Origin of the sequence: Arthrobacter phoenicis (assembly GCF_047238215.1) — a bacterium.
Classification (GTDB): Bacteria; Actinomycetota; Actinomycetes; order Actinomycetales; family Micrococcaceae; genus Arthrobacter.
This window is the reverse complement of record NZ_JBDFMK010000001.1, coordinates 2,831,536-2,889,206: the sequence shown is the minus strand read 5'-3', so window position 1 is coordinate 2,889,206 and position 57,671 is coordinate 2,831,536. Positions and strand designations below refer to the sequence as shown.

The 57,671-nt window shown below is 70.3% G+C and carries 45 protein-coding genes and 2 tRNA genes (2 of these 47 only partly in view); 15 read left to right on the top strand and 32 right to left on the bottom strand.

Annotated features, from left to right (window positions below; all coding sequences use genetic code 11):
* Nucleotides 1-1,441, bottom strand: the 5' portion of a protein-coding gene (mtrB, locus tag ABC337_RS13600; RefSeq protein ID WP_412884924.1) for an MtrAB system histidine kinase MtrB. The gene continues 386 nt to the left of window position 1, outside the view; 1,441 of the gene's 1,827 nt are visible here — the first part of the coding sequence; it begins with the start codon at nt 1,439-1,441; its stop codon lies off the left edge, out of view.
* A gap of 136 nt (nt 1,442-1,577) precedes the next feature.
* Nucleotides 1,578-2,252 carry an MtrAB system response regulator MtrA gene (gene mtrA, locus ABC337_RS13595; RefSeq protein ID WP_290255690.1) on the bottom strand — a complete coding sequence of 225 codons (675 nt, stop codon included), beginning with the start codon at nt 2,250-2,252 and terminating at the stop codon, nt 1,578-1,580.
* Between the two features lie 130 nt (nt 2,253-2,382).
* Here mtrA and ABC337_RS13590 point away from each other — a divergent pair, with 130 nt between their 5' ends.
* Nucleotides 2,383-3,093 (top strand): DUF4166 domain-containing protein, encoded by a 711-nt coding sequence (locus tag ABC337_RS13590; protein ID WP_412883515.1) that lies wholly within the window; start codon nt 2,383-2,385, stop codon nt 3,091-3,093.
* Between the two features lie 18 nt (nt 3,094-3,111).
* Here the strand turns inward: ABC337_RS13590 and ABC337_RS13585 are convergent, their stop codons facing one another.
* From ABC337_RS13585 to ABC337_RS13550, 8 genes are all read right to left on the bottom strand, one after another.
* Complete coding sequence (locus ABC337_RS13585; RefSeq protein ID WP_412883516.1) at nt 3,112-4,152, bottom strand: uroporphyrinogen decarboxylase/cobalamine-independent methonine synthase family protein; 1,041 nt, start codon at nt 4,150-4,152, stop codon at nt 3,112-3,114.
* Nucleotides 4,149-4,571: a chorismate mutase gene (locus ABC337_RS13580; protein WP_412883517.1), complete on the bottom strand. Its 423-nt coding sequence runs from the start codon at nt 4,569-4,571 to the stop codon at nt 4,149-4,151. The genes ABC337_RS13585 and ABC337_RS13580 overlap by 4 nt, the downstream gene beginning before the upstream one ends.
* A gap of 109 nt (nt 4,572-4,680) precedes the next feature.
* Nucleotides 4,681-6,393, bottom strand: coding sequence for an ABC transporter ATP-binding protein (locus ABC337_RS13575; RefSeq protein ID WP_412883518.1), 1,713 nt, complete (start codon nt 6,391-6,393; stop codon nt 4,681-4,683).
* Nucleotides 6,390-7,400: an ABC transporter permease gene (locus tag ABC337_RS13570; RefSeq protein ID WP_412883519.1), complete on the bottom strand. Its 1,011-nt coding sequence runs from the start codon at nt 7,398-7,400 to the stop codon at nt 6,390-6,392. Before ABC337_RS13570 ends, ABC337_RS13575 begins: the two co-directional genes overlap by 4 nt.
* Nucleotide 7,401: 1 nt before the next feature.
* Nucleotides 7,402-8,493: an ABC transporter permease gene (locus ABC337_RS13565; protein WP_412883520.1), complete on the bottom strand. Its 1,092-nt coding sequence runs from the start codon at nt 8,491-8,493 to the stop codon at nt 7,402-7,404.
* Nucleotides 8,494-8,624: 131 nt separating this feature from the next.
* A complete protein-coding gene (locus ABC337_RS13560) occupies nt 8,625-10,259 on the bottom strand; it encodes an ABC transporter substrate-binding protein (RefSeq protein WP_412883521.1) in 1,635 nt (544 codons plus the stop codon).
* A 215-nt stretch (nt 10,260-10,474) separates the two neighbouring features.
* The gene (gene mnmA / locus ABC337_RS13555; protein WP_412883522.1) at nt 10,475-11,599 is read right to left on the bottom strand and encodes a tRNA 2-thiouridine(34) synthase MnmA; all 1,125 of its coding nucleotides are present in this window, start codon (nt 11,597-11,599) and stop codon (nt 10,475-10,477) included.
* A 143-nt stretch (nt 11,600-11,742) separates the two neighbouring features.
* Nucleotides 11,743-12,969, bottom strand: a complete 1,227-nt coding sequence (locus ABC337_RS13550) for a cysteine desulfurase family protein (RefSeq protein ID WP_412883523.1) — start codon at nt 12,967-12,969, stop codon at nt 11,743-11,745.
* A 111-nt stretch (nt 12,970-13,080) separates the two neighbouring features.
* Here ABC337_RS13550 and ABC337_RS13545 point away from each other — a divergent pair, with 111 nt between their 5' ends.
* The gene (locus ABC337_RS13545) at nt 13,081-14,091 is read left to right on the top strand and encodes a DMT family transporter (protein ID WP_412883524.1); all 1,011 of its coding nucleotides are present in this window, start codon (nt 13,081-13,083) and stop codon (nt 14,089-14,091) included.
* Here the strand turns inward: ABC337_RS13545 and ABC337_RS13540 are convergent.
* Together ABC337_RS13540 and ABC337_RS13535 are read right to left on the bottom strand one after the other, a co-directional pair.
* On the bottom strand, nt 13,998-14,684 hold the full coding sequence (locus ABC337_RS13540; RefSeq protein WP_412883525.1) for a hypothetical protein: 687 nt from the start codon (nt 14,682-14,684) through the stop codon (nt 13,998-14,000). The genes ABC337_RS13545 and ABC337_RS13540 overlap by 94 nt on opposite strands.
* Before the next feature lie 7 nt (nt 14,685-14,691).
* The gene (locus ABC337_RS13535; protein ID WP_412883526.1) at nt 14,692-15,636 is read right to left on the bottom strand and encodes a diacylglycerol/lipid kinase family protein; all 945 of its coding nucleotides are present in this window, start codon (nt 15,634-15,636) and stop codon (nt 14,692-14,694) included.
* 126 nt (nt 15,637-15,762) lie between these two features.
* Between ABC337_RS13535 and ABC337_RS13530 the strand changes: the two genes are divergently transcribed.
* The 4 genes from ABC337_RS13530 (at nt 15,763) to ABC337_RS13515 (ending at nt 18,963) form a co-directional block, all read left to right on the top strand.
* Nucleotides 15,763-16,734: a J domain-containing protein gene (locus ABC337_RS13530; RefSeq protein ID WP_412883527.1), complete on the top strand. Its 972-nt coding sequence runs from the start codon at nt 15,763-15,765 to the stop codon at nt 16,732-16,734.
* A 29-nt stretch (nt 16,735-16,763) separates the two neighbouring features.
* Nucleotides 16,764-17,231, top strand: a complete 468-nt coding sequence (locus ABC337_RS13525) for a tRNA (cytidine(34)-2'-O)-methyltransferase (RefSeq protein ID WP_412883528.1) — start codon at nt 16,764-16,766, stop codon at nt 17,229-17,231.
* A gap of 207 nt (nt 17,232-17,438) precedes the next feature.
* On the top strand, nt 17,439-18,041 hold the full coding sequence (locus ABC337_RS13520) for a sigma-70 family RNA polymerase sigma factor (RefSeq protein WP_412883529.1): 603 nt from the start codon (nt 17,439-17,441) through the stop codon (nt 18,039-18,041).
* A gap of 1 nt (nt 18,042) precedes the next feature.
* Nucleotides 18,043-18,963: an anti-sigma factor gene (locus ABC337_RS13515; RefSeq protein WP_412883530.1), complete on the top strand. Its 921-nt coding sequence runs from the start codon at nt 18,043-18,045 to the stop codon at nt 18,961-18,963.
* A gap of 94 nt (nt 18,964-19,057) precedes the next feature.
* On the opposite strand, the gene ABC337_RS13510 is transcribed toward ABC337_RS13515, so the two are convergent.
* The 6 genes from ABC337_RS13510 to ABC337_RS13485 form a co-directional block, all read right to left on the bottom strand.
* Complete coding sequence (locus tag ABC337_RS13510; protein ID WP_412883531.1) at nt 19,058-20,467, bottom strand: GntT/GntP/DsdX family permease; 1,410 nt, start codon at nt 20,465-20,467, stop codon at nt 19,058-19,060.
* Between the two features lie 35 nt (nt 20,468-20,502).
* The gene (locus ABC337_RS13505) at nt 20,503-21,036 is read right to left on the bottom strand and encodes a gluconokinase (protein WP_290255708.1); all 534 of its coding nucleotides are present in this window, start codon (nt 21,034-21,036) and stop codon (nt 20,503-20,505) included.
* Between the two features lie 70 nt (nt 21,037-21,106).
* The gene (locus tag ABC337_RS13500) at nt 21,107-21,886 is read right to left on the bottom strand and encodes a PIG-L deacetylase family protein (protein ID WP_412883532.1); all 780 of its coding nucleotides are present in this window, start codon (nt 21,884-21,886) and stop codon (nt 21,107-21,109) included.
* 4 nt (nt 21,887-21,890) lie between these two features.
* Nucleotides 21,891-22,841, bottom strand: coding sequence for an electron transfer flavoprotein subunit alpha/FixB family protein (locus tag ABC337_RS13495; protein ID WP_412883533.1), 951 nt, complete (start codon nt 22,839-22,841; stop codon nt 21,891-21,893).
* An 11-nt stretch (nt 22,842-22,852) separates the two neighbouring features.
* On the bottom strand, nt 22,853-23,653 hold the full coding sequence (locus ABC337_RS13490) for an electron transfer flavoprotein subunit beta/FixA family protein (RefSeq protein ID WP_412883534.1): 801 nt from the start codon (nt 23,651-23,653) through the stop codon (nt 22,853-22,855).
* 239 nt (nt 23,654-23,892) lie between these two features.
* On the bottom strand, nt 23,893-25,500 hold the full coding sequence (locus ABC337_RS13485) for a S1C family serine protease (protein WP_412883535.1): 1,608 nt from the start codon (nt 25,498-25,500) through the stop codon (nt 23,893-23,895).
* A gap of 263 nt (nt 25,501-25,763) precedes the next feature.
* Between ABC337_RS13485 and ABC337_RS13480 the strand changes: the two genes are divergently transcribed.
* From ABC337_RS13480 to ABC337_RS13470, 3 genes are all read left to right on the top strand, one after another.
* Complete coding sequence (locus ABC337_RS13480) at nt 25,764-27,818, top strand: TPM domain-containing protein (RefSeq protein ID WP_412883536.1); 2,055 nt, start codon at nt 25,764-25,766, stop codon at nt 27,816-27,818.
* Between the two features lie 123 nt (nt 27,819-27,941).
* Nucleotides 27,942-28,730 carry a PspA/IM30 family protein gene (locus tag ABC337_RS13475; protein ID WP_290255714.1) on the top strand — a complete coding sequence of 263 codons (789 nt, stop codon included), beginning with the start codon at nt 27,942-27,944 and terminating at the stop codon, nt 28,728-28,730.
* A 179-nt stretch (nt 28,731-28,909) separates the two neighbouring features.
* Nucleotides 28,910-30,334 carry a cryptochrome/photolyase family protein gene (locus tag ABC337_RS13470; protein WP_412883537.1) on the top strand — a complete coding sequence of 475 codons (1,425 nt, stop codon included), beginning with the start codon at nt 28,910-28,912 and terminating at the stop codon, nt 30,332-30,334.
* A 144-nt stretch (nt 30,335-30,478) separates the two neighbouring features.
* Here ABC337_RS13470 and ABC337_RS13465 read toward each other — a convergent pair.
* The 4 genes from ABC337_RS13465 to ABC337_RS13450 form a co-directional block, all read right to left on the bottom strand.
* Nucleotides 30,479-30,552, bottom strand: a tRNA-Met gene (locus ABC337_RS13465).
* Nucleotides 30,553-30,743: 191 nt separating this feature from the next.
* A tRNA-Met gene (locus ABC337_RS13460) sits at nt 30,744-30,817 on the bottom strand.
* A 128-nt stretch (nt 30,818-30,945) separates the two neighbouring features.
* Complete coding sequence (locus ABC337_RS13455) at nt 30,946-33,951, bottom strand: UPF0182 family membrane protein (protein ID WP_412883538.1); 3,006 nt, start codon at nt 33,949-33,951, stop codon at nt 30,946-30,948.
* A gap of 91 nt (nt 33,952-34,042) precedes the next feature.
* A complete protein-coding gene (locus ABC337_RS13450) occupies nt 34,043-35,254 on the bottom strand; it encodes a YlbL family protein (RefSeq protein ID WP_412883539.1) in 1,212 nt (403 codons plus the stop codon).
* A 235-nt stretch (nt 35,255-35,489) separates the two neighbouring features.
* Between ABC337_RS13450 and ABC337_RS13445 the strand changes: the two genes are divergently transcribed.
* Nucleotides 35,490-36,962 (top strand): zinc-dependent metalloprotease, encoded by a 1,473-nt coding sequence (locus tag ABC337_RS13445; protein WP_412883540.1) that lies wholly within the window; start codon nt 35,490-35,492, stop codon nt 36,960-36,962.
* Between the two features lie 114 nt (nt 36,963-37,076).
* On the opposite strand, the gene ABC337_RS13440 is transcribed toward ABC337_RS13445, so the two are convergent.
* The 3 genes from ABC337_RS13440 to nudC all read right to left on the bottom strand — a co-directional run bounded on the left by ABC337_RS13440 (nt 37,077) and on the right by nudC (nt 40,972).
* Nucleotides 37,077-37,682: a M48 metallopeptidase family protein gene (locus ABC337_RS13440; protein WP_412883541.1), complete on the bottom strand. Its 606-nt coding sequence runs from the start codon at nt 37,680-37,682 to the stop codon at nt 37,077-37,079.
* Nucleotides 37,682-39,772, bottom strand: coding sequence for an ATP-dependent DNA helicase UvrD2 (locus ABC337_RS13435; RefSeq protein ID WP_412884925.1), 2,091 nt, complete (start codon nt 39,770-39,772; stop codon nt 37,682-37,684). The genes ABC337_RS13440 and ABC337_RS13435 overlap by 1 nt, the downstream gene beginning before the upstream one ends.
* 117 nt (nt 39,773-39,889) lie before the next feature.
* Nucleotides 39,890-40,972 carry an NAD(+) diphosphatase gene (nudC, locus tag ABC337_RS13430; protein WP_412883542.1) on the bottom strand — a complete coding sequence of 361 codons (1,083 nt, stop codon included), beginning with the start codon at nt 40,970-40,972 and terminating at the stop codon, nt 39,890-39,892.
* Nucleotides 40,973-41,138: 166 nt separating this feature from the next.
* Here nudC and ABC337_RS13425 point away from each other — a divergent pair, with 166 nt between their 5' ends.
* A complete protein-coding gene (locus ABC337_RS13425; RefSeq protein WP_412883543.1) occupies nt 41,139-42,497 on the top strand; it encodes a macrolide 2'-phosphotransferase in 1,359 nt (452 codons plus the stop codon).
* A gap of 6 nt (nt 42,498-42,503) precedes the next feature.
* On the opposite strand, the gene ABC337_RS13420 is transcribed toward ABC337_RS13425, so the two are convergent.
* From ABC337_RS13420 to ABC337_RS13410, 3 genes are all read right to left on the bottom strand, one after another.
* On the bottom strand, nt 42,504-45,980 hold the full coding sequence (locus ABC337_RS13420; RefSeq protein WP_412883544.1) for an ATP-dependent helicase: 3,477 nt from the start codon (nt 45,978-45,980) through the stop codon (nt 42,504-42,506).
* Nucleotides 45,977-49,237: an ATP-dependent helicase gene (locus ABC337_RS13415; protein ID WP_412884926.1), complete on the bottom strand. Its 3,261-nt coding sequence runs from the start codon at nt 49,235-49,237 to the stop codon at nt 45,977-45,979. The genes ABC337_RS13420 and ABC337_RS13415 overlap by 4 nt, the downstream gene beginning before the upstream one ends.
* A gap of 89 nt (nt 49,238-49,326) precedes the next feature.
* Nucleotides 49,327-49,743 carry an MGMT family protein gene (locus ABC337_RS13410; RefSeq protein WP_412883545.1) on the bottom strand — a complete coding sequence of 139 codons (417 nt, stop codon included), beginning with the start codon at nt 49,741-49,743 and terminating at the stop codon, nt 49,327-49,329.
* Nucleotides 49,744-49,828: 85 nt separating this feature from the next.
* Here ABC337_RS13410 and ABC337_RS13405 point away from each other — a divergent pair, with 85 nt between their 5' ends.
* The 4 genes from ABC337_RS13405 to ABC337_RS13390 all read left to right on the top strand — a co-directional run bounded on the left by ABC337_RS13405 (nt 49,829) and on the right by ABC337_RS13390 (nt 53,383).
* Complete coding sequence (locus ABC337_RS13405) at nt 49,829-50,539, top strand: 3'-5' exonuclease (protein ID WP_412883546.1); 711 nt, start codon at nt 49,829-49,831, stop codon at nt 50,537-50,539.
* A gap of 382 nt (nt 50,540-50,921) precedes the next feature.
* Nucleotides 50,922-51,872 carry an ABC transporter substrate-binding protein gene (locus tag ABC337_RS13400; RefSeq protein WP_412883547.1) on the top strand — a complete coding sequence of 317 codons (951 nt, stop codon included), beginning with the start codon at nt 50,922-50,924 and terminating at the stop codon, nt 51,870-51,872.
* Nucleotides 51,873-51,884: 12 nt separating this feature from the next.
* Entirely contained in the window at nt 51,885-52,649 is a 765-nt protein-coding gene (locus tag ABC337_RS13395; RefSeq protein ID WP_412883548.1) for an amino acid ABC transporter permease, read from the top strand.
* Nucleotides 52,646-53,383, top strand: a complete 738-nt coding sequence (locus ABC337_RS13390; RefSeq protein WP_412883549.1) for an amino acid ABC transporter ATP-binding protein — start codon at nt 52,646-52,648, stop codon at nt 53,381-53,383. The genes ABC337_RS13395 and ABC337_RS13390 overlap by 4 nt, the downstream gene beginning before the upstream one ends.
* A 65-nt stretch (nt 53,384-53,448) precedes the next feature.
* Here the strand turns inward: ABC337_RS13390 and hemL are convergent, their stop codons facing one another.
* The 4 genes in view from hemL to ABC337_RS13370 are tightly spaced (at most 13 nt apart) and all read right to left on the bottom strand, a layout consistent with a single transcriptional unit that may run on beyond the window.
* Complete coding sequence (hemL, locus tag ABC337_RS13385) at nt 53,449-54,780, bottom strand: glutamate-1-semialdehyde 2,1-aminomutase (protein ID WP_412883550.1); 1,332 nt, start codon at nt 54,778-54,780, stop codon at nt 53,449-53,451.
* 13 nt (nt 54,781-54,793) lie between these two features.
* The gene (locus ABC337_RS13380) at nt 54,794-55,927 is read right to left on the bottom strand and encodes an LLM class flavin-dependent oxidoreductase (protein ID WP_412883551.1); all 1,134 of its coding nucleotides are present in this window, start codon (nt 55,925-55,927) and stop codon (nt 54,794-54,796) included.
* Complete coding sequence (hemB, locus tag ABC337_RS13375) at nt 55,924-56,907, bottom strand: porphobilinogen synthase (RefSeq protein WP_412883552.1); 984 nt, start codon at nt 56,905-56,907, stop codon at nt 55,924-55,926. Before hemB ends, ABC337_RS13380 begins: the two co-directional genes overlap by 4 nt.
* Nucleotides 56,908-56,917: 10 nt before the next feature.
* Nucleotides 56,918-57,671, bottom strand: the 3' portion of a protein-coding gene (locus ABC337_RS13370) for a uroporphyrinogen-III synthase (RefSeq protein WP_412883553.1). The gene runs 173 nt beyond the window's last position; only the last 754 of its 927 coding nucleotides appear in the window; the start codon falls outside the window, past its right edge; its stop codon occupies nt 56,918-56,920.

Here is a 57,671-nt window from a genome sequence, read left to right as displayed (position 1 = left end):
AGACGCGCGCTGCCTCTGCCTGGGTCATGCCGATGCCGTGGTCCCGGACGGCGATGGCGACGGCGGTGTCGTTCGCGGCCACGGAGACGTTGACGGGCCGCCCCTCGCCGTGTTCGAGCGCGTTGAGGATGAGGTTGCGCAGGATCCGGTCGATCCGCCGGTCGTCCATCTCGACGATGATGCTGCCCTCGGGCGCGTGCAGGCTCACCTCGGAGCCGTACTCGGCGGCCACCGGGGCGACGCCCTCGAGGACGTGGTCGACCAGCTGCAGAATGTCCGTGGGTTCGGCGTCGAGCATGGCCACGCCGGCGTCAAAGCGGGAAATTTCCAGCAGGTCCGCCAGCAGCGACTGGAAGCGTTCCACCTGGTGGTAGAGCAGCTCGGCTGACCGCTTATTGATCGGGTCGAAGTCCTCGCGGGCGTCGTAGAGGACCTCGGCGGCCATCCGGACGGTGGTCAGCGGGGTCCGAAGCTCGTGCGAGACGTCCGAGACGAAGCGCTGCTGCATCTGGGACAGGGTGGCCAGCTGGGTGATCTGTTCCTGCAGGCTGGCGGCCATGTGGTTGAAGGAGGCGCCCAGACGGGCCACCTCGTCCTCGCCCTTGACCACCATGCGCTCCTGCAGCTGGCCGGCGGCGAGCTTTTCGGAGACGACGGCGGCGTGGCTGACCGGGCTGACGACGTTGCGCGTGACGTACCAGGCGACGGCGCCGATCAGCAGCACCAGCACGGCCGCGCCGACCAGCAGGACGTTCTGGATCTCGTCCAGCGTCTTCTGCGCCGTGTTCAGGTCGTAGATGAGGTAGAGCTCATACACGGTGCCGTTGAAGGTCACCTTGTTGCCGACGGCGATGCCGGGCCGGTCCTCGGTGCCCACCGGGAACTCGGTGGAGGCCCAGAACTGGTCCTTGCCCGACTGCTGCACGGCCTTGCGCAGGTCCGGCGGGATCACGGCGATGGTGAGCTGGTCCGAGGCCCGGGATTCCACCCAGCGGTTGCGCGGCTTGGTCTGCTCCGGCATCGCCTCGAAGACGTACCGGCGCTGGATGACCGAGCCGCGGCCCTCGACGGCGTTCAAGGTGTCGTAAACCAGGGTGATGACGCTGGACTGGTCGGTGACCTGGGCGCCGTCGAAGGTGTCCTGGACCTGCTTGACGTTATAGCGGGTCTCCGATTCGGCCTGCGCCAGCCGCTCCTGGAAGAGGTTGTTGGCGATCTGGTTGGAGAGATAGGCGCCCACGACGGCGAAGGACCCGATGGCCAGCAGCAGGGTGGTCAGCACGGTCCGGAACTGCAGCGACCGGCGCCAGCGGCGCTGCAGGGCGCGCAGCAGGTAGCGGGTGGCGGGCAGGGTGCGGGAGGCGCCGATGAGGACCAAGCGGAGCACGCGGACGGCGACGATCCGGGCGCGGCGGGCCCAGATTCCGGCGCGGAAGAGCACGGACCGGCCGCGGCGGGTGGTCAGGGCTTCATTCTCCGGCCGCTCCGCAGCGGGCCCGGAGGTCGCGGGCTCGGGGGTCACCGGCGACGGAGCCTCCGGCCCGGAAGTGGCCGGTGCGGGGGTACCGCTGCCGGGCTCAGGACCCTGCTTTGTAGCCGACACCACGGACCGTCAAGACAACTTCGGGGGCTTCGGGGTCGCGTTCAATCTTCGAACGCAGCCGCTGGACGTGGACATTCACCAGGCGGGTGTCAGCCGCGTGGCGGTAACCCCAGACCTGCTCCAGCAGCAGTTCCCGGGTGAAGACCTGCCACGGCTTGCGGGCCAGGGCCACCAGCAGGTCGAACTCCAGCGGAGTCAGCGAGATCCGCTCGCTGTTGCGGCTGACCACGTGGCCGGCGACGTCGATCGTGACGTCGGCGATGCGCAGGGTCTCGGGGGCCTTCTGGTCGCCCGGGCGGAGGCGGGCGCGGACGCGGGCCACGAGCTCGGCGGGCTTGAACGGCTTGGGGACGTAGTCGTCGGCACCGGATTCCAGGCCCCGGACCACGTCGGAGGTGTCCGCCTTCGCGGTGAGCATCACGATCGGCACGTCGGATTCGGCGCGGATCTGGCGGCAGACCTCGATGCCGTCGATCCCCGGCAGCATCAGGTCCAGCAGGACCAGGTCCGGCTTGGCGGAGCGGAAGACCTCGAGGGCCTGCCCGCCGTCCGCGCAGAAGACGGGGTCGAAGCCGTCGTTGCGCAGCACAATGCCGATCATCTCGGCCAGGGCCTCGTCGTCGTCCACTACCAAAATCCGTGCCTTCATACGTTATATATTCCCTTATTGAAATGGCTTTGTCGTATTCGTGCGGCTCCCGGCATGGCGCGGACCGCCGGCCGGGGCGGGTAGATTCGTCCCAGGGCCGGCGGGCGGCCCGCAGTCCGAGGAGGATGCCGTGAACCGTGTGGACCCCATCTACCGGCTGGGCCTGGGCGGGGACTTCGCCCGACTGCATCCCGAACTCCAGGATTATTTCTCCCTGGCCCATGGCTCCGGCCACTACGGTGTGGGCGAGGGCGTGTTCGACGTCGTGGGCTGCCGGCAGCGTTGGCTCCGCCCCTTCATGCGGGCCGTCACCGGTGAGCAGGCGTTCTTCCCCGAGTACGGCGAGGGCATCCGGTTCCGGATCGAAAACCACGCCCACCTGGACCCCTTCGGCCGGCCCAGCCTGACGGCACGGCGCGAGATCTTCTTCCCCGGCGTCACCCGGGTCTTCTCCGACACCACCAGCTGGGACACGACCGGCGGCCGGCACCGGCTGGTGGACTACGTGGGCCGGTACCGCCGGCTGGCCACGGACCTAAACCTCAGCGTTACCCCCGAAGGCCGGCTTCGCGGCATCTCGGAGGTCTCGCGGTTGCTGCTGGGGCCGCTGCGGCTGCCGCTGCCTGGCCCGCTGGACGCCAAGGCCTACGCCGAACAGTGGTGGGACGCCGCCGAGGGCAAGCACCGGATCCAGGTCAAGGCCATCCAGCCGCAGGTCGGCCTCGTGCTGGTCTACGCTGGCCGCTTCGACTACCGGCTGGAACCGTACCCGAACGGGACCGGAGCCCCCGGCTACCTTCCCGCGTACGCCCGGCCGGACCGCTGGGAGTCCCGGGTCTAAGGCGGGGGCGCCGGGCGGCTAGCCCAGGGCGATCTGGTTCAGCGCGTCGGCCGCGTGCGTCAGCCGTGCCAGCACTCGGGTGGCCGACGTCGGCGAGTGGCCGGCCAGTCCCCCGGCGGGTGTGAGCCGGACCGCGCCGAGCGAGGAGGCCGGCAACCCGAGCTGGCGCCAGGGCCGCCACAGCGCCTCGGCCAGGGTCCGGGCGGACGGCGGCTCCGCCGCGGGGTCCTCCACCGGCAGCACCCCGGCCCAGATCTTCCGTCCGGACTCCACCGCGCCCGCGAGGTGTTCCCACTGGCGGGAGGTCAGGGCGCGCAGCGGCACGGCGATCCCGTCGGCGCCGGCCGCGAGGATCCTCTCGAGGGGTGCCTCCACCTCGGGGACGGCGATAACGACCTCGTCCGCGCCGGCGGCGTGCAATGCGTCCACCACCAGGCGCCAGGATTCGGTGACCTCGGAGCCGGCCACGGCCCGCAGGGTCCGGTAGCCGCTGGCGGTGGGAATCGTCCCGGCCAGGACGGCCGCGGCCTCGGGTTCCTCCAGCTGGACCACCAGCCGGGCGCCCGGCACGGCGGCGGCCACGGCGCGCAGGTGGGCGCCGACGCCGGCGGCGAGGGACTCGGCGAGGTCCCGCCGCGCGCCGTGGTCCAGCAGCGCCCGTTCACCGCTGTGCAGGTGCAGGCCGGCGGCGAGGCTGAGCGGTCCGCGGAGCTGGATCTTCAGGGCGTCGGCGGACACCGACTCGGTCCCGGCGACGTCCGCGAGGACGTTGATGTCGGTGGCCAGCGCGGACCGGGCGCGGCGGGCGTCCCGGCCGGGGCGGTCCACCAGGCGCCAGCCGTGCGGCTGCACGTCGACGGCGAGGCCCTCCAGGAGCGCGGCGGTCCGGCCCAGGGCGTCCGAACCGACGCCGCGGGCGGGCAGTTCGGCCAGGAACGGCAGGTGCGGGGCGCCGAGTTCGCCGCGGATGATGCGGGCGGCTTCCAGCGGGTCCGTCCCCGGCCAGGGCCCGTGGGCGGTGACGGTGACCTGGGCGGCCCCGGAGTCGGTGCCGCTCACGCCTGGGTGGAGACGGCGGTCCCGGCGGCGTCCGCCCGGCCCGCGGCCTGGTGGTCCTCGGCGATGGCCTCGTGGTGGCGGATGACCTCGCCGATGATGAAGTTCAGGAATTTTTCCGCGAAGGCGGGATCCAGGTGCGCCTCGGCGGCGAGCCGCCGGAGCCGGGCGATCTGGGCGGTTTCGCGGCCCGGGTCCCCCGCCGGCAGCTGGTGCTTGGCCTTGAGGTGGCCCACCTTCTGCGTGGCCTTGAACCGTTCGGCCAGAAGGTAGACCAGGGTGGCGTCAATGTTGTCGATGCTGGACCGGATGGAGAGCAGCTCCGCCATTACCGCGGGATCGACCTGGCCGGCCAGGGAACTGGCGGCGGGGTCGTAGTCGTCATCGGCGTCGTGGTGGAGGCTGTGGCTCTGCTCGGTCATTGCTCCAGTCTAGGGGCTGGCCGCCCGATGACCCGGGTGTTAAGCGGCGCTGCCCGCCGTCCGGTGCGGACGGCGGGCAGCGCTGTGATGCTGGGTGCGGGCGCGGGCGTCAGCTGCCCAGGACGGCGCGGAACTGCTCCCGGCGCCGGGCCTGCTCCTCCGGGTCGGGGACCGGGAGGGAAGCGATGAGCTTCTTCGTGTAGTCGTGCTGCGGGTTGCCCATGACCTGGCTGCCCAGCCCCTGCTCGACCATCCGGCCCTTGTAGAGGACGCCCACCCAGTGCGAGAGGATGTCCACCACTGCGAGGTCGTGGCTGATGAACAGGCAGGCGAAGCCGAACTCGGCCTGGATGTCCTTGAACAGCTCCAGGACCTTGGCCTGCACCGATACGTCCAGCGCCGACGTCGGTTCGTCGGCGATCAGCAGCTTCGGGTTCAGGATCAGGGCCCGGGCCAGGGAGGCGCGCTGCCGCTGGCCGCCGGAGAGTTCGTGCGGGTACCGGTCGGCGTAGGCCGCGGGCAGCTGCACGGACTCCAGCAGCTCGCGGGTCCGCTGCCGGGCCTGCGCCGGCGTCGGCTTGGAGTGGATGACCAGAGGTTCGGCGATGCACTCCCCGATGGTCAGCTGCGGGTTGAACGACGCCGCCGGGTCCTGGAACACGAAGCCGATCTGCTTGCGCAGCGGCTTGAAGCTGCGCTCCTTGAGGTTGAGCATCTCGTAGTCGAGAACCTTGAGGCTGCCGCCGGTGGTCTTGTTCAGGCCCGCGATGGCCCGGCCGATGGTGGTCTTGCCGGAGCCGGACTCGCCGACCAGGCCAAAGACCTCGCCCTCCGAGAGGGTGAAGTTCACCCGGTCGACGGCCTTGAATGCCGGGCTGCCGAGGCGGCCCGGGTATTCGATGGTGAGGTCCCTGGCCTCGACCAGCACCTTCCCGCCCTGGTGGGCGCGTTCGGTCATCCCCGCCGAGGCGGAGTTGCGGCCCAGGTGCGGGACGGCGGCGAGGAGCTTCTTCGTGTAGTCCTGCTTCGGCTCCGCGAACAGCACCCGGGAGGTTGCTTCCTCGACGACGTCGCCCTGGTACATCACGACGACGCGGTCGGCGAGGTCGGCCACGACGCCCATGTTGTGGGTGATCAGCACGATCGAGGTGCCGTACTGGTCCCGGAGGTCGCGGAGCAGTTCGAGGATCTCGGCCTGCACGGTCACGTCCAGGGCGGTGGTGGGCTCGTCCGCGACGATCAGTCCGGGGTTCAGGGCCAGCGCGGCGGCGATGACGACGCGCTGTTTCTGGCCGCCGGAGAACTGGTGCGGGTAGTAGTTGACGCGGGTCTCCGGGTCCGGGATGCCCACCTTGCGGAGGGCTTCGACGGCGCGGGCCTTGGCGTCCTTGGCGCTGACCTTGCCGCCGTTGCGGCCGGCGTGCGCGCGGATGCCTTCGGCGATCTGCCAGCCCACCGTGAATACCGGGTTCAGGGCGGTGGAGGGTTCCTGGAAGACCATCGCGACGTCGCGGCCGCGGATTTCCCGCAGCTTGGAGGCGCTGACGCTGATGACGTTGTTGCCGTTGATCAGCACCGCCCCGGAACTGATGGCCGTCTCCGGCAGCAGGCCCAGGATGGTCTTGGCGGTGACGGTCTTCCCGGAGCCGGATTCGCCGACGATCGCGACGACCTCCCCCGGGTTGACCTCCAGGCTGACGTCCTTCACGGCGTAGACGTCCCCGGCGTCCGTGGCGAAGGTGACCCTGAGGTGGTCGATGTCCAGCACGGGGCCGGCGCCGCGGCCTTGCTGGTCGGCTGCGTGGCCGATATTGGTGGTCATGACGTGCTCACTTCTGCTGTTGGTGCTGCCGTGGCCGGGCCGGGTGCGGCTTTGCCGGAAGCCTTCTTGCGGCCGCGCAGCCGGGGGTCGTTGAGGTCGTTGATGCTCTCGCCCACCAGGGTCAGGCCGACGACGGTCAGGACGATGGCCAAGCCGGGGAAGACGCCGGTCCACCAGATCCCGGAGGTGGTGTCGGAGAGGGCCTTGTTCAGGTCGAATCCCCATTCGGCGGCCGACGTCGGTTCGATGCCGAAGCCCAGGAAGCCGAGGCCCGCGAGGGTCAGGATGGCCTCCGAGGCGTTCAGCGTGAAGATCAGCGGCAGGGTCCGGGTGGCGTTGCGGTAGATGTGCCGGGTCATGATGCGCACGTTGGAGGCGCCCACCACCTTGGCCGACTCGACGAACGGTTCGGCCTTGAGCCGGATGGTCTCGGCGCGGATAACCCGGAAGTACTGCGGGATGAACACCACGGTGATGGAGATCGCCGCGGCGAGGATGCCGCCCCAGAGGCTGGAGCGGCCGCCGCTGATCACGATCGCCATGACGATGGCCACCAGCAGGGACGGGAAGGCGTAGACGGCGTCGGCGATGACCACCAGGATCCGGTCCAGCCAGCCGCCGATGTAGCCGCTGACCAGGCCGAGGATCACGCCGATGAAGATCGACATGATGACGGCGACGACGATCACCATGGCGGCGGTCTGGGCGCCCCAGACGACGCGGGAAAACACGTCGTAGCCGCCCACGGTGGTGCCGAGCAGGTGCTTGCCGCCCGGCGCCTGCTGGGCGGGGAACCCGCCGTCGGCGTCGGAGATCTGGGCGAAGCCGTAGGGCGCGATCAGCGGGGCGAAGACGGCGGTGAGCAGGAAGATGACGGTCAGGATCAGGCCGGTGACCAGCATGCCGCGCTGCAGGCCGACGCTCTTGTTGAAGTGGGACACGACCGGCAGGCGCCGGAACCACGGTTCCCTGCGGTTTTCCGCGGCGATGGTGGATTCAGTGCTCATGTCAGTACCTCACGCGGGGGTCGATCAGCGCGGCGACGATGTCCACGATGAAGTTGGTAACGGCCACGATCACGGCCAGCAGCACCACGATGCCCTGGACGGCCACGAAGTCGCGGGCCGTCAGGTAGGTCGCGAGCTGGAAGCCCAGGCCTTTCCATTCGAAGGTGGTCTCGGTCAGCACGGCGCCGCCGAGCATGACCGCGATCTGCAGGCCCATGACCGTGATGATCGGGATCAGCGCGGGCTTGTAGGCGTGCTTGGTCACCAGGCGGTATTCGCTGACGCCGCGGGAACGCCCGGCCTCGACGTAGTCCTTGCCGAGGGTGCCGATGACGTTGGTGCGCACCAGGCGCAGGAAGATGCCGGCGGTGAGCAGGCCGAGGGCGACGGCGGGCAGCACCGCGTGCGCGGTGACGTCGCCGAGCGCCGCCATGTTGCCGCTGCGCAGCGAGTCCAGCCAGTAGATCCCGGTCGGTGCGGACAGCGCGGTGAGGGCCAGTTCCGTGGAGGTCTTCGCCCGCCCGGCGACCGGCAGCCAACCCAGCCACACGGAGAAGGTCAGCTTCAGCAGCATGCCGGCGAAGAACACCGGGGTGGCGTAGCAGAGGATCGCGAAGATGCGCAGCACGGCGTCGGGGGCCTTGTCGCGGCGGTGCGCGGCCACCATGCCCAGCGGGATACCTACCACCAGGGCCACCAGCAGGGCGTTGATGGACAGCTCGAGGGTCGCGGCACCGTAGGTGGTGAGCATCTCGGAGACCTGGCGGTTGTCCGAGAGCGTGGTGCCGAAGTTGCCGGTGATCAGCTGGCCCAGGTACTCGAAGTACTGGACGAAGATGGGCCGGTCATAGCCGGCGGCGTGGATCCGCTCGGTCAGCTGCTCGGGAGGGAGCCGGCCGCCGAGGGCGGCCGTGATCGGATCGCCCGTGATGCGCATCAGGAAGAACACGAGCGTCACGAGGATCAGGATGGTAGGAAAGATCAGCAGGAACCTGATCAGGATGTATTGGCCCAGTCCCCCGCCGGACGACTTCTTCTTGGTCGGCATCAGGCCGTCGGCATCGCTGGGCGGTGCCTCGATAAGTGTTGTCATTGGTACCTAAATGTGTGTTTCCGTCGGCTTCGTGGGCCTTGGGAATCGGTTGTCCTGCCCTCAGCACGGAGGCGGGACGCCGCGCGGGCGCCCCGCCTCTGTGGCTGGTCAGGACCGGATGGGGATGGGACCTACTTGGAAATTACGCCAAGCCGGGTCTTGAAGGATGCGTCGAGGGTCTTGTCGACGCCCTGGACGTCCTTGCCGGCAACCATGAGCTGGGCGCCCTGGAGCAGCGGCAGGGAGGGCAGGTCCTTGGCGACGGCCGTCTGGGCGTCACCGAGGACCTTTTCGCGCTCACCCTTGTCAACGGTGGTGAGCTGCTTCTTGATCAGGTCCGTCACGGCCGGGTTCTCGTAGTGGTTCTTAAGGAAGTTGCCCGGGATGAAGAACGGGGTCAGGTAGTTGTCGGCGTCGGAGTAGTCCGGGAACCAGCCGAGCTGGTAGACGGGGTAGACGTCCTTGGTGCGGTCCTTGGAGTAGGTGACCCACTCGGTGGACTGCAGGTCGACCTTGAAGAGGCCGGACTTCTCCAGCTGCTCCTTGATCATGGCGTACTCGTCGCCGGAGGACTTGCCGTAGTGGTCCGGGTTGTACTGCAGCTTCAGCGTGACCGGGCCGGTGACGCCGGCGTCGCTGAAGGCCTGCTTGGCCTTGTCCAGGCTGGGCTTGCCGTTGCCGTCGCCGTACATGTCCTTCATCGGCTTGATGGCGCCGACGAAGCCGTCCGGAACGACGGAGTATGCGGGCAGGTAGGTGCCCTTGTAGACCTGGGAGGCGATCGCGTCGCGGTCGACGATGTCGGCCATGGCCTGGCGGACGGCCAGGGCCTTCTTCGGGTCGGCCTCGGGGGTCTTGGCGCCGAAGGGCATGGTGTCGAAGTTGAAGACGATGTAGCGCAGCTCGCCGCCCGGGCCCTTGTGGACCTTGACCTTGGAGTCCTTCTCGAGGTCGGCGGCGTCGGTCGCGGTCAGGCTGCGGCCTGCGACGTCGATGTTGCCCTGCTGGACATCGAGCTTGAGGTTGTTGGAGTCGGCGTAGTACTTGATGGTGGCGCTGTCGTTCGCCGGCTTGCCCAGGAGGCCCTTGTAGTCGGGGTTGGCCTTGAGGCTGATCAGTTCGTTCTTCTTGTAGCTCTCGATCGTGTACTGGCCGGCGAAGGGCTTGGCCTTGACGATGTCGTCGTCGCTCATCAGCTTGTCGGCCGGGAAGACTTCTTCGTCCACGATCGGGCCGGCGTTGGCGGCGAGCACGCCCGGGAAGACCTGGTCGTTGCCCTGCTTGAGCTTGAAGACAACGGTGGTGTCGTCCTTGGCGGTGACCGAGTCGAGGTTGCCCAGCAGCGATGCGGGGCCGTTGTCATCGTTGATCTTGACGACGCGGTCGATCGAGAACTTCACGTCCGAGGAGGTCAGGGCGTGGCCGTTGGCGAACTTGAGCCCGGACTTGAGCTTGACGGTGTACTCGGTGGGGCTCGTGAAGGAGGCAGACTCGGCAATGTCCGGGCTGGAGTCGGCCGTGCCCGGCTTGGAGTTGAGCAGGAACGGGTAGATCTGGTTCATCACCATGAACGAACCGGCGTCATAGGAGCCTGCCGGGTCGAGGGTGACCACCTTGTCGGTGGTGCCGTACGTAATGGCGCCGCCGGAAGCCGAGCCACCGGAGGACGTTCCGCCGCCGGAGGGGCCGGTGCAGGCCGTCAATGCAAAGGCGGAAACCCCGGCCAGCGCGATGGCGCTCTGCAGGGCCTTTTTGTTCATTGCCATCTGTGAACTTTCTGTTCGATGAGTGCTCGTGGGCCGCCGAAATGCTCGACTCGGGGCGGCGCACGGTCCTGATTTTCTGATTCAACCAGAACACCGCAGGGTGTACCGCTAAATCTTGTGAGTTGAGACACAAAATTTACACCACGCGGGGCATCTCATCGTTTCCTTCAGGTTTCGGGCCGGTTTCCGGCCCTCCGGAAGGAAGGCAGCAGCGGCTAGAGGGCCGCCCTCTGCAGGGAGCGGGCGGCGTCGATCGTCGCCTGCCCGAGGACCCGGCTGCCCTGGTAGAGCACCACGGTCTGGCCCGGGGCGACGCCGCGCAGCGGCTCGGCCAGCGTGACCACCAGCTCGCCGGAACCGGCGTCGTGCTCCATGCGGGCCGACGCGGGTACGGGTTCGCCGTGGGCGCGGACCTGGGCGTGGCAGTCGAAGTCGGCGCCGATGGCGATCTCGGCGATCGGCAGGCCGGCCCAGGAAACCTTGATGCCGCGGATCTCGTCGATGGCCAGCAGCGCCTCGGGGCCCACCACCACCTTGTTCTCCTTCGGGCGGATCTCCAGGACGAAGCGGGGCTTGCCGTCGGCGGCGGGCGTGCCGAGCTTGAGGCCTCGCCGCTGGCCGACGGTGAAGGCGTTCGCTCCGGGGTGTTCGCCCACCTTGGCGCCGATTTCGTCCACGATGTCGCCGCCGGTCATCTCGATCTTCTCGGCGAGCCAGCCGGCGGTGTCGCCGTCGGGGATGAAGCAGATGTCGTGGCTGTCGGGCTTGTTCGCCACGGACAAGCCGCGGCGTTCGGCCTCGGCGCGGACCTCCGCTTTGGAGGGGGTGTCCGCGAGCGGGAACATCGAGTGCTTGAGCTGTTCGTGGGTGAGCACGCCCAGGACGTAGCTCTGGTCCTTGGCCCAGTCCGCGGCACGGTGCAGTTCGGGGTTGCCGTCGGCGTCGGTGATGACCTTGGCGTAGTGGCCGGTGCAGACGGCGTCGAAGCCCAGGGCGATCGCCTTCTCCAGCAGCGCGGCGAACTTGATCCGCTCGTTGCAGCGCATGCACGGGTTGGGCGTGCGGCCGGCGGCGTATTCGTCTATGAAGTCCTGGACCACGTCCTCCTTGAACCGTTCGGAGAAGTCCCAGACGTAGTACGGGATGCCGAGCACATCGCAGGCCCGCCACGCGTCGCGGGAGTCCTCGATGGTGCAGCAGCCGCGGCTGCCGGTGCGCAGCGTTCCCGGCATGCGGGAGAGCGCCAGGTGGACCCCGACGACGTCGTGTCCGGCTTCGACGGCGCGGGCTGCTGCGACGGCCGAATCGACGCCGCCGCTCATGGCTGCAAGAACTCGCATACTGGCTTTCTCTGGGGAGTGGGAGGAGGGCGCCGGAATAACACACCGCCCAGCCACGATTCTACCGCCGCGCCGGATGCTGCCCCAAAAACCGCCCCGGACCGACGTCGGCGGTGTACCAGCCGGCGGCGCCGTCGGGAGGCCTAGCCCGAAGCGTTGCGCCGGGCCAGGGTGCCCGCGGTCTGGATGCTGGATTCGTGCCCGGCCATGCCGGCCTGCCGGGCCCGGGCGTACGCGCCGGGCAGGGCGGCCAGCAGCGCGTCGACGTCGGCGTCGGTGGAGGCGTGGCCCAGGCTGAAGCGCTGGGCGCCGCGGGCGGTGTCCTCGTCCAGCCCCATGGCCAGCAGCACATGGGAGGGGCGCGGGACCCCGGCGGTGCAGGCGGAGCCGGTGGAGGACTCCACCCCGGCGAGGTCGAGGAGGAACAGCAGCGAGTCGCCCTCGCAGCCGGGGAAAGTGAAGTGGGCATTGCCGGGCAGCCGGCCCTCCCCCGGGGCGCCGCGCAGCACCGCCTCCGGCACGACGGCGCGGACGCCGTCGATGAGCCGGTCACGGAGCGCCGCGATCCGGGCGGTCTCCTCCCCGAACCGGGCCGTGGCCGCCTCCGCGGCGGCGGCGAAGGCCGCAATGGAGGCGGTGTCCAGCGTGCCGGAGCGCACGTCCCGCTCCTGCCCGCCGCCGTGCTGGACCGGGGTGAGGGTGACGGCGCGGCCCAGGACCAGGGCCCCGACGCCCACCGGGCCGCCGATCTTGTGGCCGGAGATGGACATGGCGTCCAGGCCGCTGGCGCGGAAGTCCACCGGCAGGGATCCGAAGGCCTGCACGGCGTCCGAGTGGACGGGCACGCCGGCGCCGTGGGCCAGCCGCACGGCCTCGGCCACGGGCTGGATGCTGCCGACCTCGTTGTTGGCCCACATCAGCGTGAGCAGGGCGATCGATTCCGGGTCCCGTTCCAGTTCGGCCGTGAGCGCGGCCAGGTCCAGCACGCCGTCGGAGTCCACGGGCAGCCAGGCCACCTCTGCGCCCTCGTGCCGTTCCAGCCACTCGACGGTGTCCAGCACGGCGTGGTGTTCAACCGTGGAGCACAGGATCCGGGTGCGGCGGGAATCCTGGGCGCGGCGGGCCCAGTAAAGACCCTTGACGGCCAGGTTGTCCGCCTCGGTGCCGCCGGAGGTGAAGATGATCTCGGAGGGGTGCGCCCCCGCAGCGGCGGCGAGCGCCTCGCGGGCATCCTCGACGGCGCGGCGGGCCCGGCGGCCGGAGCCGTGCAGCGATGAGGGGTTGCCGGTGCGGGCAAGCTCCCTGGTCAGGGCGGCGAGCGCCTCCGCGGCGAGCGGGGTGGTGGCGGCGTGGTCGAGATAGGCAGGCACCCTCCAATTCTATCGGCGGCGCCCGGCACGCCGGCGGGGGCCGAAGAAGGGTTGCGGAACGACGTCGAAACGGTTGCCAATCCGGTCCCCGCGCTGGTGTACATTCAAGCGGTGAAAGCGCCCCTGTACCTGGTCCTGGCTACCTTGTTCTGGTCCGGCAACTTCGTCGTCGGGCAGGCCGCCGTGGCGTCCATGTCGCCGCTGGACCTGACCTTCTGGCGCTGGACCCTGGCCGCCCTGCCGCTGCTGGCCCTGGCCCACTTCGTGGAGAAGCCGGACTGGCGCGCGGTGTTGCGCCGCTGGCCGGTGCTGCTGCTGCTCAGCGCGTTGGGGATGAGCGGCTACACCCTGCTGCTGTACGGGGCATTGGGCTTCACCTCCGCGGTGAACGCCTCCCTCATCACCGCGGCGAACCCGGCCCTGATCGTGGTGCTGGCGGTGCTGTTCCTGGGCGAGCGCACCACCCGGCTGGGCTGGCTGGGCATCGGCCTGGGACTGCTGGGGGTGCTCCTGGTCCTGACCCAGGGCCAACTGGAGCGGATCCTGAGCCTGTCCATCAACACCGGTGAGCTGCTGATGATCGGCGCGATCGTGGTCTGGGGCTGCTACACGATCATCGCCCGCCGGCTGGCGTTGCCGCCGATCGCCGCCACGGCGGTGCAGGTGGCCATGGCCTCCGTGACTCTGGCCCCGCTGGCGCTGGCCTTCCACGCCCGGCTGCCGGACACCCCTGCGGAGGCCTGGTCGCTGGCCTACATCGCCGTGTTCCCCTCGCTCGGCGCCTACCTGTTCTGGAACCTGGCCCTGCGGACCACTCCGCCCGGGACGGCCGGGAACTACCTGAACCTGATGGTGGTGTTCACCGCCGCGATCACCGTAACGCTGGGCACGCCGCTGACGGTGGTGCAGATCGTCGGCGGGATCCTGGTCATCGCCGGAGTCCTGCTGACCGGGTTGCGGGGCCAGCCCCGGGCCCTGCCGCTCACAGCGGCCCCGGCTACGGCGTCTTCGGCGTCGTCCCCGGCGCGTCAGGATGACGGCGGCAGCACGGCCAGGCGGGCGGCGACGTCGGCGCGGGCCGCGGCCAGCGAGCCCCGGTCCGGGCACGCCACGGACACGTAGACGGACGAGCCTGCCTTCGCGAACATCCGGGCGTAACTGACCGCTGCCCGCGTGCCGGTCGCGCCGCCGTAGTACACCAGAACCTCCACCCGCGGGCCGGGCTTGTCCGCGTCCCCGCCCCACCGGAGGGTGTCGGTGGCGAGGTAGCCGGGCAGGATGCTGGGGTCCAGGTAGTGGAACAGCGCCTCGGTGGAGGCCTTGTCGTTCCCGGGAACAGACAGCGGCCCCTGGTTGGTGCTGACCCGGGCCGCCACCTGGCAGCCGTCGGCCTTCTTATAGATGCTGGCCCCGGCGGTGCCTTGGCCCGCGGCGGACCAGCCGGGGGCGTCCTTGAGCCCGTCCGAGAGTTGGACGGGGACCCCGGCGGCGAGGCTCTCCCCCGCACTGAACGGCAGGTCGCGGGCGGCGACGGCGTCCGCGTCGTGGCCCGGGGTGACGGTAGGGGTGGCGGGGGCCGGCACGCCGGTGGAGGTGGCGGGCGCCGGGACGGCCGGGTCGGGGACGCCGACGCTGCACCCGGACACGGCCAGCAGCAGGACGCCCAGTAAGGACAGGGCCGCAGCCGGGGCGCGGCGGAACGAGCGGGCGGGCATCGGACTCCTAGGCCAGCACCCGGAGGGCCCCGGGCACCACGTCGATGGTCAGGGGCAGCGGTCCCAGCCGCTCGCCGTCCGCGTAGGCGACGACGCCGTCGGCCTCGAGCACCACCCGGCGCACCCGGCGCAGTTCCACGGCGGGGTGGCCGACGTGCCGGCCGGTGAAGACCTTGGGAAAGACCGCCAGGAGCGCGGCACGGGAGAGCGGGTGCACCACGAACAGGTCCAAAAGACCGTCCTCCAGGCTCGCCTCCGGCGCGATCGCCATGCCGCCGCCCATGGAGCGGCCGTTGGCGACCGAGACCAGCATGGCGCCCTGCCGGCGGCGCTCGCCGTCGATGGTCAGGGTGTAGTCGATGGCGGTGAATCCGGCCAGCTCGCGGAGCATGGCCAGGTTGTAGCGGGACTGGCCCCGCGGCCAGCGCCAGGCGTTGGCGCGTTCGTTGACGGCGGCGTCGAAGCCCGCGGAGAGGACGCCGGCGAACCAGTGCGTCCGGCCGGCGGAGACCGCTCGGCCTGCGTCGATCCGCCGGCCGCCGGAGCCGAGGGCCGCGAGGACGCGCTCCACCGCGGCCGGGATGTCGTGCCGGGGCAACTCCAGCATCCGGGCCAGGTCGTTGCCCGTGCCGGTGGGGATGATGCCGAGCGGGGTCCCGGCGGCAGTCCCTGCGGCGGCTGCGGGGGCGCCGCCCTCGGTCCCGGCGACGGCGGGCACGGCGGCGAGCGCGTTGACGCCCAGGTGGACCATCCCGTCGCCGCCGACCACCACCAGCGCGTCCACTCCGCCGGCGACGGCGTCGGCCACCCGCGCCGCGAGGGCGGCGTAGCTCTCCTCGCAGAGAAGCTCCACCTCCGCGCCGGCAGCCCGGAAACACTCCACCGCTGCCCCGCCGGCGTGCCGGCCGCGGCCGAACGAGGCGCGGGGGTTGACGGCGAGGGCGATCTTCATGGCCTGAATTATGCCAGCCGCCGGGGAACCTTCCACGGCTCCGCGCTCGTTGTTCCCCTCAAGCCGGTTAAACTGGCGACGCCGGAGCCGCCGGCGGGAAGTCCCCTCGAGGCAAAGGAACGGTGCGTGACGCAGGGCAGCAGTTCGCATTACCAGGTTCTTCGGATTCCGGTCACGGCGACGGAGAAGGACATCAAGGTGGCGTACCGGAAGGCCGCACGCACCGCCCACCCGGACCACGGCGGGGACCCGGCCACCTTCCGCCGCGTCACCCTGGCCTACGAGACCCTCATCGACGCCCGCCGCCGGGCCGACTACGACCGTTCCTACGGGAGCGGGACCTCGGCCGCCAGCAGAATTCCGCCGGAGGACGAGGGCGCGCACTTCGACGCCCCGGCCGCCGGCAGCCGCGCCTCGGCCCACGTGCGCCGGCCCAACACACCCCGCAGCACCGCCGCCGACGCCCCGGTGTACGTCCCCTCCTTCGAGGAGCTTGCGGCGGCCGGCGAGGTGCCGCTGATCCCGGCGTCGACGGCGCGCCAGCAGGTCCACGGGATGCCCCGCCGCCGGGGCATCTTCGGTGCCGAGGCCCGGATCCAGCGCGAACTGCGCACGGTGCAACTGCTCTCCCGCCAGGTCCTCCCCGGCATCCCGGGCGCCCGGCTGATCAACGGGCTGCAGTCCCCGGCGGACAACAGCCACATCGACCACGTGCTGCTCTCCGGCTACCGGATGGCCATCATCGGGTCCATGCTGCTGCCGCCGGGCGCGTACGCCTGGGACGGTCGCACCCTAAACCACGGCGGCCGCTCGGTCGCGCCGCCGCAACTGGCCCACGTGGTCCGGCGGATGCAGGACATCTTCCCCGAACTCAACGTCACCGGCTGGACCGTGGTGCACAGCACCGACGGCAATCTGCACGAGCCGGTGATCGACCGGCCTGGACGCCGGCGGGGCGGGGAGGACGCCCTTGAGACCGTCCAGGTGGTCAACGCCGCCGGCCTGGCCCGGGGACTGAAACAGTTCCTCGGCTCAGGTCCGGCCCCGAACACGGTCCTAGTGCCGGTCCTGGCCCGGCTGCTGCGCGGAATGCACTAGCGGCCGGGGCCGCTGGCTAGGATGGGACCGTGTTCCGCATCCTCTTCGACAGCCCCGAAATTCCGGGTAATACCGGCAACGCCATCCGCCTCGCGGCCATCACCGGGGCGCAGCTGCACCTGGTGGAGCCGCTGGGCTTCGACTTCTCCGACGCCAAGCTCCGCCGCGCGGGCCTGGACTACCACGACCTCGCCGTCGTGACCGTGCACCCGGACCTGGCCACGGCGTGGGAGGCCCTCCAACCGGAACGGGTCTTCGCCTTCACCTCCGACGGCGACACCTCCTACACGGACATCGCCTACCGCCCCGGGGACGTGCTGATGTTCGGCAGGGAATCCGTGGGCCTCTCCGAGGAGGCCAAGCACGACCCGCACGTCACCGCCCGGGTCCGCCTCCCCATGCTGCCGGCGCTTCGTTCGCTGAACCTGGCCAATGCCGCCTCGATCGCCGTCTACGAGGCGTGGCGGCAGAATGGTTTCGCCGGCGCCAATCTCTGAACGGCCCCGTTTAAGTCCCTCCCATCCAACTCCGGCGCGGCGCCGAATCCTTCATGGACACCACATACGCCAGCCAAGGAAAGGAGCGAGGAGCGGCCCGTGAGCACACTCCAGGTACACAGGTCCGGCGGACCGCACCGAACGGGGCACCCCCTGCGGGCCCGGCCTGACCTCCGCGCGGGCGGCGGCGGCCTATGCTTGAAGGTGATGGAAACTCCGAACGCCCCGAACCGCGAGGCCGCTCCCCCGTCGAGCCCCGCCGATGTGAACCACCGGCTCGGTGTGCTGCTCGAACAGATCGCCGGCGGCAGCCAGACAGCCTTTGCCGAGTTCTATGAGCTCACCTCCCGCCGTGTCTTCGGCATGGCCCGCAGGGTCCTGATCGATCCCGAGCTCAGCGAGGACACCACGCAGGAGGTCTTCCTCCAGGTCTGGCAGAACGCGGCCAAGTTCGACTCCGCCGCCGGCAGCCCGCTGGCCTGGCTGATGACCATCTCGCACCGGCGCGCCGTGGACAAGGTCCGCTCGACCCAGTCCGCCAGCGACCGGGAGGCCCGCTACGGTGCCAGCAGCCAGGACATCGACCACGATTCGGTGTCCGACGAGGTCGGCAGCCGGCTCGAGGCCGAGGCGGTGGTCCGCTGCCTGGAAACGCTGACGGACACCCAGCAGGAATCCGTGAAGCTAGCGTACTACGGTGGCCTGACCTACCGTGAGGTGGCAGAGAAACTGAACGCCGCCGTGCCCACCATCAAGTCCCGCATCCGCGACGGCCTGATCCGACTGAAGAACTGCCTGGGGGTGAGTTGAGATGAACGACATTAATCCGCTGAACGGCGGGCGACCCGCCGGCGGTTTCTCCGCCGACATCGCCACCGATCTCGCCTCCGGCCGCGCCGTGGACTTAGCCGAGGTGTACGCGCTGCACGCCCTCGACGACGGCGAACGCGACGCCGTCGACCGCTACGTGTCCTCCGCCCCCGCCGCCGAGCGGGCCGAGTTCGAGGAGCGCGTCCGTCAGGCCCGGGAGACTCTGGCCATGAGCTTCACCGCCGAGGAGGAACCCCCCGCCGGGCTCTTCGACAAGATCTCCGCCGCGCTGCCCGCCGCCACTTCGGCGTCGACCCCTGCGACCCCGGAGTCAGGGACCCTGGAGTCCGGTGCACCCGTCGTTGCCCTCCCCGGTGCCACCGCCCCGGTGGTCGCCCGGCCCGTCCGGGACGCCGCCCAGGCGTCCGGCACCGATGACCTCGCCGCGGCCCGGCAGCGCCGGGAGCAGCGCCGCCGCCCGCAGGGCATGCGTACCTGGCTGATCGGTGTCGCAGCGGCGGCCGCCGTCGCCGTCGGCGGGGTGGGCGTTGGGGCCTACATCGCCAACCAGAACGACCCGATGGCCCAGGTGCTGCAGGCCGGTGACGTGAAGAAGGAAACCATCGACGTCATCGGCGGCGGCACGGCGTCGCTGACGCTGTCCTCCTCGAAGGACGCCGTAGTGGTCAAGATGAACGGCGTGCCCGCTCCCCCGTCCGGCAAGGTCTACCAGATGTGGCTGATCCCCAAGGACGGGTCGGCCCCGATATCCAAGGGCCTGATGGACGCCGAGGCGCTGTCCAAGCCCGCCGTGGTCACCGGCATCGGCTCGGCCGCGGCGCTGGGCATCACGGTGGAACCGGTGGGCGGGTCCAAGACACCCACCATGCCCACGGTGGCGGCGGCCTCGCTGGGCGCCTAAGCCGCCCGCGCGGACATACCTCGACAACGACAAAAGCCGCGCCGGCCCCGGAATTCCGGGACCGGCGCGGCTTTGTCGTATCAGTCGAACGGCGCTAAATCACCAGCGACAGCAGCATCACGAAGCCGAAGCCCACCACGGAGATCAGCGTCTCCATCACGGACCATGTCTTGAAGGTCTGCCCCACGCTGAGGCCGAACAGTTCCTTGACCAGCCAGAAGCCGGCGTCGTTGACGTGCGAGAGGAACAGCGAGCCGGCACCGATCGCCAGGGCCAGCAGGGCCGCGTGGGTGGGGGTCAGCGAACTGGCCAGCGGACCCACGATGCCGGCCGCGGTCACCGTGGCCACGGTTGCCGAGCCGGTGGCGAGGCGCAGCGCTACGGCCACGATGAAGCCCAGAACCAGGACGGACATGTTGGCGCCCTCGGCCCACTTCTTGACCGCGTCGCCGACGCCGGCGCCGATCAGGGTCTGCTTGAAGCCGCCGCCGGCGCCCACGATCAGCAGGATCGCAGCAATCGGGCCAAGGCTCGCGCCGATCTTGGTGGTGATCTTGTTGCCGGTGAAGCCGACGGCGTAGCCGAAGGTCACGATGGCCAGCAGTACCGCCAGGGTCATTGCCACGAGCGGCTGGCCGACGAAGTCAAAGAAGACCCGTGCCGCGGGGGCGGTCTTGGGATCCGGCCAGACGATGTCCACGACGGCCTTGAGCAGCATCAGGACCACCGGGAAGATGATGGTCAGCAGGGTCACCAAGAAGCTGGGCTGGCGCTTGACGCCCTCCAGGTCGGCCCCGTTACGGGTGTCGATGCCGCCGGCAACCTCGGGGGCACCCACCGGCACCCAGCGGGCAGCGAGCCGGGCAAACAGCGGCCCGCAGATGATAACGGTGGGGACGGCCACAAGCAGGCCCAGGGCCAGGGTGGTGCCTAGTTCGGCCTTGACGGCGCTGATCGCGATCAGGGGTCCGGGGTGCGGCGGCACCAGGCCGTGCAGCACGGACAGGCCCGCCAGGGCGGGGATGGCGATGCGCATCAGCGGCATCTTGGACCGCTGGGTGACCAGGACAATCACGGGCAGCAGCAGCACCAGGCCGATTTCAAAGAACATCGGCAGGCCGATGATGACGGCCACCAGGGTGATGGACCAGACCACGCGGTTGCCGGTGGCCTTGGCCAGCAGCGTGTCCACCACGCGGTTGGCTCCGCCGGAGTCGGCCAGCAGCTTGCCGAGCATGGCGCCGAGGGCGATCAGCAGGCCGACTTCCTTGAGGACGCCCCCAACGCCGTCCTCGAAGTTGCTGATGATCTTGGCCAGTTCGACGCCGGAGGCCAGGCCCACGAACGCGGAGCCGAGGACCAGGGCCAGGAACGGGTGGAGCTTGAATTTGGCGATCAGGACGACGATCAGCGCGATGCCCACGGCGGCGACCACCAGGAGTTGGGTGTCGTGGCCGGACCAGGCCTCGACGGCAGCGGGAAGCTGCAGGGCAAGTGTTTTCACAGGGTATTCCTAAAGGGAGGGGGTGGCCTGAAAGGTCAGAGCGCGGCGGTGCCGGCGGCCTCGAGGTGGAGCCGGTCGATGATTTCCTGGGCCTCTTCGGCGGGCGTCGCGCCGACCGAGAGGGTGATGGCGTTCTCGTCCGCGGCGGGCTTTTCCAGCGCGTCGAACTGGGAGTCCAGCAGCGCCGGCGGCATGAAGTGTCCGTGCCGGGAGGCGAGCCGGTCCGAGATGCGGTCCTTGCTGCCCTCGAGGAAGACGAAGGTGACGCCCTCCCCGCGGAGCACGTCGCGGTACCGTTTCTTCAGGGCCGAGCAGGTCACGACGCCGGGCCGGCCGGAGTCGGTGTGGTCCCGGATCCATTCCGCGATGCGTTCGAGCCAGGGCCACCGGTCCTCATCGGTCAGTGGCTGGCCCGAGTGCATCTTGGCGACGTTGGACTCCGGGTGCAGGTCATCGCCCTCGGCCAGATCCCAGCCGAGGCGTCCGGCCAGCAGGCCCGCGACGGTGGATTTACCGGATCCGGAGACGCCCATGATGACAAGGACGGGGTGCTGCGCAGTCTTCGCCATTAAAGTCTGCCTTCCATAAATATGATTTAAACATGGTCAGCATATGGCAGTGGGGGCGGGCAAACAAACACTAGAACCCGGCGATGGTCTCCGGCCCGTTGACCGCCACGACGTGGAACGCCTCGGCGCTGCGGCCGGCCGGCAGTCCGCCGCGCTGCGCGGTGGACTGCAGAAGCCCCCGGACCGTGCGGTCCATGGCGTCGACGTCGGGGTGCTGACTGACGTGGACGTGTATGGCGGCGAGCTTCTGCTCCACCTGGCCGGTGACATCGACGAAGTGGTTCTCGCGCTCCTCCGGACCGGCGATGAACCACAGCCAGGGCAGCTTATAGGCCTCCAGGCCGGCTGCGGCCAGCTCCGGGTAGGCAAACGGGTTCTCCACGGCCGGGTAGACCGCCCGGGTGACGGCCTCCCCCACGGCCAGGTGGTCCGGGTGGCTCTTCTGGATCCGGGCCCAGTTCCGTTCCGGGTGCATGGCGAGCACGACGTCGGGCCGGATCGTGCGGATCAGCCGGACCACGTCCCGGATCACCTCGTGGGTGGGCTCGAGGTAGCCGTCGCGCTGGTGCAGGTAGTGGATGTCGGTGACCCCGACGAGGCCGGCGGCCCGCTGCTGCTCCTCGATCCGTTGCCGCACGATTTCCTCGCGCGCGTCCGGGTCGAAGCCGCCGGCGTCGCCGTCAGTCATGATGCAGTAGCTGACCTCTACCCCGGCCGCGGTCCAGGCCGCGATGGTGCCGGCGGCGCCGAAGTCGATGTCGTCCGGGTGCGCAGTGAAACAAAGCACCCGCCCGATCCGGTGCTGTGCCGGGTCGAACGGGCTTTGTGCCGATGTGGCGGTGGTATTCAAATGCCTAGCCCTTGCGTTTGTTGATCTCTTCGGTGGCCTGCGGCAGGACCTGGAACAGGTCTCCGACGATGCCGAAGTCGGCGATCTCGAACACCGGCGATTCGGCGTCCTTGTTCACCGCCACGATCACCTGGGCGGTCTGCATGCCGGCTTTTTGCTGGATGGCGCCGGAGATCCCGGCGGAGATGTAGAGCTGCGGGGAGACGGTCTTGCCGGTCTGCCCGATCTGGGCGTCGTGGCCGATCCAGCCTGCATCCGTGGCGGCGCGGGAGGCACCGACGGCCCCGCCCAGGGCGTCCGCGAGCTCCTCGAGCGGGCCGAAGTTCCCCTCGACGCCGCGGCCGCCGGCCACGACCACCCGGGCCTCGGTCAGGTCGGGACGGCCGCTGGCGGCCTTGGCGCTGCGGGAGACCACCCGGGCCGCGGCGCCGGCGTCGGCCGGTACCTCGACGGTGGCGGTCTGCGGCGCGGTGGCTTCGGCGGCGGGTTCGGCGGTGATGCTGTTGGCTTTGACGGTCAGCAGCGCCACGGCGGTGGTGGCGCGGGCCGCGGTGGTGTAGGACCCGGCGAGGACCGGCTTGTGGGCGGTGCCGTCCGGATCGACGGCGACGACGTCGGTGATGACCCCGGCCTCAAGCTTGATCCCGGCGCGGGCGGCGATCTCGCGGCTTTCGGCGGTGTTGTCCAGCACCACGGTGGTGGCACCGCTCTCCCGGACGGCTGCGGCCAGGAAGGCGGCCTTCGGAGCGACGAGGTAGTCCTCCAGGTCCGCAGCGGAGGGCCGGTAAAGGGCGTGGACGCCGTAGTCGCCGAGCGTGGCGGCGGCGCCGTCGTGCAGTTCGCCGGTGACGGCGGCGGAGGCCTCGCCCAGGCTCCGGGCGAGGGTGAGCAGTTCCAGGCTGGACTTCTTCAGCGCCTCGCCCGGGTTGTCAATGAAAACCAGTACGTGTGCCATGGATGATCCCCTTAGAGCAGCTTCTGGGCGGCGAGGAAGTCGACCAGCCGGATACCGGCGTCGCCCTCGTCGGTGATGATGGTCCCGGCGGTACGGGGCGGGCGGGCCTCGGCGGTCTCAACGGCGGTCCACGAGCCGGCGCGTCCCACCTGTGCCGGGTCGACGCCGATGTCCGCGAGCGACAGGGTGGTGATGGTCTTTTTCTTCGCCGCCATGATGCCCTTGAAGTTCGGGTAGCGGGGGTCGTTGATCTGGTCCGTGACCGAGACGACGGCGGGAAGGTCCGCCTCGACGGTGAGCGCGGAGGTGTCCCCCTCGCGGCGGGCGGTGAGGGTGCCGCCCTCGATCTCCAGGCTGGCCGCGAACGTGACCTGCGGCAGTCCCAGCCGTTCGGCCAGCTGCGCGGGGACCAGCGAGGTCTCCCCGTCGGTGGAGGCCATGCCGGTGATGACGAGGTCCGCGGGCGCGTCGGCGCCGAGGTGGCGGACGGCGGCGGCGAGGGCCAGGGAAGTGGCGGCCGCGTCGGAGCCGGCGAGGGCGTCGTCGGAGAGGTGCACGCCCTCGGAAGCGCCGATCTGGAGGGATTTCTTGATGGCGTTGACGGCCCCCGCGGGTCCCATGCTGAGCGCGATGACCTTGTTCCCGGCGGCCTCGCCGCCGCGGGCCTCGATCAGCTGCAGGGCCGCCTCGAGGGCGTACTCATCCAGCTCCGAGAGGATGCTTTCGGACCGGTCCAGGGTGTTGTCCGGACCGCTGAGGTGGCGGTCGAACTGGGCGTCCGGTACGTGCTTGACCAGCACAATGATCTTCAAGGGTTCTTCCACTGTGTCTACAGCAGCCTTCCGTGCGGGGGCAGCCAGCCGGGTGGGTGGTGGCCTGGGAGCGGTTCCCGGCGCGGCCGGGTCTTCCTAGCTAACCATATAGCGGCGGCCACCTCCGGCCGGGGTTAAGCCGGATGTCAGGAAGGGGCCGCCCGGTACCTTGCGGTTCCGGGCGGCCCCTTCCAGGTGACGGACCCGGCCGTCGCTGCGGCCGGATTTTTCGATGGTGTCTACTGGTCGGCTGCGGCGCCCAGGGTGACGTCCACCTGCTTCTCCTGACCGCCGCGGAGGACGGTGACCTTGACGGTGGCGCCGGCGGCCTGTTCGCGAACGGCTGCGGTGAGCTGGTTGGGGTCGCTGATGACCAGGTCCTGGAACTTGGTCACGACGTCGCCGACCTTGATGCCGGCCTTGTCCGCGGCGGAACCCGGCTCCACCGTGGCGACGTCCGCGCCCACCGAGAAGCCGGAGGCGGAGGAGCCGGAGGGCTTGGCCTTGACGCTGACGCCCAGCTGGCCGTGGCTGGCCTTGCCGTTGCTGATGATCTCCTGGGCCACGCGCTTGGCGTTGTTGATCGGGATGCTGAACCCGACGCCGATGTTGCCGTTGCTGCTGCCGCTGCTGGAGTCACCACCGGCCGAGGCGATGGCCACGTTGACGCCGATGATCTCACCCTTGCTGTTGACCAGGGCGCCGCCGGAGTTACCCGGGTTGATGGCCGCGTCCGTCTGGATCACGTTGATCGAGATGCTGCCCTGGTTGCTGGTGCTGGGCGCCTGGCCACCGCCGGGAGGGGCGAACTGAAAGCCCTGGTCACCACCCTGGGAGTTGTCCGCGCCGTCCTTGGGGGCGGCGGAGGACGCGACGCTGATGGTGCGGTTCAGGGTGGAGACGATGCCGTCCGTCACGGTTCCGGTCAGGCCCAGCGGGGAGCCGATCGCGACGGCGGTGTCGCCGACGTTCAGCTTGCTGGAGTCGCCCAGGCTGGCCGGGACCAGGCCGCTGGCGTTGTCCACCTTGATCACGGCGAGGTCCGAGAGCGGATCCGTGCCGACGATCTTCGCGCTGTAGACCTTGCCGTCGTTGAGGCGGACCTCGACGGCGGCCTTGGCGGTCTTGCCGTCCAGGGTGACGACGTGCGTGTTGGTGAGGATGTGGCCCTCGCCGTCGAGGATGATGCCGGAACCGGTGCCGCCCTCGGAGCCGCTGGTGGCCTTGATGGTCACCACACTGGGCGACGCCTTCTGCGCCGCGGCGGTGATGGCGTTGACGTCGTCCTTGTTATTGACGATCACCGTGCCCGGCTGGGTGCTGCTGCCAGTGGAGGAGACCTGCCGGCCGCCGATCAAGGCGCTGCTGCCGGCCACGACGCCGCCGCCCACCAGGCCGGCCGCCAGCATGCTGGCGATCAGCACCGGGACGCCGAAGGCGGCCTTGCGCCGCGGGGCGTTGTTCGGGTGGTTGAACGAGGAACCGGGAGCGTGCTGGCCCTGGCCCTGGTGGGTGCCGGGCTGGCCGTTCCAGCCGGCAAAGTGGCCCTGCTGGTTCTGGTGCTGGCCGTGCTGGTGCTCCCCATAGGGGCCCGACGGCTGTCCCGGAGCGCCGAACTGCTGCGTCTGCGGGGACGGGTTCTGGGCCGACGGGTTCTGGCCGTAGGCCGGCTGGTGCTGCGGGTAGACCGGTCGCGGGGCGTCCTGGCCCGGCTGGTCAATCCGCATCGTGGGGTTCTCCTGGCCGGAACCCTGCGCCGGTGCGCCGTACCGGTCCGTGCCCTCGCCCGGCTCCCGCTCCGGCTGTGCTGGATCCGGCGAGCCGCCCTGCAGTGGGTTCTCAGTCATGGAACTTCCTTTCATCCGTGTCTGCCATTAACTATGGTCGCTCAGACTGGTACAACTGCGGACATTCGCTGGGAGGTTCCTGAACGCCCCGGCTTTTCGCTGGTGGCATATTCCCGGCGATGGACTGCCCCCGGGGGGCACCATAGAATCAAATGGAATTGCCACAGCGACCTGCGGCTTCACACCTGCGTGGGGGCGCTGCCGCAGTTCTGGGACGACCGGCACGGACCGTGCCGGCCACCGAGGCGCTGAAGGGTTTGCAGATGCGGTCAATGATGAAACGTTTCCTCGCGGGGGTTGGGGTCGCCGGCCTGCTGGTCCTGCCCGCCGCCCCGGCCTTGGCCGAGGACCCGGTCACCATCCCCTCCGGCCAGAACGTCGTGGACGACGCCAACGTGCTGGGAAGCCGCAAGGGTGAGGTCCAGGACGCGGTCCAGAAACTGCTCAAGGACCACAAGTACAACCTGTACGTCGTGACCGTGAAAACCTTCGAAAACCCCACCTCCCCTGAGGGTTGGGCGCAGGCGGTTGCCACGAAGAAGGGCATGGGCCGGGCGGACGTCATCCTCACCATGTCCGACGACGGCAAGTACTACTTCTCGCCGAACTCGGCCAGCGCCATTTACTCCAAGAAGAGCACCATCACCCAGAACGCCATCGCCGCCAACCTCGGCGCCGGCAAGCGTGACTTCGCCCAGGCGGCCATCGATACCGCGGCGGCCGTGGGCGACGCGGCCGGCGGCGGCAGCGGCACCGTGCCCTCCGGCGCGGGAGCCGGCTCCGGCGTGCTCGTGGGCGTCGGCGTCGTCGCGCTCGGTGGCGCGGGAACCTACCTCTACCTGCGGAACCGCCGGAAGAAGGCCGTCACGGCAGGTACCGCCGGGGAAGGGCAGCAGGCCGACCTCGATCCGCTGGCCGGCCTCAGCGTGGACGAGCTGCGCCGCAAGAGCGGCTCACTGCTGATCGAGGCCGACGACGCGATCAAGTCCAGCGAACAGGAACTCGGCTTCGCCCAGGCCCAGTACGGCGACGCCGCCGTCGGCAACTTCACCAAGGCGCTGCAGGACGCCAAGGCGCACATGACCGAATCCTTCAAGCTCCAGCAGCAGCTCGATGACCACATCCCCGACACCGAGGCGCAGCAGCGCTCCTGGTATGGCGAGATCATCCGCCGCTCGGAGGCCGCTCTGGCATCCCTGCAGGAGCAGAAAGCCGACTTCGACTCCCTGCGCGAGCTGGAGAAGAACGCGCCCCAGGCCCTCGCCGCCGTCGGAACCGGCGCCCGCGAGGCCGAGACGAAAATCGCCGCGGCGGACCAGTCCCTCACGGACCTGCGCGCCCGGTACGCGGACAGCGCCCTCACCGCCGTGACGGACAACATCACCCAGGCCAAGGAGCGGCTGGCCTTCGTCCAGAACGCCTCCTCCACGGCGCAGGACAAGCTCGACGCCGGCGACACCAGCATGGCCGCCGTGGCGGTGCGGGCCGCAGAGGAAAGCCTGCACCAGACCAACGTCCTCCTCGGCGCCATCACCAAGGTGGCCGCCAACCTTGACGAGGCCCGCAACGGACTGGAAACCGCCGTCGTGGACACCTCCCAGGACCTCGCACAGGCCCGCGCCATGATCCAGTCCGGCGCACACCCTGAACTCGCCGGGCCCGTGGCCGGGGTCGAGGCGGCCCTGGCCCAAGTCAAGGCCGAAATCCAGGCCGGCAAGATCGATCCGATCGCCACCCTGGAACGGGTCGAAGCCGCCCACCAGAGCCTGGACACCGCCCTGACCGGCATCCGCGACCAGCAGGAACAGACCCGCCGGGCCCAGGCCTCGCTGCAGCAGAGCATCATGTCTGCACAGGCCCAGATCAGCGCCACCTCGGACTACATCACCGCCCGCCGCGGCGGCGTTGGCACCGAGGCGCGGACCCGGCTGGCGGAGGCCCAGCGCAACCTCGACTACGCCCTGTCCATCTCCCGGACGGACGCGGTCACGGCCCTGCAGTACGCCCAGCAGGCCCACGCCCTCGCGGCGCAGGCCGCCCAGCAGGCCCAGGCCGACGTCGACCAGTTCGGCGGCTACGCCAACCAGGGCTACGGCCGGGGCGGCATGTTTGGCGGCGGCGGTGGAGGCGGCGGCCTGGGCGGCGCCATCCTCGGCGGCATCCTGATCAACTCCATCCTGCACGGAGGCGGAGGCGGAGGCGGCTGGGGCGGCGGAGGCGGCGGCTGGGGCGGCGGCGACTCCGGCGGAGGCTGGGGTGGCGGCGGCGACTTCGGTGGCGGCGGCGATTTCGGCGGCGGCGACTCCGGCAGCTTCTGACCATACGGGAGCAGGTTCACAGAGACTAGCGCCGGCGGACCCGGTCCGGCCGGCGGGTAGAGGCAGTACATCCACAGATCACCGATTCCAGTGACTCCACTGGAGAGGACGAGAGGTAGCACCATGGTTAAGCAGTCCATTTTCGGCCGCATGGCACAGCTGGCGAAGGCGAACATCAACTCGCTGCTGGACCAGGCCGAGGATCCGCAGAAGATGCTGGACCAGATGGTCCGCGACTACACCAACAACATCGCCGAGGCGGAGTCCGCCGTCGCCCAGACCATCGGCAACCTGCGGATGCTGCAGGATGACTACAACGAGGACCTCAAGAACGCCCAGGACTGGGGAAACAAGGCCCTCGCCGCCTCCCGCAAGGCCGACGAATACCGGGCCAAGGGCGACTCCGTGGACGCCGAGAAGTTCGACAATCTGGCCAAGGTGGCGCTGCAGCGCCAGATCACCGCGGAGAACGAGGCCAAGTCCGCCGAGCCGAGCATCGCCTCCCAGACCGAGGTGGTGGACAAGCTCAAGCAGGGCCTGGACCAGATGAAGAACAAGCTCAACGAGCTGACCAGCAAGCGCAACGAACTGGTGGCACGCTCCAAGACCGCCGCCGCGCAGAGCCAGGTCCACGACGCGCTCAAGAGCATCGACATCATGGACCCGACCTCCGAGGTGGGCCGCTTCGAGGAGAAGATCCGCCGCGAGGAGGCCAAGGTCCGCGGCCAGCAGGAGCTCGCCGCCTCCAGCCTGGACGCCCAGTTCAACGCCCTCGAGGACCTCGGCGAGCAGACCGAGATCGAGGCCCGGCTGGCCGCGCTGAAGTCCGGCGGCAGCCAGCAGGCGCTCGGCGCCGGCAACGGTTCCCACACGGGCTCAACCGTGGACGAGGCCGACTTCGACAAGCTCTGATAAGGGTCCCCGCCGGCGCGTGACGCGCCGCCGGACGACGACGGCGAAGGCCGGGTTCCGCTGCGGAACCCGGCCTTCGCCGTACCCGGGCTTTCCCGCCCCGTCCCTCCTCCTGGACCTTGTGCCCCGTGCTACCTGCCCTGCGCTTTCTGCGGGGCGGCATCCAGTAGCGTTGAGCCATGTCTTCGACTTTGGTTTGGCTTCGCGACGATCTGCGCCTGGATGACAACCCGGCCCTGGCTGAGGGGGCCGCCGCCGACGGGCCCATGACGGTGGTCTACGTCCTTGACGAGGAGTCCCCCGGCATCCGGCCTTTGGGCGGCGCCACGAAGTGGTGGCTGCACCATTCGCTGGAGTCCCTGGCCGCGGACCTCAAGGAGGCCGGCAACCGGCTGGTGCTGCGCCGCGGCCGCGCGGACCGGATCATCCGCGACCTCGTCAAGGAAACCGGCGCGGCCCGCGTGCTGTGGAACCGCCGCTACGGCGGCCCGGAGCGGGCCGTCGACGCGGGCCTCAAGGACTGGGCCGCCAAGGAGGGCCTCGAGGCCGAGAGCTTCCAGGCCAACCTATTGTTCGAGCCGTGGACCGTCCGGAACGGCTCCGGCGGCCCCTACAAGGTCTTCACCCCGTTCTGGAAGGCCTGCCTGGACTCCCAGGACCCCCGGCAGCCGCTGGACGCCCCGCAGCAGCTCTCTGCCCCCGCCAAGACCGGTGAGCGACAGCTGCCGGCCACCGATACCCTCACAGACTGGGAGCTCCTCCCCCAGCGGCCGGACTGGAGCGAGGGCCTGGCCAAGGAATGGACCCCCGGCGAGGCGGGCGCCCACGAGCGGCTGGAGACCTTCCTGGACGGCCCCGTGACCGAGTACGGGACCGGGCGCGACCGGCCCGGCATCGAGGGCACCAGCAGGCTCTCCCCGCACCTGCGCTTCGGCGAGATCAGCCCGTTCCGGGTCTGGCACGCCCTGCGCGCCCGCTTCCCGCACCACGCCCCCGCCGACGTCGGCGTGTTCCGCTCCGAGATCGGCTGGCGGGAGTTCTGCTGGCAGCTGCTGTACGAGAACCCGCAGCTGGCCACCCGCAACTTCCGGCCCGAGTTCGACGACTTCGCCTGGGAAAAGCCCTCCGCGGCGGACCTCCGGGCCTGGCAGCAGGGCCGGACCGGGTATCCGCTGGTGGACGCCGGCATGCGCCAGCTCTGGCAGACCGGCTGGATGCACAACCGCGTCCGGATGGCGGCCGCCTCGTTCCTGGTGAAGAACCTGCTGGCGGACTGGCGCACCGGCGAGGAATGGTTCTGGGACACCCTGGTGGATGCCGATTCCGCCTCCAACCCCGCCAACTGGCAGTGGGTGGCCGGCTCCGGCGCGGACGCCTCCCCCTATTTCCGGATCTTCAATCCGGTGACGCAGAGCAAGAAGTTCGACGCCGCGGGCCGCTACCTGCGCGCCTACCTCCCGGAGCTGGCTGACCTGGACGATAAGGCCATCCACGAGCCGTGGAAGGCCGCGGACGGCGCCAGGGACTACCCGGAGCCGGTGGTAGGGCTGCCCGAGTCCCGCGCCCGGGCCCTGGACACGTACCAGAAGCTCAAGGACGGCTAAACGAAACCGCCCCGACCTCGGCTCTTGCGCCGGGGCCGGGGCCGGTCAGTCACTGCGCCGCCCGGGACCGCGCACCGAACCAAGGCAGCAGGGGGCGGGAACGCGAAAGACCCGGATCCTCAATGGATCCGGGCCTTTCCTTTGTTGCGGGGACAGGATTTGAACCTGTGACCTCTGGGTTATGAGCCCAGCGAGCTACCGAACTGCTCCACCCCGCGTCGCATGATCAAGCCTACCCTACGTTTGGCCTGGCCCCGACCACCGGCCCCGGCATCCCCTTCTTGATCCCCCTCAGCATCCCCCGCCGAAACCCGGAGTCCCGACCCGCAGTTCCGTACCTGGGCCCGGAACCCGCCACGCCGGTTAAAGCAAGAAGTCCGGAACATTTCTGTTCCGGACTTCTTTCCAGTTGCGGGGACAGGATTTGAACCTGTGACCTCTGGGTTATGAGCCCAGCGAGCTACCGAACTGCTCCACCCCGCGTCGCACCAACAACATTACCTGCCGGTGAACGCGGGGCCAAATCGTAGCGGCGTGATCTGCATCGCACCGCCCCTAGCTGGAGGTGGCCGGCGCCCCGTCACGGGGTGCCGGCCACCGGGCCCATGCGGCTACTTGGTAGGCGAGGGTGAGGCTGTCGCCGTCGGGGACGCCGTGGGCGAGGGGCTGCCGCCGCTGGCCGGCGGGGTCAGCTTCCCCTCGGCGTCGATCGCCCGCTGCAGGGCGGCGGAGAGCTTCTTCTGCTGATCGCCGTACGCGGCGAAGTCACCCTTGGCCAGGGCCTCCTGGCCGGCCTTGATGGCGCTGTTCGCATCATCCAGTGCCGCCTTGAGGTCGGCGTTGGCGTTCGAGCCGCCGGTGGGCGGGGTGGTCCCGGTGCCCGGGCCCGGCGTCGCCGGTGTCTGGCCGTTGTTCGCCGCGTCGCCCGCGGTGGCGCCGGAGCTGCCGCCGAAGAGCTGGTTCAGCGCCTCGTCCAGGGTCGGGGCGAAGCCGATCTTGTCGCCAAACGCCACCAGCACGCGCTGCAGCGTCGGGTAGGAGGTCTCCCCCGTCGACTTCAGGTAGACCGGCTGGACGTAGAGCAGGCCGCCGCCCACGGGCAGCGTCAGCAGGTTGCCGTTGAGTACCGCGGACGCGCCCTGCCGAAGCAGGTTCAGCGCCTGGGACACCGTGGGGTCGGAATTGAACTTGTTCTGCGCCTGGCCCGGGCCGGGGACGTTGGCCTCCGGCGGGATCTGCAGCAGCCTCAGCTGGCCGTAGCTGTCCGCCTTCACGCCCTTCTGGTTGCCGGCGTCGGAGTCCGCGGCGAGGAAGCCGTAGAGGACGTTCCGGGCGTTGCCGTTGACCACCTGCGGGATGAACGAGGAGGTCAGCTGGAAGGCCGGCTTGTCCTGGTCCGGCATCTGCAGCGACATGTAGAACGGAGGCTGTTTGACGCCGTCGTCCTTCACCGTGGGGTCGTTCGGGACGCTCCACGCGTCGTTGTTGGTGAAGAAGTTGTCCGGGTTGGTCACGTGGTACCGGCCCAGCAGCTCACGCTGGACCTTGAAGAGGTCCTCCGGGTAGCGGACGTGGCTCATCAGCGCACCCGACATCTCCGAGTACGGCTTCAGCGTGGACGGGAAGATGCTCTGCCAGGCCTTCAGGACCGGGTCCTGGTCGTCCCAGGCGTAGAGGGTGACGGAGCCGTCGTAGGCGTCCACCGTGGCCTTGACCGAGTTCCGGATGTAGTTCACCGAGCTGCTGGGCAGCGCGGCGGTCCGGCCCGCGGAGGTCTGTGAGTCCCGGGTGGCGTCCGAAAGCTGTTCCTGCTGCGAGTACGGGAAGTACGGGCTGGTGGTGTAGCCGTCCACGATCCACTTCACGCGGCCGTCGACGACGGCGGGGTAGGCGTTGCCGTCGACCGTCAGGTACGGGGCCACCTTCTCCACGCGGTCCTTGGGGCTTCGGTCGTAGAGGATCTGCGAATCGGCGTTGACGCCGTCGGAGAGCAGGAGGTCCGAGGATTGGAACTTCACCGCGTACAGGATCTTGTTGAAGAAGCTGCCCACGTTCGGGCCGCCGTTGCCGGTGAAGGTGTACTGCGTGCCGGCGTCGCCCTCCTTGGCGGCGGGGCGGTCCTGCTCACGGTGCGGCGCGCCGTCCGGGGCGCCGACGATCGAGTAGTCCGGGGAGTTTTCGCCGAAGTAGATCCGCGGCTGGTAGGTGGTGTCGGTGCCGAGGACACCGGTCGACGGGATGCCGGACTGCAGGAAGTCGGGCTTGCCGTCAGCGGTGAACTTGTTGCCCTTGGCCGCGACGACACCGTAGCCGTGGGTGTAGACGACGTGCTTGTTCAGCCAGGACTGCTGGTTGCTGGCGAGGCCGCTGGGGTTCAGCTCGCGCACCGCGATCACGGTGTCCTGGATCTTGCCGTTGACCTCGTACCGGTCCACGTTCAGGGTGCTGGGGAACTGGTAGTACGGACGGTACTGCTCGAGCTGCGAGAACGCGTCGGAGATCAGGTTCGGGTCCAGCAGGCGGATGTTCGCCGTCGTCTGGGCGTCCGGGGCCAGCGCGCCGGTGGTGGCGTTGGTGGTGGCCTCGTAGCGCTTCTCCTGGATCTTATCCAGTCCGTAGGCGGCACGGGTCATGGCGATGTTGCGCTCGATGTAGGTCTTTTCCAGGGTCTGCTCGGAGGGGCGGACCTGGAACTGCTGGATGACCCACGGGTAGACGCCGCCGGCCAGGATGGAGGTGATGACCAGCATGGCGGTGCCGATGACGGGGAGCCGCCACTTGCCGATCACGGCCGCGACGATGAAGAGCACGGCCACCAGCGCGGCGGCGACGGCGAGGATCGCCTTGGTGGGGATCACGGCGTTGACGTCCGTGTAGAGGGCGCCGGCCCAGCGGCCGCTGTTGTTCAGCACGGCCGAGTAGCGGTCCAGCCAGAAGTTCACGCCGAGCAGCAGCAGGAAGGCCGCGCCGGTGACGGCCAGGTGGATCTGGGCCGCGCGGCTGGTGAAGACGCCGCGTTCCATCAGGCGGATGCTGCCGTAGAGGTAGTGGGTGAGGATTCCCGCGATGCCGGCGACGACGGCAACGCTGATCAGGAAGCCGGTGACGAAGCCCAGGAACGGCAGGGTCATCATGTAGAAGCTGATGTCCAGGTTGAACTGCGGATCATTCTGGCCGAACGGCTTCTGGTGCAGGAACAGCAGCACCTTCTGCCACTGGCTGGCAGCCGCGCTGCCGGCGAAGAGGCCGAACAGGACGGGCAGGCCGATCATGACCACGCGGCGGATCGGCTCAAGCTGGGCCTGGTACCGGTTGAGGTTGTCCCGGATTTCGGAGTCCGGGGCGTAGACCGGCCGGGCGGTGTAGGCGATGCGGATCGCGAAGAACATGGCCGCGAACATCACCGCGAAGCCGGCCAGGAAGATCAGGATCCTGGACACGTTCTCGGTCACGAAGACTTCGAAGTAGCCCAGCTGCTGGTACCAGAGGACGTCCGTCCACACATTGGCGAAGAAGATGAAGCCCACGACGATCAGGGCCACGACAATCAGCGTGGGCGTCAGGGCGCCTCGCCGCTGCTGTTGCCTTCCGGGTGGGACGGTGCTGGGACGGGACAAACTCGATACCTCATAGCTGGTCGTCGGTGCTGCTGTTTTTCAGTTGTCTCTTGTGCCACGAGCGGCACGGAGGCTTAGTTCCGGGGTCAGTCTAGTTCCTGGTGCAAGCGGGAAGCTCGGCCGTGTCGCCGCCTGACGCGGAGAGCTCGACGGCGTGCCGTGCCTCGGCCAGGGTCTCGACCTTCACCACCTGCAGGCCGGCCGGGATGTGGCCGACGACTTCGTCGCAGTTGGCCGCCGGCGCGAGGAACAGAGTGGCCCCGCCGGAACGGGCGCCGACCATCTTCTGGTCGATGCCGCCGATGGGCCCGACGGCGCCGTCGGGGGTGATGGTTCCGGTGCCCGCGATGTGCTTGCCGCCGGTGAGGTCGCCCGGGGTCACCGTGTCCACGATCCCGAGGGCGAACATCATGCCGGCGCTCGGGCCGCCCACCTTGTCCAGGGAGATCTTCACGTCGAAGGGGAAGGTGAACTTGTACTGCAGCACCACGCCGAGGAGGTAGCGGCCGTTCTCGGACTTGGCCGGGGCGATGGTGAGCGTCTGCTGGCTGCCACCCCGGTCCACCACCACGGGGACGGGTTTGCCGTTGCCGGCGGCGAGCTCGGACTGGATGACGCTCAGCGCGGAGATCGGCTTGCCGCCGATGGAGACCAGCAGGTCGCCCTCCTGGATCTTGCCCTTGGAGGCGGAGTCGTCGGGGATGCTGGCAACCTGGAGCTTCTGCCCGAACGGGATGCCGAGTTCCTTCAGGGCGGCCGCGACGGCGTTCTCCTGCGAGGTGGTCATGGCCACGGCGCTTTCCTGCTGCGACTGTTCCTTGGTGACGCCGGTGGGGAAGATCAGTTCCTGCGGGTAGACGGCCTTGGCGGGGTTCAGCCATGCGGTGAGGGCCTCGAAGACGCTCACGGGTCCGTTGGGGCCGCCGTCGACGTACACCGTGGTGAGGTCCAGGTTGCCCCTGGCCGGGTAGGACTCGTGCCCGGAGACGGTGATGACCGGCTTGCCGTTGTCCGTGCCCAGGGTGTTGAAGGTGGGTCCCGGCGATTCGATCACATAGGGAACGGGCAAGCTGAGCGCGGCGACGCCGAGTCCGATCGAGAGCAGGCCGGAGACCACCATGGCCGAGGGGCGGCGGCCTCCTCCCCCAGGGCCGCCCCGCCGGCCGGCACCCGATCCACGGCGCGGCCAGAGGCCCGCGTGGTCGGCGCCGTCGCCGTCGGCCGCGGGGCTTTCGACCGTGCCGTTGGCGGTGCTGTTGGCCAAGGGGCCGTTACCGGGCTGCCCGTCCTGGGTAAACGTCACTGAAGGACCTCTCGTGCCGGCGTCCGGCACCCCTGCCGGGGGTGGTCCGGGCGCTGGGCCGGCGCCCGGAAACGGCGCGTCAGCCATGCAAATATTCCAGAGCCCCACACTACGCGCTCGCGGGGTGCCCGAGTGCTTTGCCGACAGCGAACGGCGCCGGTTTCTGCAAGACAGCCGCTGAGCGGGAGGGGTAGCGTGAAGTTGAGTACCAGTCACACCGACGATCGGCGGGATCATGACCTCTAACCCACACCAACCGTCCAACGGGGACGACGAGCCCAAGGATCCGCTGGCGGAAATGCTGCAGAACCTGATGGGCGGCAAGGGCATGGGGAACATCGATCCGGCCGAACTGGCCAAGGCCGCGGGCCTGCCCGATGACCCCAACCTGCTGGCACAGATGTTCTCGCAGGTCCAGGCCATGATGAGCTCCTCCTCCGACGGGCCCGTCAACTGGCAGCTGGCGCACGAGAACGCCCGCCGGGTCGCGGCCAGCGGCTCCGACCCCTCCGTCACCGCCGCCCAGTCCCGCGAGGTGGACGAGGCGCTCCGGCTGGCCGAGCTGTGGCTGGACCAGGTCACCGAGCTGCCCTCCACGGGCCTGATCGGCCGTGCCTGGTCCCGGGCCGAGTGGGTCGAGGAAACCCTGGGCACCTGGAAGCGGCTGACCGAACCGGTGGCCAACAGCATCGCCAACGCGCTCTCCACCGCGATGACCGAACAGATGCCCGAGGAAATGAAGTCCATGATGGGCGGCGCCTCCTCGATGCTGCAGAACATGGGCGGCGCGATCTTCGGCATGCAGCTGGGCCAGGCGATCGGCGCCCTCTCCGCCGAGGTGGTCAGCTCCACCGACATCGGCGTCCCGCTGGCCGACCTGGAGATGGCGCTCCTGCCCGCCAACGTGGCCAAGTTCGGTGAGGGCCTCAGCCTTCCCGAGAACGACATCCGGCTCTTCCTGGCCGTCCGCGAGGCAGCCCACGCCCGGCTCTTCGTCCAGGTCCCCTGGCTGCGCGGCCACCTGCTGGGCGCCATCGAGGCCTACGCCCGGGGCATCCACATCGACACCTCCAAGATCGAGGACCTCGCCCGGGAGCTGGACCCCAGCAACCCCGAGGGCATCCAAGAGGCACTCTCCCAGGGTGTCTTCATGCCGCAGCGCACCCCCGCCCAGGACCAGGCACTGGAGAAGCTCGAGACCGCTCTGGCCCTGGTGGAGGGCTGGGTGGACGAGCTGACCGCCGCCGCCACCGAGAAGCTGCTGCCCTCCGCGGCGGCCCTTCGCGAGACGGTCCGCCGCCGACGCGCCACCGGCGGACCGGCCGAACACGCCTTCTCCTCCCTGGTGGGCCTGGAGCTGCGGCCGCGCCGGCTGCGCGAAGCCGCCACCCTCTGGGCCCAGTTGAAAGAGGAACGCGGCGTGGAGGGCCGGGACGCCATCTGGCAGCACCCCGACCTGCTGCCCACCGCCGAGGACCTTGATGACCCGAAGGGCTTCAGCGAACGCCGCAAGCTGGCGGAGGCCTCCGACACCGAGGTCGACGACGCGTTGCAGAAGCTGCTCAGCGGCGGCTTCGACGAGGCGCCCGAGCCCGGCACCGGTGACAGCACCGGTGCCGGCGGGAGCGAGAAGGGCGACGGCGGCGCTGGTAACGGCGACGCCAAGGGAGACGCCGGTACCTCCGACGGGGACTCCCCCAAGGCCTAGTCCGCCGGGCGCGTCCGGGCCTGACCGGCCCGGGCTCCCCTGCGGCCGTTCAGTTCGGCCCCGGCGCCCGGGCTTAGTCTGCAGCGCTTAGCCGGCGGCGCTTAGACCGCGGACTTAGCCGACCGGGGCTTCCTTGACGTCGTCCTCGTCGGCGAGGAGCCCGCGGGCGGTGGCGAACGAGACGCCCTCAAGGAAGGCCTTGGCCCGCTCCGTCTCCGGGTAGGCCGACAGCAGCCGCCAGAACGCGGCGTTGTGGGCCGCGACCAGCAGGTGCGCGAGTTCGTGCAGCAGCACATAGTCGATGACCCATTGCGGCATCTGCTGCAGCTTGTGCGAGAGCCGGATGGTGCCCTCCGACGGCGTCGCCGAGCCCCAGCGGGAGTTTTGGTTGGTCACCCAGCGGACCGACACGGGCTCAGCCCGGCCACCCAGGTAGGTGGAGGAGAGCTCCGCCGCCCGGGACGCCAGGGCCGCATCGCTGCCCGGCCGGCGCCGGCCGTTCCCCTTCTGCCCCCGGCTTCCCTGGGCGCGGAGCTTGGCCAGCATCCGCTCCACCCATTCACGTTCCTGGGCTCCGCTGAAGTGCGCGGGGATGGCCACGACGGCGGTGCCGTTCTCCCAGAAGGCCGCCACGGTCCGGCGGCGCCGGGCCGAGCGGCGCACCTCCACCGGCGCCCCGTCTGCTGTCGTCACCGGCGTTCCCGTTGCCTTGCCCGGCATCAGGCGGTGGTGCTTTCCGCGAGGATGGCCAGGACCGCCTCGCCGTACTTCTCCAGCTTGGAGGCGCCGACACCGGGCAGCGTGGCGAGCTCCTGGAGGGTCGCCGGGCGGGCCTCGGCGATGGCCGTCAGGGTAGCGTCGGTGAAGACCACGAATGCCGGGACGTCCGATTCCAGCGCCGTGGCCTTCCGCCACTGGCGCAGCGCGTCAAACGTCTGCTCCTCGTAACTGGGCGGGCACTGGTTGCAGCGGCCCACCTTTCGTTCGGCGCCGCTGCTGAGCATGCTGCCGCACACCCGGCACGACGCCGGCGCGGCGGCCTTGCGGCGCGGGGCGGAGCCCTTGCCGCGGGCGCTCGAGGACGCGACGGAATCCGGCCGCAGCCCGTCCAGGAAGCGGGAGGGCTTGCGGTTCGCGCGGCCGCCAGGGGTCCTGGCGGTGGACCAGGAGAGGTACAGGTGTTCCTTGGCGCGGGTGATGCCGACGTAGAGGAGACGGCGTTCCTCGTCGACGGCTTCGGGGGTGTCGGCGAAGGAGATGGGCATCAGGCCCTCGCTGAGGCCCACCAGGAACACCGCCTCCCATTCCAGGCCCTTGGCCGCGTGCAGCGAGGCGAGGGTGACGCCCTGGACCGTCGGGGCGTGCTGGGCGAGGGAGCGTTCCTGGAGTTCGTTGACGAACTCGGCGAGGCCGAACTGCGGTCCCCGGGCTGTTACGAGCTCGTCCGCCAGCGCCACGAGGGCGGCCAGGGATTCCCAGCGTTCCCGCAGGGCGCCGCCGTTGTGCGGTGCCTCCTCGGTGTAGCCGAGCGAGGACACGATGTCCCGGACCAGCTGGCCCAGCGGTTCGGGTCCGTCCGCGCCGTCGATGGCCCGGGTGGCGGCCCGCAGCTGCAGGATGGCGTCCCGGACTTCCTTCCGGGCGAAGAACCGTTCCCCGCCGCGGAGCTGGTAGCCGATGCCGGCCGAGGCGAGGGCCTGCTCGTACGCCTCCGACTGGCCGTTGGTGCGGAAGAGCACGGCGATCTGGCTGGCCGGCGTGCCCGCCTCCAGCAGTGCCTTGATGTTCTGGGCGGCCGTGGCGGCCTCCGCCTCGTCGTCGGAGCACTCGGTGAAGTGCGGCACGGGACCGGCGGGACGCTGCGCGACGAGCTGCAACGGCGTCGCCCAGGCCGCGTCCGCGACGGGGCCGCCGCTGCGCCGGCCGGCGAGCAGGTCGTTGGCGAGCCGGACCACCTGCGGGGTGGACCGGTAGTCGCGGACCAGCTTCACCACGGTGGCTTCCGGGTACTGCGCCTTGAAGCCCAGCAGGTGCTTGGGGGACGCGCCCGTGAAGGAGTAGATGGTCTGGCTCGCGTCGCCCACGACGCAGAGATCGTCACGGCCGCCCAGCCAGAGTTCGAGGAGCCGCTGCTGCAGCGGCGAGACGTCCTGGTATTCGTCCACCACGAAGTGCCGGTACTGCTCCCGGACGGTGGCGGCGACCTTCGGGTCCTCCTGCAGGATCCCGACGGTGATCAGCAGGACGTCCTCGAAGTCGATGACATTGCGGTCCGTCTTGACGTCCTCGTAGGACTGGAAGACGCGGGCGACGGCCGTCAGGTCGAACCCGCCGGGGGTGCCGCGGCCCTGGGCCTTCTCCAGGTAGTTGGCCGGGGTGAGCATGGAGACCTTGGCCCATTCGATCTCGGAGGCGAGGTCTCGGATGGAGGCCCGGTCGGTGCTGAGCCGCAGCCGGCGGGCGGCCTCGGCGATCATCTGGGCCTTGTGGTCCAGCAGGTTCGGCAGGGCTCCGCCGATCGCCTGGGGCCAGAAGAACTGCAGCTGGCGGAGGGCCGCGGCGTGGAAGGTGCGGGCCTGGACGTTGCCGACACCGAGGTCACGGAGCCGGCTGCGCATTTCCGCCGCGGCCCGGGCGGTGAACGTGACGGCCAGCAGCCGCTGCGGGCTGTAGACGCCGGAGTGCACGCCGTAGGCGATGCGGTGAGTGATGGCGCGGGTCTTGCCGGTGCCGGCGCCGGCGAGGACGCACATGGGCCCGGTGAGGTTGCTGGCCACCTCGCGCTGTTCGGCGTCGAGGCCGCCGAGGATGCGGTCCTCGAGGGAACGCTCATCCGCGGCGGGAAGCCCTTCTGCGGGCGGGGTGCCGGGAAATGACCCGGCGGAGAAAAGATCTGTGTTCACGTCTGCTGCTCAAATATCGGAGGGTCAGGAGGTGACGGGGGCGTCCTGGATGACGCCGCCATACCAGTGTTCAATCAGGGCCCGGGCTATGGAGAGCCGGCTGGAGATGGTGATCTCACCGCTGGAGACCGCTTCCTGCAGTTCCTCCCGGCTGAACCAGCGGGCGCGGGTGACCTCGACGCCGTCGGGCCGGGCCTCCGTGTCCTCGGTGGTGGCGGTGAAGCCGAGCATCAGCGATGCCGGGAACGGCCAGGACTGCGATCCCAGGTACTGGGACGCGGTCACCCGCACGCCGACCTCCTCGCCGATCTCACGGACGACGGCCTGTTCGAGTGATTCGCCCGGTTCGACGAAGCCTGCCAGCGTGGAATAGTTCTTCGCGTCCAGCGGTCCGCCGCCGCCGAGCAGGAGCCGGCCGTCCGGGCCGACCACCGTGACGATGATCGCGGGATCGGTGCGGGGGTAGTGCTCGGAGTTGTCCGCCGGGCACCGCCGCACCCAGCCGCCGGCTTCGGTGGTTGTGGCGGTCCCGCAGCGCGGGCAGTGGGTGTGGGTGGCGTGCCAGTTGGCGATGGCGCTGGCTTCGATGAACAGTGCAGTGTCCGGGGCGTCGAGACGTCCCGCCACCTCGCGGAACCCGGCCCATTGCGTCCCGGCAGGGATCCCGTCGACGTGCTGCTCGAACGGCTCGGCGCGGACCTCGAACTGCTCCGGCAGGATGAACAGCACGAACTCGCTGCCGGGCGTGGACGCCGGGGCCGGGTTCCCGTTGCCCTCGTCGAGGGAAGCCCCGAGGTAGACGACGTGGAGGGGTTCGAAATCGGTGCCCTTGAGCCGGCCCGCGAGCGCCTTGGCGTCGAGGAACACTATGCCGTCCCCGCCCACCAGCGCCTGGCGGCGGGAGAGCACCATGGCCTGCACGCCGTCGGTGTCCAGGAGTTCGTCGAGCATCCCGGGGCGCATGCGTGCGGCGGAGCGCCGGTCGATGAGGGCGGCCCGGACCGGAAGGACGGTCTCCCTGAGGTGGTTGGCCGGCTGTCCGGTCCCGTCCTGCCGGGATGCGGCAGGAGTCGTGGTGGTGGACGCGGACGGCTCCGGAAGACTCATATCTCCACCGTACCCACCCCCGCTGACAATTGACATTTGCCAGGAAGGCCGGCGACGGCCCCGCGGGGCCTGTGTACGCCGGGTCCGGAGGGCGTTTTCGGGCCGAACTTTCAGACTCGCCGCCCGGCCTCGCCGTGTTGGGCGCCGGTCAATCTACCGTGGGAACGTGAGAAGAAACCCAATCGAACTGGCAGCGGTAGCGACGGCAGCGGTCCCCGGACTGACCCCTACGGTCGTGTGCTCCGCGCCCGACGATGCGGCTGACTTCGACTCTGCCCTGCTGCTGGATTCCGAGGGGAAGCGCTGGCGCGTCCGGTCGCCGCGGCATGCGGAGGCCAGCGCACGGCTGGAGACCGAGTTCCTGGTGCTGCGGGCCTTCACCCCCGGGATCCGTGCCGAACTGCCGTTCCTGATGCCCACCGTGGCCGGAACCGTCCGGCAGGGTGAGCTGAGCACGTTTGTGTACGCCCACCTCGCGGGCCGCACCCGTTCCGTGGAGGAACTGGGCGCCGGTACGCCCGCGCTGGCCCGGGAGGTCGGAGCCGCCCTCGCCGCGATCCACGATCTTCCGCATTCGCTGGTCAGCAACGCCGACCTGCCCACCTACACCCCGAACGAGTTCCGCCAGCGCCGGCTCAACGAGCTGGACCAGGCCGCCACGACCGGGAAGATCCCGCCGCTGTTGCTGCGCCGCTGGGAACACGCACTGGAGGACGTCACTCTGTGGCGCTTCAACCCCAGCGTGGTGCACGGGGACCTGCACGAGGACAACATCATGGTCGACGGCGAGCGGGTCACCGCCGTGACCGGCTGGACCGACCTGCGGATCGGCGACCCCGCCGACGACATGGCCTGGCTGGTCGCCTCCAATGACCAGGACTTCGTGGACAGCGTTCTGGCCGCGTACTCCTCCGCGCGCCGGGATACCCCCGACGCCCACCTGTTGCGCCGGGCGGCCCTGTCCGCGGAGTTCGCCCTGGCCCAGTACCTGGTCCGTGGTTTGGCTGCCGGGGACACCGCGATGGTCGCGGAGGGCGAGTCGATGCTGGCGCTGCTGGCCGACGACGTCGCGGCCCACGGCGGCCAGCCGATCAGCGTCGAACCGCTGCCCGCTCCGGCGCCCACACATGCACCGGCGGTCACGGTGCAACCGATCGAGCCCGAGGCCGAGACTCCCGGGATGGCCGCGCCTGAGGCGGCCACGGGGCAGCCCGCCCCGCTCGCCGCGGCTCCCGCCGTCCACGTCACCCCGATCCCCGACACCCCGGCGGCCGACGAGGAATCTTCGGACGGGGTCTCGCGGGACGGTGTCTCCTCGGACGCGAAGGGCGAGGACGACGGAGCGGACGACGTCGATGACTCCGACGTCGCGCCGCCCCGCCCCAGCGCGGAGGACCGCAGCGAAACGGACTCCGACAGCCCTGCCGGTGCAGACAGCCCGGCCGTCGCAGACACTCCTGCTCCGGCCAGCGGCGAGGACACGTCCACGACGGCGCTGACCGTCGTGCCGCTCCACCGCCAGTAGCCAGTCCTAACTGCCCGGGCTGCCCACCGGCCTGTCGAGCGCACCGGCGACGATCCGTTCGAGTTCCGCCGCGCTGCCCAGGTCGTGCGGGCGCACCACGGCGTCGTCGGCCACGTAGTAGAACGCCGCCCGGACCTCCTCGAGGGGCACGCCCTTCAGTCGTGACCAGGCGAGCCGGTACACGGCCAGCTGGACCGCCTTCGTCGTGAGCTGCCGCGCCGAGGGCCGGCGACCGGTCTTCCAGTCCACCAGGTCCCAGCCGCCGTCTAAGTCGCGGAAGACGGCGTCGATCCGGCCGCGCACCACCACGTCGCCGATCCTGGTCTCCACCGGGACCTCCACGTGCGCGGGAGCCCGGTCCGCCCATTCGGAGCGCCGGAAGGTCTCGACCATGGCCTCCAGGCCGTAGGCCTCATCGATGTGCCCGTCCGAACCGGGGGCCTCCCCCAAATCCAGCATCCCGGCCGTGCCGAAATACTCCTCCACCCAGGAGTGGAACGCGGTGCCCTTGCGGGCGGACATCCCGGGCTCGCGCGGCACGGGCCGCCGCAGCCGGGCCACCACGGCGCCGGGATCCTCGTCCAGGTCCACCAGGGTGGAGGCGGAGATGTGTCCGGGCAGGTGCACCTCGTGGACGGTGGTGCGCCGGTTGCGGCGGTCCAGCAGGGTGGCGGCCTCCTGGGCCCAGCCGCCGGCGGGCCCGCGCAGCGGCTGTCCCGGCGGGGCGGGCGCCGGCAGGTGCCCGGCCCCGGACCGCTGCAGGTGGTCCAGGACCAGGGCGGCCGCGGAGTCCATGGCCGCGCGGCGACCCGGCCGCAGGCGCAGCCGTGCCCCGGTGCGGGGGTTGATCGGGCCCTCCAGCGGGTCGTAGGGCCACCCGGCCAGCTCGAGTTCCGAGGTCAGCGGGCTTTCCTCCGGCAGGGCGTCCTCGGTGACCGAGAGCGGGTGGACCGCGGCACTCCCCCTGCCCACCAGGGTTTCCAGTTCGGCCAGGAACGGGGACATGTCGGCGATGCCGGCCCGGGAGCCCACCCACGCGGCGCTGGAGACCCAGAGCACGTGCTTTGCCCGGGTGTAGGCGACGTAGGCCAGGCGCCGCTCTTCGGCCTCGCCGTGGGCCTGAACGTCGGCCTTGAAGTCCTTTTCGGCGTCGAGCCAGCCCTTCTGGTCCGGGTGCTCGAGGTCCCATTGCGGCAGGTCCGCGCGGTCGCCGCGCAGGGGCCAGGGCAGGGCCGCGGAGCCGCTGCTCCAGCGGGAGTCGCGGCTGCTCGGAAACGCGCCGGCGTTCAGCCCGGGGACGAACACCACGTCCCACTCAAGGCCCTTGGAAGCGTGCACCGTGAGCAGTTGGACGGCCTCGTGGTTGGCCTCGGGGGCGGCGGCGTCGAGGCCGTTCTCCTCGGCTGCGGCCGCCTCAAGCCAGGCCAGGAAGGCCAGGACGTCCACGCGCTGGGACGTGTGCAGAAACCCGGCGGCCGCGTCCTGGAAGGCGTCCAGGTTGCGGCGGGCCTGGTGGATGCTGATGCCGGGCCGGGCGGCCACCTCGATGTCGAGCAGCATGGACCGTTCCACCTCGCCCAGCAGGGTGGTCAGGTCGTCGCCCATGAAGCTGCGCAGCTGGCGGAGTTCGGCCGAGAGCCGCTGCAGCCGGCCGAGGGCCTCGGCCCCGAGCTGCCGTCCGTGGGCCGAGGTCCAGCCGGGCCGGGGCAGCCAGTCCAGCGCCTCGACCAGGCTGGCGCCGTCGGTGAGGTCCCTTTCGATGACGGCCGCGTCGGCGTCGTCCTCGAGGTCGTCGCCGGCCTCGGGCGCCCCGCGCCGCCGGGCCAAAAAGCTGGACCAGTCGCGGAAGGCCATCAGGTCCGCGGGTCCGATCCGCCAGCGGGCGCCGGCCAGCAGTCGCATCAGCGAGTCCGACCGGCCCGGATCCGCCAGGACGCGGAGGGTGGCGACGAGGTCGACGATTTCCGGGGTGTCCAGAAGCCCCCCGAGGCCGACGATCTCATACGGGATGCCGCGGAGCTCGAATTCCTTGCGGATGCACTCCATCTGGGCGCGGCGCCGGCAGAGCACGGCCATCGCGGGCGGTTCGAAGTCTCCGGTGCCGGCGTTGCCGCTGAAGTCGGTCCGGCGGTAGGTCAGGACGTCGCCGGCGATGGCGGCGGCTTCCTCCTCGTCGGTGCCGAACCGGCCCATCACCACGCGGCCCTCCACCGCGGCGGGGCTGGGTTGCAGCGGCGGAACCTCGACGGCGGGGGCGGTGTCCCGGGCGCCGGCGGGACCGGCTTCCCCGGCGGCGCGGCTGAGCGGTGCCGAGATGACGTTGGCGGCGTCGAGGATGGTGCGGCCGTTGCGCCAGGCCGTGGTCAGGTACGACGTCGGCGCCACGGCGAAGCGGCGTTCCCCGCCGCCGTCGCCCTCGTCGCCGGCGGCATCGGAGCCGGCTTCTTCGACCATTACCGGGAACTCCCGCACGAAGTGGAAGAGCTGCCCCGCGGAGGCGCCGCGGAAGCCGTAGATGGACTGGTTGGGGTCCCCGACAGCGGTGACGGCGTGGCCGCCGGCGAAGAGCCGGGAGAACAGCACCAGCTGGGCGTGCGAGGTGTCCTGGAATTCGTCCAGCAGCACCACCTTGTAGCGCTGCCGTTCGGTCTGCGCGGCCAGCGGGATCTCGCTGGCAACGCGGGCGGCCAGGGCCACGAGGTCGCCGAAGTCGAGGGCGCCGCGGGCACGCTTGGCCTCCGCGTACCGGCCCACCATGTCCGCCACGCTGGCGCGCGTCCGGAACAGGGCGCTGAGCTCGGCCGCGGCCTGGGTGGGGTTCTTCTTGGCGGTGGCCAGGTACGGCAGGGACTCGAATTCCTGGACCCGGTCCAGCAGCCAGGCACGGACCCCGGCCGGCTCCTGCAGGTGTTCGGCGCACTCCCCCGCGAGCTGGATGACTGCCTTGACCAAGGTGGATTTAGCGGCGCGGAAGTGCTCGTAGTCGCCGTCGTAGGCTTCGACCACCTCGCCGGCGAGCTGGAACGACTGCGCGGCCCCCAGCAGCACGACGTCGCGTTCGACGCCGAGCCGGAGGCCGTAGTCGGAAACGATCCCGCTGGCGTAGGAGTGGTAGGTGGAGACTTTCGGCTCGAGCGCCTCGGTGCTGAGCAGCCCGGCGGGGAAGACCGAGTGGTCCCGGTCCTCGGCGGCGATCCGGGCCAGGGCGGAGAGCTTGGCCCGGATCCGGGTGGCCAGTTCGCCGGCAGCCTTGCGGGTGAAGGTAACGCCGAGGACTTCTTCGGGGCTGACCCAGCCGTTGGCGACCAGCCAGACCACCCGGTCCGCCATGGTGGCGGTCTTCCCGGAGCCGGCGCCGGCGATGACCAGCCGGGGCGCCAGCGGCGAGGAAATGATCAGCGACTGCTCCTCCGTGGGGCGGTTCTTTTCCCCGAGCATGACCGAGAGCTCCTCCGGACTGAAGCGTGGTTCGGGGAGGCTCATTCGGTGACCTGCTTTCCTCGGGCGCAGAGCGGGCAGACCTCGGGCAGGCGGCACCCGTGGCCGCCGTGGCCGCCCTTGGGCGGGTCGTGACGGGCCTCGAACGTGCTGCCGGACATGACGCGGGCGGAGTCGTTCACCAGGTCCAGGGCCCAGTTGGCGTCGGGATCCAGCGGCGGCTGGTGCTGCACGCCCGGGCTCTTGGTGGTGGTACCCAGCTGGGCGAGGACGGCGCCGCCGGGCCGGGGCGGCGGCCCGTCGTCGGGGCCTGCGAAACCGCCGGCCAGGACGGCCGCCTGGTAGGCGCCGAGCTGCGGGTGGCGTTCCAGCTCCGCCTTGCCGGGCTGGCGTTTGCCGGTCTTCAAATCCACGATCACCAGCCGGCCCTCGCCGTCGATCTCCAGCCGGTCCACCTGGCCGCGGAGCACCGCCGCGCGCGCGGGCCAGCCGTCGCCGTCGTCTGCAGCTCCGGCTGGGACGACGTCGGCCAGCTTGACCTCGAAATCCTGCTCAACCCCGAGCAGGCTGCGGCCCTCGCTACGCATCACCAAGACGTACTGAGCGAGCTTGCGCACCATGCCCTCGGCCCGCTGGAAGTCCAGTTTGCCCTCCCAGTTGTCCTTCATGCCCAGGGTGGGCCAGCGTTTGACCAGCTCGGCCACGTATTCGCCGCCGGAGGCCTCGGGAAGGTCCTGCGCGATGGCGTGGACGAGGGTGCCGAGGCTGCGGGCGAAGTCGGTGGCGGCCTCCCCGCCGGCGGCCTGGACGAACCAGTCCAGCGGCGACTTCTGCACCGTCTCGACCTTCGAGGGTGAGACGAAGACCGTGCCGCCGGGCGGCACCACGGGTTCCACAGAGGACAGCGGGGCCAGGCCCCACCACTCGTCCGGATGGGCGCCGGGCACGGGCGGTTCGGCGGCGGCGAGCGCCCCGAGGACGGCTGCTGCCTCCTCGCCCTCGGCGGTCCCGGCCTGGGCGTGTTGGCGCAGTTCCGCGACCAGGGCCCGCAGCGTCAGCGGCCGTTCCACCGGGGTGTAGCCCCGCCGGTCCTGGCCCGGGGACAGCGGCGCTGCGTAGTCGAGGAAGGACGAGGGCTGCTCATCCTCGGACGACACAGCGGTGCAGATCAGCACCTCGCGGGCGCGGGAGACGGCGGTGGAAAAGCTGCGCAGTTCGTCGTAGCGGATGTCCCGGAGCCGGCTGAGCGGATCGAGGCGGAGCGCGTAGTCCACCCCGTGTTCCACCGCGTCCGCGAACAGGGTGCTGCCCAGCAGCTCGCCGCGCAGCCGGGTATTGGGCCAGACGCCCTCCTGCAGTCCGGGCACGATGACGACGGGCCATTCCCGCCCTGCCGCGCTGGCCGGGGTCATCAGCTCCACCGCATCCTCCAGCTGGGCGCGGGCGGCCAGCGTGTCCATCGGCAGTTCCTGGCTGAGCAGGTACTCGAGGAACTGTTCCGGTCCGGACCCTGGCAGCTGGTCCACGTAGCGTTCGGCGGTGTGGAACAGGGCCATCATGGCGTCCAGGTCCCGGTCCGCCCGGGCGCCGGCGGCACCGCCGGCCAGGGCGGCCTCGGTCCAGCGCTTCGCCAGGCCGGTGGCGTTCCACAGCGCCCACAGCACGGTCTCGGCGTTGGCGCCCGGGGCGGCGGCGGCCTCGCGTCCGGCGTGGATCATCCGGGCGATCCGACGCGCCGAGCGTCCCTCCAGGCCGGTCGTGGCGAGCGCTCCCGGTTCCAGCAGCGCTTCGACCAGCAGGGCGTCGCTGGCGCGCCCGCCGCCGCCGAGCAGTTCGTCCTGCCGCAGCGTCTGGCGCAGCCGCCGCAGCTCGATGGAGCTTGCCCCGCCGATGCGGGAGGTTAGCAGCGACACGGAGGCTTCGGCGGTGAGGGCCTCGGGGTCCAGGGCGACGGCGTAGGCGTCCAGCAGCGGCCGCACCGCAACCTCGTCCCGGACGGCGGCCTCGGCCACGGGAATCCGCACGGGAATGCCCTGCCCGGCCAGGTGCCGTTGCAGCTGGCCGAGTTGGCCGCCGTTGCGGACGATCACGGCGATGTCGCCCAGGGCACGGCCGTCGTTCAGCTGCGCCTCGAGGATCCGCTGGGCGACGTAGCGCAGTTCGTGGACCGGTGAGGGCAGCAGGTGCCCTTCCACGGTGCCGGACATTGGCGGGTGTGGGGCGGCGGCGTTTGGGGCGGCGGGCTCCGGTGCCGCCGGTGCCGGGTAATCGAGCCGCCGGGCGGTGGCGCCGCCGGAGCGGAGCGATATCCGTTCCGCGACGGCCTGCCAGGCCTGCCCGATGGCGGGGGCTTGACGGTGCGCCGTCCAGAGCGGCCGTTCCAGCACGCCGCCGCCCGGGGCGAGCAGCCGGGGCAGCTCCGCCACCAAGTCGGGCCGGGCGCCGCGGAAGCCCTGTACGACGGTGTCCGGGCAGTAGGTCACCAGGGCGTCCTTGCCGGAGGCGATGTCGGCCAGCAGCTCGAAGACGGCCGGGTTCGCTTCCTGGATGTCGTCCACCAGGATCAGTTGCAGCCTGTCCCGTTCGGCGGCCAGGAACTCCGGCGCGTCCTGGAAGATCTGGCGGGCGGCGGTGATGATGCCGGCGGGGTCAAAGGATTCCGGCATCCGCAGGTCCAGGACGTCGCGGTACTCGGCGTAGAGCGCCGCGGCGGCCTCCCAGTCCGGCCGGCCGCAACGGCGGCCCAGGGCGGCGAGGTCCTCGGCGGTGCGCCCGGATTCGATGATCCGGTCGAAGAGCTGCCGCACCTCCTGCCGGAAGCCGCGGGTGGGCAGGGCGGCGCCAAGGTCCTCCGGCCAGGGCAGCTCGAAGCCCGGACGCGTGTGGCCCTCGAGGAGTTCCTTGATGATCAGGTCCTGTTCCGGACCGGAGAGCAGCTTCGGCGCCCGCGGCAGCGGCAGGACCCCCTCGGCTTTAGCCCGCCGGATCAGGTCGAAGGCGTAGGACGCCCAGGTGCGTGCCGGCGTCGTGCTCAGGCTTCGGTCCAGCCTCGCGGTGAAGCGGTCCCGCAACGCGTCGGCGGCGAGCCGGCCCGGGGCCAGGATGAGCATCCGTTCGGGGTCCAGGCCGTCCCGCCGGGCCCGGTGCACCGCGGCCTCGACCAGGACCGTGGACTTGCCCGTGCCGGGCGCGCCGGGCACCAGGACCGGCCCGCTCCCGCGCGCGGGTTCGACGGCGGTGCGCTGGTCCGCGGACAGCTCCGGGGCCTGCGCGTGCCGAGTCCGGGGGGGCAGCAGCGTCAGCCCGGGCACGGTGGGATTAAGCACAGTGGAGGCCGGGGTGGGGCTGGCTACGGTGTCACTTAAGGCGGCGGGGCGGTGGCTGGGGCTACTCACACAAACATTTCATCATCGGGCACCGACAGTTTCCGGCTGGCGGGCTCCAGCCGCTCCGCCACGGCGTCGATCGCGGCGAATTCCTCGTCGGTGGGCGCCCAACGGGCAGCCGCAATGTCCACCCGCCACCGGCCCTCGCCGCTGCGCTGGAAGTCCAGGAAATCGCCGCGCAGGGGTGTCCCCTCAGTCAGGTAGTGGGCGAGCGCGTCCCGCTCGTGGCCCGGCGGTGCCTCGCCGCTGGCCCGGATGATGCGCCACCAGGGGATCGAGCTGCCGTGGTGGCTGAGTACCGCACCGACCTGCCGGGGGCCGCCGGAACCCAGCAGCTCCGACACGTCGCCATAGGCGACGGCGGACCCGGCAGGCACCATCGCACCGAGCTCCAGCACCGCCTCCACGTACTCCATCCGCATGCCATCAAGGGTACCGTCGCCGCCTCCGCGCCCCGGCCGCAGGTCGCTGCCCAAGACTGTCCGTGGCAGCAGGTAGCGTAATTGCATGAGCACCTGGCACACCCTCCCCCGCGCAGCATTCGACCTCGAAACCACCGGCCGGAACTCCCGCGCGGCCCGGATCGTGACGGCGTCGGTGACCGTGGTGGACGGGGACGGCGCCGTGATCAAGGAGCACGAGTGGCTCGCCGATCCCGGCGTCGAGATCCCCACCGAGGCCAGCGACATCCACGGCGTCACCACGGAGCGGGCCCGCAGCGAGGGACGGCCCGCCGCTGAGGTGGTCCGGGAACTCGCCGGGGTGCTGCAGGGACTGTTCGACGCCGGGGTGCCCGTGATCGCCTTCAACGCAAGCTACGACTTCACGGTCCTCGCGGCGGAATCCGCGCGCTACGGGGTGCCCCAGCTGCACCGTTACCCGGTCCTGGACCCGTACATCATGAACAAGCAGGTGGACCGCTACCGCAAGGGCAAGCGCACGCTGACGGCCCTCTGCGAGGAGTACGGCGTGGACCTGGACAACGCCCACACCTCTGCCGCCGACGCGCTCGCCACCCTGCGGGTCCTCGATGCGATGGCCGGAAAGTTCCCGAAGCTTCGGATGCCGGCGGCCAACCTGCACCAGCTGCAGGTGGAATGGGCCACCGCCCAGGCAGCGGACTTCCAGAGCTACCTGCGGAAAACCAAGCCGGCCGCCGTGATCGAGGGTGACTGGCCCGTCCTGCCGCCCGAGGACGCAAGCCGGGGCGGCTTCTAGCCGCACCGCGGAAGCCGGGGCTTCAGCGTCATAAATCGACACGTCCCGCCTGGAAGATCGGCCGGAACCCTGCTTTTCGGCGTCCGATCGGCAGAATGAGACGGACCACACACAGCTTCCACACAGGCTGGACGCCCCACCGCACCGGACGGGATTCTGTGCATTGGGCGGTGGCCGCCGCTCTCAAGCCGCACAGCCCACATGACACGCGCGTTATTCGCTCTCGCCCTGTCACAGCGCCCGGAAATTCGATTTGATCCGGCCCAACGCCCCGGTGACACAATTATCTTTTGCGGTGCCGCCTTTGGTGCGGCATGCCCTCCGGCGGCCGGACCTGCTGTCCCGCCGCCGCCCCAGGACTTCAGACGAAAGTGATTGCGTGATGAAAAGCAAAGCCTTGAAGTGGCTCACCGCCCTTCCGGTGGCCGTGGCCCTGTCGGTCTCCCTCGCCGCGTGCGGCGGCGGCTCCGCCCAGAGCTCGGGCTCCCCGACTGATGCCCTCCAGGGCAGTGACCAGACCTCCCTGGACAAGTACACCACCAAGGATGTCCCGGCGCTGGACAAGATCGACAAGTCCAAGCTCGGCCTGATCAGCGAGGGCACCCTGCGCGTGGGCACCCTCTCCGACGCCCCGCCGAACATCTTCATCGATCCCTCCGGCAAGTTCACCGGCTACGACAACGAGCTGCTGCGGGCCATCGGCGCGAAGCTGGGCCTGAAGGTGGAGTTCGCCTCCACCGACTTCTCCGCTCTGCTCTCCCAGGTCAAGAACAAGCAGTTCGACGTCGGATCCTCCTCGATCTCCACCACGGACAAGCGCCGCGAAACCGTGGGCTTCACCAACGGCTACGACTTCGGCTACATGGCCGTCGTGACCAAGAGCGACTCCAAGATCAAGGGCTTCGCGGACCTCAAGGACGGCGTCCGCATCGGCGTCGTCCAGGGCACCGTCCAGGACGACTACGTCACCAACACCCTCAAGCTCGAGCCGGTCCGCTTCCCGGACTACAACACCGTCTACGCGAACGTGAAGTCCGGCCAGGTTGACGCCTGGGTGGCCCCGTCGCAGCAGGCCACCGGCCAGGTCAAGGACGGCGACAACACCAAGATCGCCGAAAAGGTTGTCAACACCCAGAACTTCACTGCCTACGCCGTGAACAAGGACAACCAGCCGCTGATCGACGCGCTGAACGCCGGCCTCGATGCCGTGATCGCCGACGGCACCTGGACCAAGCTGACCGCCCAGTGGTACACGGACCGCCCCACTGCCAAGGAACAGACCCCGCAGGGCTGGAAGCCGGGCAGCAAGGCCGTCCAGGTCCCCGCAAAGTAGCGGAGGCGCTCCATGGATATCCTCAAACTGCTCTCCGAAACATTCCTTGACTGGAATGCCATCTGGGCCGTCGTGCCCAAGATGTTCGCCGTCGGACTGCCGAACACCCTGGTGCTGGCCATCTCGTCCGGCGTCATCGGAACAGTCCTCGGCATGCTCCTTGCCCTGATGGGGATCTCCCGGAACGCCGCCGCCCGCTGGGTGGCCCGCATCTACACCGATGTGTTCCGCGGCCTGCCGCCCATCCTCACCATCCTGGCCATCGGGCTTGGGTTCGGGCCGATCTACCGGCAGCTGACCGGCTCGACCAGCCCCTACCCGATGGCCATCGCGGCGCTGTCCCTGATGTCCGCGGCCTACATCGGCGAGATCTTCCGTTCCGGCATCCAGAGCGTGGACAAGGGCCAGCTCGAGGCCACCCGGGCCCTGGGCTTCGGCTACGGCCCGGCAATGCGCCTGGTGGTGGTGCCCCAGGGCGTCCGCCGGGTGCTCCCCGCGCTGGTCAACCAGTTCATCTCGCTGATCAAGGAGTCCTCCCTGGTCTTCATGCTCGGCCTGATTGCCAGTGAGCGGGAGATCTTCCAGATCGGCAAGGACGCCGCCAGCAACAGCGGCAACCTCTCGCCGTACGTGGCGGCCGCGGTGTTCTACCTGGCCATGACCGTCCCGCTGACGCACTTCGTCAACTGGATCGACCGCCGGCTGCGTTCCGGCCGGCCGGAAAAGAAGCAACCGGACGAGGCTGCAGCCGTCGTCGGAAAGGGAGCCCAGGCATGAGCGAATTCGCGTCCGGATCACTGACGGCAAAGAACATCCACCTGTCCTTCGGGTCAAACCACGTCCTGCGCGGCATCGACCTGCACGTCGAGAAGGGCACCACGGCCTCCGTGATCGGCCCCTCCGGCTCCGGCAAGTCGACGCTGCTGCGGGTCATGAACCGGCTGATCGAACCCGACCAGGGCGACATCCTGCTCGACGGCCGGTCCGTGCTCAAGGACAACCCGGATGAGCTGCGCCGCCGCATCGGCATGGTCTTCCAGCAGTTCAACCTCTTCCCGCACAAGACCGTGGAGGAGAACGTCTCCCTGGCCCTGCGCAAGCTCCGCGGCATGTCCAAGGAGCAGGCCCGCGAGGAGGCCCTGGCGCAGCTGGACCTGGTGGGCCTGAAGCACAAGGCCGATTCCCGGCCCGCGAACCTCTCCGGCGGCCAGCAGCAGCGCGTGGCGATCGCCCGGGCGCTGGCCATGAAGCCCGAGGTGATGTTCTTCGACGAGGCCACCTCGGCGCTGGACCCGGAGCTGGTCAAGGGCGTACTGGCACTCATGGCCGACCTGGCCAAGGGCGGCATGACCATGGTGGTGGTGACCCACGAGATGGGCTTCTCCCGCAACGTCTCGGACACCGTGACTTTCATGGACGCCGGCAAGGTGGTGGAGTCCGGCGCCCCGGAACAGGTCTTCACCGCCCCGCGGACCGAACGGCTCCGCGGCTTCCTGGCGGACGTCCTCTAGCAGCACCTCCTTAAACGACTGAAGGCACCCGCCGCGGCGGGTGCCTTCAGTCGTTTAAGCGCCGGTCAGGCGGTGGCGGCCGCGGCGGCCTTGGCGGCGGCCGGGAGCGCGTCGAAGATCCGGTTCATGGCGGCGTCGTCGTGCGCGGCGGAGAGGAACCAGGCCTCGAAGACCGACGGCGGCAGGTACACCCCGGAGTCCAGCATGGAGTGGAAGAACGGCGCGTACCGGAAGACCTCCTGGCCCTGGGCGTCGTCGTAGTTGTGCACGCCGCGGGCGGAGGTCCCGAAGGCCACGGAGAACAGGTTCCCGGCCCGCTGGATGGAGTGGTCGACGCCGGCGGCGTCCAGCGCCTCCGACAGGGCGCCGGAGAGTTCCAGCGAGCGGGCGTCGACGAAGTCGTAGACCTCCGCGGTGGCGTGCGTGAGGGTCGCGACGCCGGCGGCCATGGCCACCGGGTTACCGGAGAGCGTGCCGGCCTGGTAGACCGGGCCCACCGGGGCGAGGTAGTCCATCACGTCGGCGCGGCCGCCCAGGGCCGCCGTCGGCATGCCACCGCCGATCACCTTGCCGAAGGTCAGCAGGTCCGGAGCCCACGGTTCGGCGGCATCGGCCGCTCCGCCAGTAAGGCCCCAGTAGCCGGCGTAGCCGGTGCGGAAGCCCGTGAGGACCTCGTCCAGGATCAGCAGCGCGCCGTGCTCCCGGGTGATCCGGGACAGGCCCGCGTTGAAGCCCTCCCCCGGGGTCACCACGCCCATGTTCGCGGGGGCGGCCTCGGTGATGACTGCGGCGATGTTGGGCCCGTGCGCGGCGAAGGCGGCCTCGACGGCGGCGAGGTCGTTGTAGGGCAGCACGAGGGTTTCCGCGGCGGTGGCGGCGGTGACGCCGGCAGAGCCCGGAAGCGCCAGGGTGGCCAGGCCGGAACCGGCGGCGGCGAGCAGGCCGTCGAGGTGGCCGTGGTAGCAGCCGGCGAACTTGATGACAAGGTTGCGTCCGGTGTAGCCGCGGGCCAGCCGGATGGCGGTCATGGTGGCCTCGGTGCCGGTGGAAACCATCCGGACCCGTTCCGCGGCGGGGACCCGTTCGCGGACCAGCGCGGCGAGATTGGCCTCGTCCGGGGTGGAGGCGCCGAAGGACAGGCCCCGGTCGACGGCCTCGTGGACGGCGGTGAGCACGGCCGGGTGGGCGTGGCCCAGCAGCGCCGGACCCCAGGAGCAGACGAGGTCCACGTACTGGTCGCCGTCGGCGTCGGTCAGGTAGGCGCCCTTGGCGGAGACCATGAACCGCGGCGTGCCGCCCACCGAGCCGAAGGCCCGGACCGGGGAGTTCACGCCGCCGGGCATCAGCCCGCGGGCTCGGTCAAACAGTTCCTCATTGCGGTGGTGGCTGGAAGTCATGAATCCTATTCTTTCAGTTCCGGGAGCCGGGGGTCCGGCTGCCCGTCTCGGTCTCCCCGGCCAGCAGGGCGGCGACGCGCGGGGCGACGTCGGTGCCGAACAGCTCGATGGAGCGCATCATGGCGGCGTGCGGCAGGGTGCCGTTGCTGTATTTGAGGTCGAAGCGGTCTGCGCCGAGGTTCCGCTTGAGCAGGGCGATCTTCGCTGCCACCGTCTCCGGTGAACCGACGTAGAGGGCCCCCTCGGGGCTGCAGAGCTGGTCGAACTCGACCCGGCTGCCCGGACCCCAGCCGCGTTCGGAACCCAGCTGGTTCCGCTGCGCCAGCCAGTGCGGGAAGAACTCCTCCCGCGCCTCCTCGTCGGTGGCGGCGACGTGCCCGGGCGAGTGGGTGGCGACCTGCTGCAGGGGGTGGCCGTACTTTTCCATCGCCTCCCGGTACAGCCCCGCCAGCGGCCCGAAGGCCCGGGGCGCCCCGCCGATAATGGCGAAGATGATCGGGTAGCCGTACTGGGCGCAGCGGAGCACGGACTCGGGGGTGCCGCCGACGCCGATCCAGGCCGGCAGCAGGTGGTGTTCCAGCGGCGGGTAGACGCTCAGCCCGTTGATGGGCGCCCGGGTGCGGCCCTCCCACTTGATGGGCTTCTGCGCCCGGACCTTGTCGAAGAGTTCGAGCTTTTCCTCGAACAGGACCTCGTAGTCGGTCAGGTCCAGGCCGAAGAGCGGGAAGGACTCGATGAAGGAGCCGCGGCCCAGCATGACCTCGGCGCGGCCGTTGGCGATCGCGTCCACGGTGGCGAAGCGCTGGAACACGCGGATGGGGTCATCGGAGCTGAGCACGGTGACGGCGGAGCCGAGCCGGATCCGCTTGGTGCGGGCGGCCGCGGCGGCGAGGAAGACCTCGGGCGCCGAGACCGCGAAGTCGCGGCGGTGGTGCTCCCCCACGCCGAAGGCGTGCAGCCCCACCTCGTCGGCGAGTTCCGCCTGTTCCAGCAGCTGGCGCAGCACCTGGGCGTGCGGGACCGGCTGGCCGTCCGGGAAAACGCCGACGTCGCCGAAGGTGTTCAGGCCCAGGAGGATGGTGTCCGGGTCTACCGGCGCGGTGGGGTTCGCTGCGGACGCGGGGTCCGGCTGCACGGCGTGGCTCACCGGGTCTCCTTCAGCCAGCCGGCGAGCTCGGTGGCCCAGTAGGTCAGGACCATGTTGGCGCCGGCGCGCTTGATGCCGAGCACGGACTCGGTGATGGCGGCGCGGCGGTCGATCCAGCCGTTAGCGGCGGCGGCCTCGATCATCGAGTACTCGCCGGAGATCTGGTAGGCGGCCACCGGGACGGGGCTCATGGCGGCGACGTCGGCGAGGATATCGAGGTAGCTCATGGCGGGCTTGACCATCACCATGTCGGCGCCCTCCTCGAGGTCCAGTTCCACCTCCAGGACGGCCTCGCGCCGGTTGGCGGCGTCCATCTGGTAGGTGCGGCGGTCGCCGGTGAGCTGGGAATCCACGGCCTCGCGGAACGGGCCGTAAAACGCGGAGGCGTACTTGGCGGCGTAGGCCACGACGGCGGTGTTGGCGTGGCCGGCCTGTTCCAGGGCCTGCCGGATGACGGCGATCTGGCCGTCCATCATGCCGGAGGGCCCGAGCACGTGCGCGCCGGCCTCGGCCTGGGCCACCGCCATCTGTCCGTAGATCTCCAGGGTGGCGTCGTTGTCGACGTAGCCGTTGCCGTCCAGGACACCGCAGTGGCCGTGGTCGGTGAACTCGTCGAGGCAGACGTCGCTCATCACCACCAGCTCATCGCCCACCTCAGCCCGGACGTCGCGGATGGCCTTGTTCAGCACGCCCTCGGGATCCAGGGAGGCGGTGCCGCGGGCGTCCCGCTCGGCGGGGATGCCGAAGAGCATGATGCCGCCCACGCCCAGCTCCACGGCCTCGGCGGCGGCGCGCTTGAGCGAATCGGTGGTGTGCTGCTGCACCCCGGGCATCGACGCGATCGGGTTGGGCTCGGTGAGGCCCTCACGGATGAAGGCGGGAAGGATCAGTTCGGCCGCGTTGAGCCGGTGTTCTGCCGTCAGGCGGCGCATCGCGGGGGTGGTGCGGAGCCGGCGGGGGCGGTGGGTCGGGAAGCTCATGGCTGGTCCTTCACTGTGGTGGGCGGTCGGGGGAAGTGTGGGGGTGGTCCGGAATGAGGGCGTGGACGACTGCGGCCACCAGCCCGGAGGCGGTAGGTTCCTCGGCGACGGCGGCGACCTCCAGGCCGAGCGCCGCGGCCTGGGCCGCCGTCGAGCGGCCGATCGCCACGAGCCGGCACTCCCCCAGCGGGGTGAGCCCGCAGTGGATCCGCCGGGCGGCGCTCGGGGAGGCGGCGACGACGGCGTGCAGGGTGCCGGCGTCCACCGCATCCCGGGCCTGCGCCGGGGTCAGGACGGGGGCGCCGTGTCCGGGCTCCCGGTCGGCGGATCCATCGGTGGTGGCGGTAGTGGTGATGCGCCGGCGCGGGTCGGCCGGGTAGTCCACCGTGCGGTAGGCGGTGACCGCCTGGACGGCGGCGCCCCGGGCGGCGAGGCCGCGGCGCAGCGCCGGGTCGGCAATGTCGGCCTGGGGCAGGAAGACGCTGCCCGCCCGGTCGGGCCAGATGTCCAGCAGGCCCGCTCCTGACTGTTGCCCGGCCGGGGACAGGTCGACGGGGATGTCCAGGGCTTCGAGGACGCGGCGGGTGGCCGGGCCGATCGCGGCGATCTGCAGACTGCCGGGAAGCCAGGCGTTGAGCGCGGAGCCGCGCTCGGCGGCCAGTTCCTGGAGGACCTGCACCGTGGTGACACTGCTGACCACCAGCCAGGTGTAGGCTCCGGCGCCGAGGGCGTCGAAGGCCACGCCCAGGGAGTGCTGGTCCGCG

Excerpts from the sequence above, each read along its gene's own strand:
- mtrA (WP_290255690.1), bottom strand. The coding sequence starts at position 2,252 with ATGAAGGCACGGATTTTGGTAGTGGACGACGACGAGGCCCTGGCCGAG.
- ABC337_RS13580 (WP_412883517.1), bottom strand. The coding sequence starts at position 4,571 with ATGACCGAGCAGAGCCACAGCCTCCACCACGACGCCGATGACGACTAC.
- ABC337_RS13575 (WP_412883518.1), bottom strand. The coding sequence starts at position 6,393 with ATGACCACCAATATCGGCCACGCAGCCGACCAGCAAGGCCGCGGCGCC.
- ABC337_RS13570 (WP_412883519.1), bottom strand. The coding sequence starts at position 7,400 with ATGAGCACTGAATCCACCATCGCCGCGGAAAACCGCAGGGAACCGTGG.
- ABC337_RS13565 (WP_412883520.1), bottom strand. The coding sequence starts at position 8,493 with ATGACAACACTTATCGAGGCACCGCCCAGCGATGCCGACGGCCTGATG.
- ABC337_RS13560 (WP_412883521.1), bottom strand. The coding sequence starts at position 10,259 with ATGGCAATGAACAAAAAGGCCCTGCAGAGCGCCATCGCGCTGGCCGGG.
- mnmA (WP_412883522.1), bottom strand. The coding sequence starts at position 11,599 with ATGCGAGTTCTTGCAGCCATGAGCGGCGGCGTCGATTCGGCCGTCGCA.
- ABC337_RS13540 (WP_412883525.1), bottom strand. The coding sequence starts at position 14,684 with ATGCCCGCCCGCTCGTTCCGCCGCGCCCCGGCTGCGGCCCTGTCCTTA.
- ABC337_RS13535 (WP_412883526.1), bottom strand. The coding sequence starts at position 15,636 with ATGAAGATCGCCCTCGCCGTCAACCCCCGCGCCTCGTTCGGCCGCGGC.
- ABC337_RS13520 (WP_412883529.1), top strand. The coding sequence starts at position 17,439 with ATGGAAACTCCGAACGCCCCGAACCGCGAGGCCGCTCCCCCGTCGAGC.
- ABC337_RS13515 (WP_412883530.1), top strand. The coding sequence starts at position 18,043 with ATGAACGACATTAATCCGCTGAACGGCGGGCGACCCGCCGGCGGTTTC.
- ABC337_RS13505 (WP_290255708.1), bottom strand. The coding sequence starts at position 21,036 with ATGGCGAAGACTGCGCAGCACCCCGTCCTTGTCATCATGGGCGTCTCC.
- ABC337_RS13495 (WP_412883533.1), bottom strand. The coding sequence starts at position 22,841 with ATGGCACACGTACTGGTTTTCATTGACAACCCGGGCGAGGCGCTGAAG.
- ABC337_RS13485 (WP_412883535.1), bottom strand. The coding sequence starts at position 25,500 with ATGACTGAGAACCCACTGCAGGGCGGCTCGCCGGATCCAGCACAGCCG.
- ABC337_RS13480 (WP_412883536.1), top strand. The coding sequence starts at position 25,764 with ATGCGGTCAATGATGAAACGTTTCCTCGCGGGGGTTGGGGTCGCCGGC.
- ABC337_RS13475 (WP_290255714.1), top strand. The coding sequence starts at position 27,942 with ATGGTTAAGCAGTCCATTTTCGGCCGCATGGCACAGCTGGCGAAGGCG.
- ABC337_RS13470 (WP_412883537.1), top strand. The coding sequence starts at position 28,910 with ATGTCTTCGACTTTGGTTTGGCTTCGCGACGATCTGCGCCTGGATGAC.
- ABC337_RS13445 (WP_412883540.1), top strand. The coding sequence starts at position 35,490 with ATGACCTCTAACCCACACCAACCGTCCAACGGGGACGACGAGCCCAAG.
- ABC337_RS13440 (WP_412883541.1), bottom strand. The coding sequence starts at position 37,682 with ATGCCGGGCAAGGCAACGGGAACGCCGGTGACGACAGCAGACGGGGCG.
- nudC (WP_412883542.1), bottom strand. The coding sequence starts at position 40,972 with ATGAGTCTTCCGGAGCCGTCCGCGTCCACCACCACGACTCCTGCCGCA.
- ABC337_RS13420 (WP_412883544.1), bottom strand. The coding sequence starts at position 45,980 with ATGAGCCTCCCCGAACCACGCTTCAGTCCGGAGGAGCTCTCGGTCATG.
- ABC337_RS13410 (WP_412883545.1), bottom strand. The coding sequence starts at position 49,743 with ATGCGGATGGAGTACGTGGAGGCGGTGCTGGAGCTCGGTGCGATGGTG.
- ABC337_RS13405 (WP_412883546.1), top strand. The coding sequence starts at position 49,829 with ATGAGCACCTGGCACACCCTCCCCCGCGCAGCATTCGACCTCGAAACC.
- ABC337_RS13400 (WP_412883547.1), top strand. The coding sequence starts at position 50,922 with ATGAAAAGCAAAGCCTTGAAGTGGCTCACCGCCCTTCCGGTGGCCGTG.
- ABC337_RS13395 (WP_412883548.1), top strand. The coding sequence starts at position 51,885 with ATGGATATCCTCAAACTGCTCTCCGAAACATTCCTTGACTGGAATGCC.
- ABC337_RS13390 (WP_412883549.1), top strand. The coding sequence starts at position 52,646 with ATGAGCGAATTCGCGTCCGGATCACTGACGGCAAAGAACATCCACCTG.
- hemL (WP_412883550.1), bottom strand. The coding sequence starts at position 54,780 with ATGACTTCCAGCCACCACCGCAATGAGGAACTGTTTGACCGAGCCCGC.
- hemB (WP_412883552.1), bottom strand. The coding sequence starts at position 56,907 with ATGAGCTTCCCGACCCACCGCCCCCGCCGGCTCCGCACCACCCCCGCG.